Origin of the sequence: Devosia riboflavina, assembly GCF_000743575.1 — a bacterium.
GTDB classification, from domain to species: Bacteria; Pseudomonadota; Alphaproteobacteria; order Rhizobiales; family Devosiaceae; genus Devosia; species Devosia riboflavina.
The window spans coordinates 1-57671 of the sequence record NZ_JQGC01000027.1; the positions used below are offsets into that span (position 1 = coordinate 1).

Below are 57671 nucleotides of genomic sequence, written 5' to 3' on the forward strand. Positions count from 1 at the left end.
TGCAGCGGCAGGTGCGGGCGCCGGGGGTGCCTCGGCGCTGGCGACGGCTGTAGCGGGCTCGGTCGCCGTTGCCGGCATGTCGACGACGAAGTCGACCTCGGCGCGGGCGATCACGTCAGGCGAACCGGCAGCGAGCAGGTCGGCGCGGACGCGCTGGCTGGGCGCGTCGAGAACGTCGCCGCCTTCGACGAGCCAGCGGCCGCCTTCGATGGTGGCATCGGCGATGAAGGTGTCATCGACATAGAGACGCACAATGCCGCCTTCGGGGCCACCGCCGGCGAAGAAGGTGCGGTCGCCTTCGATTTCGATGGCGTCGATGGTCGGCGGAACCTCGGCGAGCTGAGTGGCCGGGACGGCGGCGGGGGCGGCGGGCGTTGCCGGTTCGGGGGCGGTTGCTACGGCCGTTGGAGCTGCTTCGGGGGTAGCGGCCGGCGCCGGAGTTGTTGCAGGCGCAGGGGTTGCAGCCGGAGCAGGTGCCGGTGTGGCTGCCGGCGTTGCAGCAGCGGCCGGAGCGGGTGTTTCCGGTGTCGGTGCAGGCGCTTCGGGCGTGGCAGGAGCCTGGGCGACCTGCGTCTCGGCAGGCGCAGCGGCAGGAGCCGTAGGCGTTGCCGCCGGGGCTGCGGTTGCGGCCGGTGTGGTGGCAGGCGCGGCGGGAGCCGTGGTGGCTGCAGCGGCGACGGCGACAGGCGTCGGCTCGGCTGGGGTGGGCGTTGCCGGTTCGGCCGTGGCGACGGCAGTCGCGGCGGCGGGCGCGTCGGTGCGGGTCAGGCCCTGTAGGACTTCGCTCGCCTGGCCGGGCGCGCTGGCGACGACGAGCGGCTGGGTGGATTTGTCTTCGTTGACGACGACGACGAAGGACTGGGCCGCCCTGCCCTCCTTGCCGCGTTCGGCGAGGGTTATTTCAACGCCGCCGGCTGGCAGAGGCTGATCGGGTACGAAAACCCAATCGCCGGAGCTTTCGACCGTGGTCGAACCGAGAAGGGTATCGTCGGAATAGACTTCGACTTCGCTGCCGGGGCGACCGCTGCCGGCGATGACGACGGAACCATCGGGCTCGGCGCGCAACAGGCCAAAGCTGGCAGCGACGAGATTTTCTGGAACTTCGGCCGGCGGCACGACATCAAGCGCCGGCGCGGTAAGCTGGGTTTCGGGCGCAGCGGGGGCAGCGGGGGCCGGAGCGGGCGTTTCTACCTCGGCCACGGCCTCCGCCGGAGCCTTGGGGAAAAGGCCGGCATCGGCGAGCTTGCCTCTGATGCACTGGCCCATGCCATCGGGGCTATTGAAGCAGTTTACTGCAGTGGGGGCGACAAAAACGCCGGCAATGACGAGCAGAGTGACGGCAACTGCCCCGATCGTCAGGGCGAGAGGTCGTTTCGGAGCAGTTTCGGCCAGTTTGTCCTCCCGAACGGTTGTCAGCCAGTCGCCTTTTGAGCTGGCCGCGCAGTCGCCAATACTGAGGACGACTGCACCGCTTCAGTCTTCAACAGCTTGTATGTGATTGATTCATACAGAGCTTCAAAGGACGCATCAATGATATTGGACGAGACGCCGATGGTGCTCCACCGCTCGCCGCTGCCGTCCCGGCTTTCAACCAGTACACGGGTGACCGCGCCCGTGCCGCCGTCGAGGATACGGACCTTGAAGTCGACCAGTTCCAGGTCTTCGATGCGCGAGGAGTAAATGCCGAGGTCTTTTCGGAGGGCCTGGTCGAGGGCGTTGACGGGGCCATTGCCTTCGGCGACGGACATCAGCAATTGGCCATCGACGCGGACTTTTACCACGGCCTCGGTGACGGTGATCTCTTCGCCCTGCGCATTGTGGCGGCGTTCGACCATGGCGCGATAGTGTTCGACGTCGAAGAAGCTCGGCAGCGTGCCGAGAACTGAGCGGGCGAGGACGGCGAAGGACGCATCGGCGCCGTCATAGGAATAGCCCTGGGCTTCGCGCTCCTTGACCGTGGACAGCAGCTTTTCGAGGCGGGGGTCGTCCTTTTCGAGGACGATGTCGTGGCGCGCGAGGGCGGTGAGCAGGTTGGACTTGCCGGCCTGCTGGGAGACCATGATGGCGCGTTCATTGCCGACGGTTTCGGGCGGGACGTGCTCGTAGGTCGAAAAATCCTTGAGCAGGGCCGAGGCGTGGATGCCGGCCTTGGTGGCGAAGGCGGCGGCGCCGACATAGGGCGCCTGACGCGCCGGGGCGCGGTTGAGGCGATCGTCGAAGGCGCGGGAGATGTGGGTCAGGCGTTCGAGTTTTTCGGGCGTGATGCCGGTTTCGAAGCGCTCGGCATAATAGGGTTTTAGGACCAGCGTCGGGATCAGGGTGACGAGATTGGCATTGCCGCAGCGCTCGCCGAGGCCATTGAGCGTGCCCTGGATCTGGCGCACGCCGGTTTCGACGGCGGCGAGCGCATTGGCGACGGCCTGGCCGGTATCGTCATGGGGGTGGATGCCGAGCTTTTCGCCGGGGGCGAATTTGAGGACGGTGCCGACGATGGTGCGCACTTCGGAGGGCATGGTGCCGCCATTGGTGTCGCAGAGGACGACCCAGCGGGCGCCAGCTTCAAGCGCCGTGGTGACGCAGGAAAGGGCGTATTCGGGGTTGGCCTTGAAACCGTCGAAAAAATGTTCGAGGTCGATAAGCACTTCCTTGCCGGCCGAGGCGGCGGTGCGGACGGTGTCGGCGAGGCCTTCGAGGTGCTCGTCTGTGGTGGAGCCGAGGGCTAGTTCGACCTGATAGTCCCAGGCTTTTGCGACAAAGCATGTCGCGGCGGCGGCCGAATTGACGAGGCCCTGCACGCCAGGGTCATTGGCGGCGGAGCGCCCTGCCCGCTTGGTCATGCCGAAGGCGGTGAAGGTGGCGTTCCTGGTGCGCTTCTTTTCGAAAAAGGCGGTGTCGACGGGATTGGCGCCGGGATAGCCGCCTTCGATGTAGTCGACGCCCAGCTCCTCCAGCAGGTCAATAATGGCGATCTTGTCCTCGAGCGAGAATTCTACGCCGGCCGTCTGCGCACCGTCGCGCAGGGTCGTGTCGAAAAGATAGAGGCGGTCTCGGGACATTTGGGGGCCTGTAGTCTTGGTTATTTCAGGGGCCAGGTGGCCGTGTCGTGGTCGGGGTGCTGGTTGTTGGTGGCCTTGATGCCGCTCCACCAATCCTGCCGGTTTGGGTCCTCGGTAATGCCGCCATGCTCGATGCTGGGGAGCGTATCGAACCAGGGCACGCGGCTTTCATTGCCGGTATTGGCGCCGGGCGGGAAGAGCTCGGGGTGATCGAGAGAGCCGATGGTGAAATTGACGCGGTTGCCGGTGAGGTCTTCGTAGAAAAGCGGCGTGCCGCACTTGCTGCAAAAGCCGCGGTCGACGTTATCGGAGCTGCGGAAACGGCTGGGCTCACTGCGGGTCCAGGTAATGGCTTCACGCGGGGCGGCGACGAGGGCGGCGAAGATATTGCCCACCGCCTTCTGGCACATGCGGCAGTGGCAGATGTGCGAATTGTCGAACATTTCGGTGGCGTGATAGCGCACGGCGCCGCATTGGCAGCCGCCGCTGACGTCCATCTTGTAGCGATCCATCAGATGGTCTCCTTGGGCGGCCAGGCATCGGTGTCGTGATCCGGATGCTGATGATTGCGCTTGATGGCTTGCACGAGCGTATCATCGCCCTGGCCGGTAATAGTGGCGATATGGGCGACGACATCGGCCGCCCAGGAAATGCGGCCTTCTTCGCCATAAAAATGGGTAGGGCGCATGGCTTCGGGATTATCGAGGGAGCCGATGGTGATGGAAACCCATGACTGATCGGGCGTGCGCCAGGCGAGCGGCGTGCCGCAGGCCGCGCAGAAGCAGCGCTCGCCTTCGTCCGAAGTGCGAAAGACCGAGAGCTGACCGCGGGTCAGTTCGAAGAAACGCGCGGGCACGCCGGCAAAGCTGCCGAAGAGATTGCCCGAAGCCTTCTGGCACATGCGACAATGGCAGATGCAAGGGCGCGCGGGCTGGCGATGGAGCGCATAGCGCACGGCGCCGCACTGGCAGCCGCCGGTGATACGCACATCGTCTCCGCTTTCATCCTTGCGCCAGGCCAGGCTCTCCTCCGTGCCGGACATCTATTCCTGCCTCGGCGGCCAGGCTTCCGTATCGTGGTCCGGATGCTGGTTGGAGTGAATGCCGGCCATGAAGTCGCGCCATTCGTCGCTGACTTCGCTGCGCACCGGCAGGCTGGTCAGCCCATCGAAGAAGGGCTGCTTGTCGGCGAGATTGACCTGGATTTCGGGGGCCGCAACGGTGGGATCGTCGAAGGCGCCGATGGCGAGTTCGAGGCCGAAGCGGGTTTCATAGGCGAGCGGGGTGCCGCAATCGCCGCAGAAGGCGCGACGGGCGGCGTCCGAGCTCTGGAACCATTTGGGTTCGCCACGGGTCCAGGTGGCGTTGTGGGAGGTCACCAGCGGGCCGAAGAAGCCGCCGAAGGCTTTTTGGCACATGCGGCAATGGCAGATGGAGGGCCGGCCGAGACGTGTGACGCGGAAACGAACCGCGCCACACTGGCAGCCCCCGGTATGGGCTTCATTCTGGGGCATGACAGACCACTTCGATGTTGTTGCCATCGGGATCGAGCACGAAGGCAGCGTAGTAGTTTTCGCTGTAATGCGGGCGGAGGCCCGGGGCACCATTGTCGCGGCCACCGGCGGCCATGGCGGCGGCATAGAAGGCGTCGATCGCGGCGCGATTTTCCGAGGCGAAAGCATAGTGGCGGCCGGGGCCGGTATCCTTGGCCTCGGTCAGCCAGAAATCGGGATGGCCCTTGCCATAGCCGCCGACCTTGGCGCCGCCGGTATATTCTTCCGGCACCTGCATCAGCAAGCTGATGCCGAGGGGGACGAAAGCGGCGTCGTAGAAGGCCTTGGCCTTGTTCCAGTCCGCGACGAGAATTCCGACGTGATCAAGCATGGTGTGCACTCCTTGGTTGGAGTGGGCATGGAGATGGGGTGGCGGTGACAGGGGCTGTCAGGAGGGATGCTGTCATTGGGGTTTCTCGTGGAGAGTGGCCCAGATGGTTTCGCTGACGTCGTCGGGACGGGCGAGGATGTCGTTGTTCCAGAGGCGGAGGAGGTGGAAATTTTGCGCGCGGAGATAGGTGTCGCGGGTGAGATCGTGCGGGGATTCGGCGTGCTGGCCGCCGTCGGCTTCGATGATGAGGCGGGCATCGAGACAGATGAAGTCGGCGATATAATTGCCGATGGGGAACTGGCGTCGGAATTTGAAGCCCGAGAAGCGTCGGCTTCGCAAGAGACTCCACAACCGCTGTTCGGCTTCGGTCGGCTCGTGGCGCATGGAGCGGGCGCGGCCGCGCATCAAGCCTGAGATCTTGCGATGCTTTGGAGAGGAATACCCCTCATCCGCCCTTCGGGCACCTTCTCCCGCAAGGGGAGAAGGGGGCGCCGCGGATTGGGCGGCAGAGGAGCTCCCCTCGCCCCTTGCGGGAGAGGGTGGATCAGCCGGAGGCCGAGACGGGTGAGGGGTATGCGCGGACGCTACCATCACCTCTTCACCTCCCACTTGGTGGCGCGCTGGCCTTGTTCGTCCTTGTAGTCCAGGAGAGCGATGCCTTGTTCGGCCAACTCGTTGCGGATGGCGTCGGCCTTGGCGAAATCCCTGGCGTTGAGGGCGGCGAGGCGGTCGGCGATGGCGTTGGCGATGTGGGCGGGAGCTTCCCAGCCGTCATTGGAGTCGAGGAGGCTGTCCAGGCTGAAGCCGAGGAAGCGCAGGGTGGCGGCGAGGCAATGTTTGGCATTGCCCTCTTCGCGATTGGCTTTCTTGGCGATGAAATCGAGCGCGACGCTGGCACGGTGGAAGTTGAGGTCGTCGGCGAGTTCATTGACCACCGAAGCGTCGGGGGCGTCGCCTTCGGCGAGGGTGGCGCCGCGGGCGGCGCGTTGCCAGTCGCGGAGTTTTGCCTCGGCTTCTTCGAGGCGCTTCACCGTGAAGTCGATGGGCTCGCGATAGTGGGTCATCAGCATGGCGAGGCGCAGGACGTCACCGATCCAGGCGCGGCCGCCCATGGCGCCGGTTTCGAGCAGCTCGTTGATCGTGACGAAATTGCCGAGGCTCTTGGACATTTTTTGCCCTTCGACCTGCAGGAAGCCGTTGTGCATCCAGACATTGGCCATGGCGTGGGTGCCGTGGGCGCAACGGGATTGGGCGATTTCGTTTTCATGGTGCGGGAAAATGAGGTCGAGCCCACCGCCATGGATGTCAAAAGTCTGGCCGAGATAGCGCTCGGACATGGCGGAGCATTCGATGTGCCAGCCGGGGCGGCCACGGCCCCAGGGGCTGGGCCAACCTGGTTCGGTTTCGGACGAAAGCTTCCAGAGGACGAAGTCGGCGGGGTCTTCTTTGTGCGCTTCGACGGCGACGCGGGCGCCGGCGAGATTGTCTTCGAGGTTGCGGCCGGAGAGCTGGCCGTAATCTTCCATGGAACGGGTGCGGAAGAGGACTTCGCCGCCGGCATTATAGGCGTGGTCTTTCTCGATCAGCGCCGAGATCAGGGTCTGCATCTCGGTGATGTTTTCGGTGGCGCGCGGCTGATGGGTGGGCTGGAGCGTGCCGAGGGATTTGACGTCGGCCAGGAACTGGTCCTCGGTCTTTTCAGTCACCTTGCGGATGGCTTCGTTGAGCGGCAGATCGGGGAAATCGCGCAGGGCCCGGGCGTTGATCTTGTCGTCGACGTCGGTGATGTTGCGCACATAGGTGACGTGGCTTTCGCCATAGACATGTCGCAGCAGCCGGAAGAGCACGTCGAAGACGATGACCGGGCGCGCATTGCCGATATGGGCGAAGTCATAGACCGTGGGACCGCAGACATACATGCGCACATTGTTCGCATCCATGGGCGCGAAAGGCGCCTTGGTGCGGGTGAGCGTGTTGTAGAGAGATATCTGCGGGGTCATCGAGAGGTCCTGTGGGCCAGACATGCACTTGCTCTGGCGGGAGCCTCTATCTTCAGAAAATTTTAGATGAAGAAGACCGCTCCGCCAACGCTTGGGTTAGCAGGTAATAATGCAGACGGTAATGATGCACGTGGTCTTCATGGGGCGGAGATTGGCCGGGCGCCGACAAGAAATCAAGCGCAAAAGAAAAGAGGGCGGCCCGAGGGCCGCCCATTTCGCTTTGGAGGCGAACATCATCCAGGGAGGATGATCTGGTAAGCGCCACGCCGCCATGGGCCTTGTAGCGAATTCTTGTGCCGCTCCTGACCGCCATTCGACCGTAGGTCTCATGGCCTGAGCCGCTAAAATCGCTCCACCGGAGCGATTTTTCCCTGCGGGCCGCAGCTCAGCTCCGAAACTGCTGGTGGCACTGGCCGCAGGTGCCGCCAATGGTTTGAAGGGCTGCGGCATAGGCGGCAGCATCGCCGGCTTCGGCGGCGGCAATGCCGCTTTCGGCAGCGGCGACACCAACCTCGGTGATGGCGGTGAAGGCGTCGAAGTTTTCCCAGATGGCCGGGAGCGCTTCGGATTCACCCACGATCGAGCCTTCGGGGAAAAGGGCGGGGATGTGGCTGTAGTTGTCGCGCAGCTTGGTCAGGGCGGCGACGGCCTCGGCACCGGTGAGATTGCCGGCCTGACGAAGAATGCCACCATCTTCACGCATCAGGGCCTGGCGCTGGGTGACGGCCTCTTCGGGCGTCGCCGGGGGCGTAAAGGCATCCTGCGCCATGGCCGCGACTGTGCCGATGGCGAGGAGACCTGCGACGGCAAGCACGGAAAATTTCGTAGATATCATAAACTGCACCCTCAACATGCGTTTGCTGCCGACTGCTCCAAGCGTCGGCGACGGCTTGCCGGTCTCCTCCCTCCGGCAGGGCGACACTGCCATGCGGCAGCATCGCCCCCAACGCCAACACAGGAATGTTACCGAATTGCGGTCAGGGCCTTAGGGCTACCACGGTCTGGTCGATATCGCCGAAAACCGAGCGGCCTGCGGTGCCGATGGCAGCGATGCGGACGCGGTCGCCGGGCTTGAGGAACGACGTGCGGGCGCGGCCGAATTTCGCTTTTTCGGCGGTGCGCGCCTCGGCGATGCAGCCGAAGCCGATGCCGTCTTCCTTGATCGGCAGGGTTGCATCGTGATGGTTGGCGATGGTGCCGGAGCCGATGATGGTGCCGGCGCCAAGCTGGCGGGTGCGGGCGGCTTCGACAATGAGATCGACGAGATCGAAGTGGACATCCACGCCAGCATTGGGCTGGCCGTAGAGCGTGCCATTGACCTCGACGCGTACCGGCAGGTGCAGGCGGTTATCGCGCCAGCGATCGCCAAGGGTATCGGGGGTGACGGCGACGGGGGCGAAGCTGGTGGAGGGTTTTGAGTGGAAAAACCCAAAACCGTTTTGCAGGTCGTCGGCGACGAGGCGGCGGAGCGAGACGTCGTTGCAGATGGTGACGAGGCGAATGGCCGAGGCGGCCTGTTCGCGGCTGGGGCGCATGGGGACGGCGCCGATGATGACGGCGACTTCGACCTCGAAATCGAGGGCGAGATCGTCTTCGGGGACGACGATGGGGTCGGAGGCGCCGGAGAGCGAATCGGAGCCGCCCTGATAGAGCAGCGGGCGGACCGACTGCAGTTCTTCGTCCTTGCTGCCTTTGAGGGAACGGACGCGTTCGAGGTGGCCCATGTAGCCGGCGCCGTCGATCCACTGGAAAGCGCGGGGGAGCGGGGCGAGAACGGCGGAGGGTTCGAAGGGCTGGCCCGATATTTCGCCCTTGTCGAGCTGGGTGGAAAGGGCTGCGAGGGCGGGAGAAAGGCGGTCCCAATCGTCCAACGCCGCCTGGAGGCTCGGGGCAATGCGGCCGGCGGAAACGCAGCGCGAGAGATCGTGGGAAACGACAACCAATTGCCCGTCGGGGCGGTTCGCGCGGAGGGTGGCGAGTTTCATGGACGGGCGATCTCTCTTTTGTGTTGCTCGGCGGCGATATCGTCGGCGTTTCAGATTGCTATAGTGTTGCCATCCTCGCCAGCGATGTCTTAAGGCGACATACGGCCACCTCTTCTGGCCGACGAACAGGACCCATTCGTGACTTTATCTGCTTCCGGTTTTCGCGCATCGATTTTGCTGCTTCTGGCGGCGCTGATTTTTTCGCTCGATGTGCAGACCGTCTATGCCCAATCGACCCAGTGCCGGCAGCTCGAAAGCGCCCTCTATCAGTTCGACCGCAATGGCGATTTCCGGCAGATGCAGAACAATTCGGGCGCGGCGCGACAATTGCAACGCGACGTGCAGGCGGCGGAAAGCCAATATATCCGCGAGGGCTGTAACGATGCGGCGCGGGCCGGGCAGCAGTTGACGCGGCAGTGCCAGCAGATCGCCCGGGCGGTGCTGCGGCTGCGCGACGATTATGCCAAGGTTTCCCAATCGGTCGATACGGCGAATGCCGTGGCGCAGCAGCGCGAAGCTATCCTTCAGGAAATGGCGCGCTTCGGTTGCAATGCCGGCTCGTCGGCAACGTTCAACCAGGAACGCCAGTCGATCTTCGATCGCGTCTTCGGGTCCACCTCGGAAGGCGATTTCACCAATGGCGATTTCGTCGATGGCGGGGACTATTGGGGCTATCAGGGCTATGCGACCGTGCGCACGGTCTGCGTGCGGCTTTCGGACGGCTATTTCTGGCCGATCAGCTACTCCACCCTGCCCGACTATATCGGCAATGATGCGCAGCAGTGTCAGGCCATGTGTCCGAACACGCAGGTGGAGCTCTACTATTACGACAATCCCGGCCAGGAGCCGGAGCAGATGCGCAATATGTATGGCGCGCCCTATACGTCGCTGCCGACCGCCTTTGGCTATCGCAATCAGTTCGACAAGAATGCCAGTTGCAAGGTGGCGCCGAAGGCCGATGGCACGGTGACGCTGACGGCTTCCGGCGGCGGCGAGGCGCGGGCGATGATCGATATTGCCGGTCTGTCCTTCCCCCTCCCCCGGCGCGATCCGCGCGGCGTGGTGCCCGTGACGCCGGTTCAGGCGGCGCCCGTCGAGGCCGTGGCGGCGGTCGCTACGATCGATGTACCCTTTCCCCGCCCGCGTCCTGCCGGTCCGGGCGAAGTGGCAGTGCGTCCGAGCGCCAGCGAGCCCGCCGAGGCGGACCTGCGGATCGTTCACTTCGGGGAGAAAACCGTCAGGGTAGTCGGTCCAGACACGCCTTACGCCCAAGCAGGACGAGCAGGGACTTAAGCTCTGGGCCATCGTGACGGCCGGTCAGGGCCATGCGGAGGGGCAGGAAGAGAGCCTTGCCCTTGCGGCCGGTCGCGCCCTTGAGGGCGTTAGTCCAGGTCGACCAGGTGGTTTCGTCCCAGGGCTCCGGCGGCAGCATGGCCTTGGCGAGGTCGAGGAATTCGCGATCTTCGTCGGCAATGACCGGCTCGATGGGGCCGGTGACGAGTTTTGACCACTCGGCGATATCGGGGAAACGCACGAGGTTTTCGCGCAGGAGCAGCCAGATGGCTTCGCCTTCGAGGCCCATGGACGAAAGGCGCGGCAGCGCTTCCTCGTAGGACATGGTGTGGAGAAGGCGCGCGTTGAGGCTGTCGAGCTCAGCGGGGTCGAAGCGGGCGGCGCCGTGCGAAATCATCGAGAGTTCGAGTTTTTCGGCGATAGCGTCGAGGCTTTCGTAGGGCTCGATGGGGAGGCTGGTGCCGGTTAGGGTCGCCATGATGGCGACTGCCAGGGGCTCATAGCCTTCCGTGCGGAAATCGGAGATCGACTGCGAGCCCAAGCGTTTTGAAAAACCCTGGCCGGCGGCGTCGGTGAGGAGATTGTGGTGGGCGAAGGTCGGGACCGTGCCGCCCAGAGCTTCGATGATCTCGATCTGGGTGCCGGTATTGGAGACGTGGTCTTCGCCGCGGATGACGTGGGTGATGCCAAGGTCGACGTCATCGACGACGGAGGGCAGCGTATAGAGATAGGAACCGTCGGCGCGGATGAGGACCGGATCGGACATGGAGGCGGTGTTGACCGTCTGCTGGCCCTTGATGAGGTCTTCAAATTGCACCGGACGCCCGTCGAGCTTGAAGCGCCAATGCGGCTTGCGGCCTTCGGCTTCGTATTTGGCCTTGTCTTCTTCGGTGAGGCTCAGGGCGGCGCGGTCGTAGATCGGGGGCTTGCCGAGGAGGCGGGCGCGGGCGCGCTTGCGGTCGAGTTCGTCTTCGGTTTCGTAGGCCGGGTAGAGGCGGCCGGCGGCGATCAGCTTGTCGCGGGCGGCGTCATAAAGCGCGGTACGTTCGGACTGGCGGACGAGCAGGTCCGGCGTGACGCCGAGCCAAGCCAGATCGACCTCGATGCCATCGGCGAATTTGCGGGTGGAGCGGGCGAGGTCCGTGTCGTCCATGCGCAGGACATAGCGGCCGCCGGTGCGGCGGGCGAAGAACCAGTTGAGCAGCGCCGGACGGGCATTGCCGAGATGGATGCAGCCCGTGGGAGACGGGGCCCAGCGAACGACGGTCATCCGACGGTCACGTCCTTATAGCCATTGGTGATGGGGTATTTGCGGCCGAGGCCGAAGGCGCGCGGAGTCAGTTTCGGACCCGGCGCGGACTGGCGGCGCTTGTATTCGGCAATGTTGATGAGGCGCTCGATGCGCTTGACGAGGGCGGGATCGTGGCCGCGGGCGACGACGTCGCCGAGGCTCATTTCGTCTTCGACGATGGAGCGCAGAATATCGTCCAGCACCGGATAGGGCGGGAGGCTGTCCTGATCGGTCTGGTTGGGGCGAAGTTCGGCCGAGGGGGCCTTGTCGATGATGGACTGAGGGATGACCTCGCCCTTGGGCCCAAAACTGTCGCCGGGCATGTGCTTGTTGCGCCAATCGGCCAGGGCATAGACTTCCATCTTGAACATGTCTTTCAGCGGATTGTAGCCGCCGTTCATGTCGCCATAGATGGTGGCGTAGCCGACGCCCATTTCGGACTTGTTGCCGGTGGTGAGCAGCATGGAGCCGAGCTTGTTGGAGACAGCCATGAGCACGACGCCACGCATGCGCGACTGGATGTTTTCTTCGGCGAGATCGGGCGCTCGATTGTCGAAGATCGGCGCGAGTTCGACGAGGGCGTCGTCCACCGGATTACCGATGGAGACAATGTCGTAGCGGACGCCGAGGCGCTCGGCGCAATCCTTGGCGTCCTTGAGGCTTTCGTCCGAGGTGTAGCGATAGGGTAGCATGATGCAGTGGACTTTTTCGGGTCCGAAGGCATCGACGGCCATGGCGGCAACGACGGCGCTGTCGATGCCACCGGAGAGGCCGAGGACGACGTGGCTGAAGCCGTTCTTGAAGACATAGTCGCGGAGGCCGAGGACGGCGGCGCGCCAGGGGGCTTCTTCGACCGAGGTCAGCTCTTCGATGCGGCCATTGGTGGAGGTCCAGGTGTCGCCTTCGCGATGCCAGTCGGAGATCAGGAAATCGGTTTCGAAGCTTTTTCCCTGCAGCACCAGCTTGTCGCCGGGGGCGATGGCGAAGGAGGCGCCGTCGAAGACCAGTTCGTCCTGGCCGCCGACCTGGTTGAGATAGATCAGGGGCACATCGTGCTCGACGGCGTGCTTGCGCACCAGTTCCTTGCGGATGTGCTGCTTGTTGGTCCAGTAGGGCGAACCGTTGGGGCAGAGCAGGATTTCGGCGCCTTCGCGCATCAGGTGCTCGCAGACCCATGGGTGCCAGATGTCTTCGCAGATCGGGATGCCGACGGAGACGCCCTTGATGGTCACCGGCAGCGGCAGCGGGCCGGCGGCGAAGTAGCGCTTTTCGTAGAAGACGTCGTCATTGGGCAGCTCGCGCTTGAAGCGTAGGGCGAAGATATGGCCCTTTTCGGCGACGATGACGGCGTTGTGGAGGCCGGTCTGATCCTTCCAGATGGTGGGAAGGACGAGGACGACATCGGTGCCGGCGGTTTCGGCGGCCAGCGTCTGGGCTGCGGCCATGGCGTCGGTGACGAACTGGGGCTTGAAGAGCAGATCGTCCGGGAAATAGCCGGTCAGGAACAGCTCGGAAAACATCAGGATGTCGGCCTTGGCGGCGACGGCATCGGCAAGGGCCTTCTTGGCCAGAGCGAGATTGCCGGGAAGGTCGCCAACCTTGGGATTGAGCTGGGCGAGCGCAATTCTGAGCTGGTCGGTCACGGGGGAAACCTAAGCAAATGGACGGACCGCCCGGCCCGCGGCCGAACGCGGGCAAGACTTAGCCTCTGGACCGTGGGAGAGCAAGCGCCCCGGGAAAGAAGCGGGTGGCGATCCTGGTGCCACGACCTCGTCCTTCGACAGGCTCAGGATGAGGTCTACTGGGGGCAGATTGCAGAAGCGCAGCACGCCCTAGAAGCGACCGGCGACCTCAAGGAGTGCACCGTAGCGCAGCATCGAGAAGGGATTGTTGTTGGAAATGTAACGCTGGCGTTGAGCGCCAGATCCAACCACGGCCACTTCTTCCCACGTAGCGTCGTATTGACCCGTCAGGTAGGAGGCGCGGCCACCAACGCGGATGGAAAGATTTTCGGTGGGGCGGAAGCCTAACATTAGCTTGCCGCTTGCACCGTAGGCGTGACCATTGATGGCGACGGCTGAACCCTGCGCCAGCGTCGCGCCAATGGGTTGAGCTTCCAAAGCACCATAGGTGCCGGTGACCCAGGAATAGGGAATCGCGGCGGCTTCACCGAAGATATCGAAGTTCCCGAAGTCCATCTTGCCGGCAAGACCAAGCTTGGCGCTGTGAATCTCGAAATTGTTGATCTTGCTGTCACCGCCTCCGGAAAGCTCGTACACGCCGGGGCTCACATTGACGACGCTGGTCCCTGTCAGGAAATTGGCGCGACCGGTGTCCGGCGAGTCGTTCATGTACTGATAGCCAGTGATCATACCGAAATTGAAATGATCGCTACCAAGGGGAAGCCAGCCGAAATCAAGGCCGGCATAGCCCAGACGCGCGGCGGGCAGGCTCACAGACGGGCCACCATTAGTGGTATAGGTGCCATCGTGGGCGACACCATAGCCGCCGAAGGCTTCGACGAATGAGTTCGTGGAATCGTCATTGACGCGGACATAAGCTTCGCCCGTGTGGCTGCGGGTATCCATGGTCTCGGTAAAGTTCCCGACCGAATGCTCCTGCTTGCCGATCGAATACCAATAGCGGACGCCGATATCGAAGCTCAGCGGATCATCCGCTTCCGGCTGCCACTGATCGGGATAGGACGGGCGCAGGCCGGGGAAGGCGCCGTAGTCTGCGGCAAGCACTTGCTGAATAGCGGCGCTCGAAAGTAGCACAAGGGTGCTGAGGGCAACCTGCTTCATTACACACTCCCGATCGGTTTTACCGTTAAGCATCGTGGAATGTTTGTGAATGATTAGGGTTAATGTTCCGCTAAGTTACCTGTTGGCGTGATTGGGGCTTTGGTAACTTCCTTGGCCGAAAATACCGTTTGCAAGCCTCCATTGCCTGGTTCGCATGCAACCGAGGCGGCGCGTGAGGAGTTGGACCGGTTCGAATGAAGTTTTCTCAGAAGCCAGTTTTGTGATGTCGTGCCGTATTCTCATCGTTGAAGACGAAATTTTCGTCGCTTCGGAAATCGAACAGGTCGTTGCCGAAATGGGCCACGATCCGGTCGGCATTGCGGCCGACAAGAAGAGTGCCCTGCGTTTTGCCGGCGATACCGAAGTCGCTCTCGTCGATCTCAACCTGCGCGATGGGCCGACAGGTATCGAAATCGGCAAGATTCTGGCGCAGACCCATGGCGCCAGCGTCATTTTCATTACCGCCAACCCTGCCCAGCTCGGTACCGGCGTGCCCGGCACGATCGGTGTGGTTTCAAAGCCGATTGCCGAGCGAGACCTGCGCGATGTCGTCGACTATGCCGTGGCGCGGCGTGCGGCCGCGGAAGCCAATCCGCCGCGGCGCCTCAAGCTTTTTGACTGGTCGAACGACAATCCGATCGCGACCTGAACGCCTGCCTATGCGTCTTCGGCCTTTTCGGTCGAGCGCAGCCGGCTGGACCGCGTGAGCGCGGCGAGCGGCAGGGATAGTTCGACCCGCAGACCATCCTTTTCCCAGAAACGTTCGATCTCGCCGCGAAGCTGACCGCTTACAGAGAGTTCGATGAGCTTGGAACCGAAGCCGGATAGCTGGCTCGGCTCGGCGATCTCGGGTCCGCCGTGTTCTTTCCAGGTCAGGTGGAAGCGTTCCCCATCGGTGCGGCCGGAAAGGCTGGTCCAGCCATCGGGCCGGCTCAAGGCGCCGTATTTGGCCGCGTTGGTAGCAAGCTCGTGGAAGAGCAGCGCCAGCGGGGTCGCTGCAGCGTCATCGATGATCGTATCTTCGCCCGAATAGCGGACGCGATTTTCGCCGTCTTCGCCTTCATAGGGGCGCATCAGGCGGGTGACGAGTGCCGAGAGCGTCCCCTGCCCTGCCTTGCTGGTGGAGAGGTAGTTTTGCGGGCGGACGAAGTCATGCGCCTCGCCGAGCGCGAAGATGCGCTGCCGCAATTGCTCGGCGAAAGGCTTTACCTCGGGCTGGCCGCGGGCCGAGAGGGAGACGATGCCAGTGAGGACGGCGAAAATATTCTTGATGCGATGGCTCAGTTCCTGGGCCACCAGTTCACGCTCCTCGGCGGCGAGGCGCGAGTCGTGGATATCGGTGCAGGTGCCGATCCAGCGCAGGATGCGGCCATTGGCATCGCGGACGGGCAGAGCCCGCCCCAGGGTCCAGCGATATTCGCCGCTGTGGTGGCGCAGGCGGTATTCGATCTGGTAGGGCTCGCCGGTCTCAAGCGAATGACGCCAGAGACCCCAGGCGCGCTCCTGATCGTCGGGGTGGAACATGCCGTTCCAACCCTCGCCGTCGGTCGAACCGAAGGGCACGCCGGTGAAATCGTACCAGCGCGCATTGTAATAGTCGTGAAAACCGTCGGGCCGGGTGGCCCAGACCATTTGCGGCATGGTGTCGGCGAGAGTGCGGAATTCGAGCTCGCTCTTGGCGAGGGCTTCGGCGGCGTGGCGCTGGTCGGAGATGTCGATAGCGACGCCCGGAAAGCGATAGACCCGTCCCTCGGCATCCATGCGCGGGCGGCCTGAGACCATGAGCCAGCGGCGAACGCCATCTTCGCCCACGACGCGATATTCGCTGCGAAATTCGCTGCCATCGGCGATGGCCTGCTGCAATTCGGCATTCACCCGCGGCAGGTCTTCGTGCTCGATGGCGAGAAGATATTGTTCGAGCGGCGCGCCGAGGCCGGCCATCTGGGAATCGATATTGTAGAGGCGGGCAAACTGATCGTCGGCGGTGACGATGTTGTTTATGACGTCCCAATCCCAGGTGCCGACGAGGGCAGAGCTGGAGAGAGCCAGCGTCAAGCGCTCCTCGCTGCGGGCCAGCGCGCTTTCGGTGAGAATGCGGTCGGTGGTTTCGTGGACGATGCACAGCGTGCCCATGGAAAGGCCATCGTCGCCCATGATGGGGCTGTAGTGCAGGTCCATCCAGCCCGATTCGAGCTGGCCGTGCCGGTTGAGCACCAGTTCCTGATCGCGCAGCAGCCAGGATTCGCCGCTAAGGCCGCGCTCGATATTGAGGCTGTTGAATTCGGCAATTTCGGGCCAGGCTTCTTCGGCGGGCATGCCGAAAATCGCCGGGTGGCGCTGCCCGGCAAAGCGGGCATAGGCGTCGTTATAGATGAGGATGCCTTCTTCCCCCACCATCATGACCATGGGCGTCGATGCCACGATGACGAGGCGGACGGCGCCCTTGAGGCTATCGGGCCAGTCCGGGATAGGTCCCAGGGGGTTCTGGGTCCAGTCATACTCATTCAACAACTTGACTGTCGGGTCTCGTTCAAGCGCGGCTCGAGTTTCGGGCGCAGCGTGGGGAAACAGAGATCTCGGCATTACCTACTCACCTTGGCGACGCACCATCCTGTGCTCGGATGCGGGCAAAGAAAAGGCCGCGCAGCCCATAATGAACGCGCGGCCCTTATTTGGGTTCACCTATGGAGCCGGGAACTATTCCCCGGCAGCGCGGCGCTGAACGGGAGGCTTTTGCGAGTGCACTTCCTCGGCGACGAGGAAAGCCAATTCCAGCGCCTGGCTCGCATTGAGGCGGGGGTCGCAATAGGTGTTGTAGCGATCGGCCAGGGTGGTTTCGGTGACGGCCGAAAGACCGCCGACGCATTCGGTGACGTCGTCGCCGGTCATTTCGATGTGTACGCCGCCGGCATAGGTGCCCATTTCGCGGTGTACGTCGAAGAAGTTGCGCACTTCGGTGAGGACGCGGTCGAAGGGGCGGGTCTTGTAGCCCGTGGACGCCTTGATCGTATTGCCGTGCATCGGGTCACAGCACCAGACCACGGTGCGGCCGGCCTTCTGGACGGTCTCGATGAGACGCGGCAGGTGCTCGTGCACCTTTTCGGCGCCGAAGCGCGAAATCAGCGTGATGCGGCCGGCTTCGTCGGTCGGGTTAAGCCGATCGAGGAGGCGCAGGAGATCGTCACTGGCAAGGCTCGGGCCGCACTTGATGCCGACGGGATTGTGGATGCCGGCAAAGTATTCGACGTGTGCCGCGTCCGGCTGGCGGGTGCGATCGCCGATCCAGAGCATGTGGCCGGAGGTGGCGTACCAGTTGTTGGTGATGGAGTCGCGGCGGGTCAGGGCTTCTTCATAGCCGAGCAGCAGGGCTTCATGGCTGGTGTAGAAGCTCGTCTGCTTGAGGGCCGGGGTGTTTTCTGGATTGAGGCCGAGGGCTGCCATGAAGGTGATGGCGTCGTCGATCTTCTTGGCGACTTCCTCGAAGCGGACGTTCCAGTTGGACCCCTTCATGAAGCCCATGGTCCATTCATGGATGCGCGTCAGTTCGGCATAGCCGCCCATGGAGAAGGCGCGCAGCAGGTTGAGCGTTGCGGCCGACTGGCGATAGGCCTGCAGCATGCGGTCGGGATCGGGCACGCGGGCGGCTTCGTTGAACTCGATGGCATTGATGATGTCGCCGCGATAGCTCGGCAGTTCGACACCGTCGATGATTTCCGTATCGGCCGAACGGGGCTTGGCGAACTGGCCGGCGACGCGGCCGACTTTTACCACGGGCTTGGAAGCGCCGTGGGTCAGCACCACCGCCATCTGCAGGAAGACGCGGAAGAAGTCGCGGATATGGTCCGCGCCATGCTCGGCAAAGCTTTCGGCACAATCGCCGCCCTGGAGCAGGAAGGCCTCGCCGCGGGCTACGGCGGCGAGACGGCTCTTGAGTTCACGGGCTTCGCCGGCAAAGACCAGCGGGGGAAAGGTCGAGAGCTGGCGTTCGGCTTCGGCGAGGGCCGCCGGATCGGGATAGGCAGGAACCTGCTTGATCGGCTTTTCGCGCCAGCTATTGGGGGTCCACGTGGTCATGGTCATCTCGCTCACCCGGGGGCATCCTTGGGTGCGGGCGGTCTACCAAGCCACGCGGGCCCTGCCAAGGCCTAAGCAGGCCTAAGACGTCTTCTTGCCGTCGCGATAGGTGTAGCTCGGGGCCTTGAAGGTCACGAGTTCTTCGGCGGCGGACGGGTGGAGCGCGATGGTGCGGTCGAAATCGGCCTTGGTGGCGCCCATGCCGACGGCAATGCCGACGAGCTGGATCATCTCGGCAGCGCTGGGGCCGAGGATATGGACGCCGAGGACCTTGCCCTCGTCCTTCTCGGTGATGAGTTTGAGGACCATGCGCTCGGTCTTGGTGGACAGCGTGTTCTGCATGGGACGGAAACGGGCGACATAGACGTCGATGTCGCCATGGGTTGCGGCTTCTTCTTCGTTGAGGCCGACGACGCCGATTTCCGGTTCGCTGAAGACAGCGGTCGGGATGATCGAGTGGTCAACCGCCAGGGGCTTGTTGTTGTAGACCGTCTCGGCAAAGTACCAGCCTTCGCGGATGGCGACCGGGGTGAGCTGGGCGCGGCCGGTGACGTCGCCGACGGCATAGACCGAGGGCGCAGAGCTTTGCGAATAGGCGTCCACGGCAACGCTGCCGTCTTCGTTGAGTTTTACGCCAGCGGTTTCAAGGCCAAGGCCCCGGGTATTGGCGCGGCGGCCGGTGGCGAACATGACCGCGTCAAAGGGGGCGGTGACGCCATCGCTGAACGTGGCGTGGACGGCGTCGCCCATCTTGGCAAGGGAAGCGACGGTGGTCTGGTAGATCAGGCGCACGCCACGCGTCGTCAGGCCCGCTTCGAGGCCGATGCGCATGTCTTCGTCAAACCCACGCAGTACCCGCTCGCCGCGATAGATCAGCGTCGTATCGACGCCGAGGCCAGCGAAGATGGTGGCAAACTCCACAGCGATATAGCCACCGCCCTCGATAAGGATGGTCTTGGGCAGGGTCGGCAGGTCAAAAGCCTCGTTGGAGGTGATGCCGAATTCGGCGCCGGGAATATCGGGAATATGGGGGTGCGAGCCGGTCGCGATCAGCAGGCGCTCGGCTGTGAGTTCGCGGCCGGAACCCAGGAGCTTGATGCTATTGGGGCCGGTGACGACAGCGCGCTCCTTTATGATCTCTACGCCGGGCTTTTCGAGATTGGCGGTATAGGCCGCTTCGAGCCGGGTGATTTCCTTTTCCTTGGCCGCGACCAGGGTCGGCCAATCGAATGATGCATCGACCTGCCAGCCGAAGCTGGGAGCAAGATCGAACTGATCGGCAAAGCGCGAGGCATAGACATAGAGCTTTTTGGGGACGCAGCCGCGAATGACGCAGGTGCCGCCGACACGGAACTCCTCGATGATGGCCACCTTGGCGCCATAGGTCGCGGACATGCGCGCTGCACGCACGCCGCCCGAGCCGGCACCGATCACCAAGAGATCGTAGTCGTAAGCCATGTAAGTCCCCAAATCATTCATCGTCGTTTGACGATATATAGAGTTCGCGTGCCGTTTTCCCAAGCCCTGCTTCCGTCGTCATTGCCGGACAAGCCCGGTGGTAACGACGGATGGTAGACTCCGGCGCCCCGAGGCGGCGGCAAGCCATCGTTGACAAAAAAAGACCCCGCACAGTGGCGGGGTCAATGGTCGGCAGAGGCGATCGATCAGATTTCGACGTTCTGGGCGCGCAACTCGGCGCGGACCTTGGCGAAAAACTCGCGCTGCAGGTTATTGGTGAAGACCTGCATAACGCGCTGGAGATCAGTGTTCACCTCGGCATTGGCCTGGGCAAGCTTCTGGCCGGTGGGGGACTCATAGAAGGTCACGATGTCCTGCAGCTCTTCCATGGTGAAACGCAGGGCGTAGACGCGAGCAAACTGGTCGAGGAGTTCACCCTTGCGACCGCGATATTCCTCGATGACCTTGGTAATCGCTGCGTTGGTCTGCTCGACGATCTCGGGGTTCTGGGTGACGATCTGTTGCATAGTCTGCACACCGGTCTCTACGATCGTCACTTCGTAGATCGCGCTGCGGTCGGTCAGGTCGACATATTTGCGGGCTAGAGCAAGCTGCTCGGGAGCAACTTCCTGCGCAAAGGCGGGGGCTGCGAGGCCAATCATGCTGGCAGTCACCACGGTCGCGAAGATCGCCTTGGCGCCGCGCATAAAATCCCTGTTCATCCGGTTCCCCATCTGTCTGTTGCGGGCTGACGTCATTTGCCCTTGAGAAGTGTTTTTACGCCATCGGGCGCTGCCACATAAGCCTTGCTGCACATATTGAGAAAAAGTCCGTGCTGGACCACTCCCGGAATGTCGAGCAGATCGCGTGAAAGCGCTTCTGGCTGCGAAATGCGGCCAAAAAAAGCATCGAGGATCAGGTGTCCGCCATCGGTAAGGAAGACTTCGCCCTTGTCTTCACCGCGCAGCTTCAGCCCGCCTTCGGCCCCATGCGCCTTGATGACGGCATCGACGGCGTGGCGGGTGGCGCCGAGGCCGAAACGATTGACTTCGATGGGCAGCGGAAAGCGGCCGAGAGCCTCAACCACCTTGGTGCTGTCGGCAATCACGATCATGGCATCGGAAGCCGCCGCAACGATCTTTTCGCGCAGGAGCGCGCCGCCGCCACCCTTGATCAGGTTGAGATCGGCGTCGAGTTCGTCGGCGCCATCGACGGTGAGATCGAGACGGCCGAGGCGATCCAGGTCGGAAAGGGGTATGCCGAGGCTTTCGGCCTGGCGGGCCGTGACTTCGGACGTCGGCACGCAGATCACCTCGAGGCCCTGAGCGACCTTGCTACCGAGGAGGTCGACAAAGTGACGGGCGGTCGAGCCCGTTCCAAGTCCCAGGCGCATGCCGGGGCGAACATCTTCGATGGCTCGCGCCGCCGCTTCGCGCTTGAGATCTTCAGACATGGGCACCTCGTTCATCTACGAGCGTGATGCCGGGTCTCGGACCATGCTGTCAAGCCTGGCAAACCCGGCCGTTCACGCATTGGTGAATGGCTACTGTAGCGGCTCCGCAACACAATAAGGCATGGGTGCCACGGATGTGGCGAAAAGGTGACTGTTAACCCTTCTCGACTAAATTGCGGAAATGTAAATAGCGGCATTACTTGCGGTGATCGAATCATTGAGCCGCGTTCATTCAGAGGCCTGGAAGAGCATGAAGTTTATGAAAGCGGCTATGGCCGTGGTGCTGTCGATCCTGTTGGCGGTAGGCATGGCCGTGCCAAGCCAGGCCGCCCGCGTCTACAATCCCGATACCAATACCTGGGAAGAACCCTCCGTTGTAGCTACGCGCAGCCGCGGCGGCAGCCCGGTGAAGAAGCAGATCGTCGACTACGATAGCAATTATGCAGTCGGCACGATCGTTGTCGAAACCGGCGAGCGTCGCCTCTATCTGGTGCTTGAAGGTGGCAAGGCCATGCGTTACGGCATTGGCGTCGGCCGTGATGGCTTCACCTGGTCCGGCACCCACCGCATCACCCGCAAGGCCGAGTGGCCCGGCTGGACCCCTCCCCCGGCAATGCGCAAGCGCGTTCCCGACCTCCCGGCCTTCATGCCCGGCGGCCCGGACAATCCGCTCGGCGCCCGCGCCCTCTATATCGGTTCGACCCTTTATCGCGTGCACGGCACTTCGGAGCCGTGGTCCATCGGCCAGGCCGTCTCTTCGGGCTGCATCCGTCTGACCAATGACGACGTGACCGATCTTTACGAGCGCGTGAAGGTTGGCGCCCGCATCGTCGTCAATCACTAAGACCGACGAGAACAGAATTTGAAGAGGTCGCTTCGGCGGCCTCTTTTGTTTTGGCGACCTCAGTGCCTCAACATGCCGAGATCGCAATTCCAATTGGCGGCGTCTGCACTTACAATAGCGACATGAACGCGCCTTTCCTTCCGAACCGTCCGCTGATCGACCGCTATGGTCGGACCATCAGCTATTTGCGCATTTCGGTGACGGATCGCTGCGACTTCCGCTGCGTCTACTGCATGGCGGAGGACATGGTCTTCCTGCCAAAGAAGGACGTGCTGAGTTTCGAGGAAGTCGAGACGATCGCTTCGGCCTTTATTAGGCGCGGGACGACCAAGATCAGGCTGACCGGCGGCGAACCGCTGGTGCGGCGCGATATCATGGAGTTGGTACGGAGCCTTGGAGGCCGCATCGGGGCTGGGCTCGAAGAGCTGACGATTACCACAAATGGCAGCCAGTTGGCCAAACATGCCGAGGGCCTGTTCGCGGCAGGCGTGCGGCGGATCAATGTTTCGCTCGATACGCTCGATGAGGGGCGGTTCCGCGACATCACACGCCGCGGGCGCCTGCCCGATGTTCTGGCCGGGATCGAGGCGGCGCAGGCGGCGGGGCTTGCGATCAAGATCAACATGGTGGCGATGCGCGGCGTCAATGATGACGAGATCGAGCCGATGATGGCCTGGTCCCATGGTCGGGGCATGGGGCTGACGCTGATCGAAGGCATGCCGCTGGGCGAAGTCGGGATCGATCGCGTCGACAGCTACCTGCCGCTGCGGGAGCTGCATGATCGGCTGGCGCGGCGCTATACGCTGACGCGGCTCGACAAGCGCACAGGCGGCCCGGCGCGCTATGTGCATGTGGCCGAAACCGGCGGCATGCTGGGCTTCATCACGCCGATGAGCCACAATTTTTGCGAGAGCTGCAATCGGGTGCGGCTGACGGCGACAGGGCAACTTTTCCTGTGCCTGGGGCAAGAAGACCAGGTGAACCTGCGCGATGCGCTGCGTGACGGCGGGCTGGCGGCGCTCGACGCGGCGCTCGATCAAGCCATGCTGATCAAGCCGAAGGGCCATGATTTCGTGCTGGATCGCGGCAGTTCGGGCGCGCCGGCCGTGGCGCGCCATATGAGCGTGACGGGCGGCTAGCGCCCTTCGCCGCGCTCTACGAGTTCCACCAGAATGCCATCGGGATCGCGGACGAAGGCGAGTTGCTTGAGAAGCGTGGAATTGCGCGCCGGCCGTGGCCCTTCCACCGTCGGAAAGCCGGCTGCACCCAGCCGCGCGACGATCTCGTCCATGTCAGAGAAAGCGAAGGTGAGGTGCCGCAAGCCTGCTTCATGCAGCGGCACATCACGAAAGCGGTCGACCAACGCCGCTGATGGCGCAAACACTTCGAGCATGCCCGAGCCGGTATCGAGGAAGGCCAGTTCGCCGCGATCGGCGCTCTTGCGCAGCACGAGGCGCAACCCCAGGAGATCGCAGTAAAAAGCGATCGCCCGGTCCATGTCCGAGACGGTCATGCCGACATGTTCGAACCCAAGCAGCATGGCTTTACTTGTCGTCGTCCACGACGATGGCAAAATCGAGCGGCAGGGCCGTGGTATATTTGATCTGGCCCATGGCGAAGGCCGAGCTGACATCGGTCAGGTTGATCTTGCTGATCAGCCGCTTGTAGAAGGCGTCATAGGCCTGGATATCGGGCACGACGACGCGCATCAGATAATCGACATCGCCGCTCATGCGATAGAACTCCACGACCTCGGGGAATTCGTCGATGACGCCGGAGAATTTGCGCATCCAGGCTTCGTTGTGCTCGTTGGTCTTGACCGAGACAAAAACCGTCACGCCGACATTGACCTTGTTGGGGTCGAGCACGGCCACGCGCCGCTGGATGACGCCGTCTTCTTCCATCTTCTGGATACGCCGCCAGCATGGCGTCGTGGAGAGGCCAACCTTGCGGCCGATCTCGGCGACCGGCATGGTTGCATCTTTTTGTAGGAGCGTCAGTATCTTGCGGTCGATCTTGTCCAGTGCCATCAGGCCCTCTCTTTGAAATCAGATTTTTCTTATTGACGATTTTTGGGGCACGTACGCAGCGGAAACTGCCATATCAGCATTCGTGACGCAATAAAATTGCGTCACGCACTCGTATTATCACTGGTAAGGGAGGATTAACCAGGCACTGGCCCGTTTCGCATCGATCAAGCCGCGATCAAAGCTCGAATTTCACGGGGTGTTAACCACGCCTCGCCTAACTTCAGCACCGAGCGTTGCGATGGCCGTTGCCATTGCGTGAGTTAGTAATGAGTACCGTTCATGCCGTCTCAGCCGGCCAATACCGCGGACGTCCGCGCCCTCATGGGCCATGACGGCAAGCGCGCAGCCCAAAAGACCGTGCTCGAAGCACGCCAGAAGCTGACATCCAGCTCCGGCACGCGTGCAGAATTCGACTTCGAACTCATGCATGACTATGCCGAATCCCGGCGCGGGGCGGCCCTGCCCATGGCCGCGATCGTCGTCATTCTGGCGATCGTCTCCAGTTTCTGGGTGCCGGTGATCTTTTCGGCTTTCTGGGCCGGCCTGGTTATCGCCAGCCTTCTCGTCGTTGTGCTGGTCGCGAGCCGTTTCAGCGCCCAGGACCCGTCCAAGTTCAACGCATCGCGCTGGACCACGAGCTTTGTCGCGGCCGAAATCCTTTATGGTCTGGCGCTGTCGCTCCTCGCCCTTTCCACCATCGTCGCCAATCCGCATGACGTGGCGCCGGTGATGTTTGCCATGGTGCTGGTGAGCATCGCGGCCAATGCCATTGCGACCCATACCCTGCCCCCCGCCACGCTGATGAGCACGCTGCCGGTGACCATCACCGTCACGGCCAGCCTCCTGGCGCTGGGCGGCACGCTCAATTACACGCTGGCAGCGGTGACGGCGTGCGGCGAGATCTTTTTCGTTTTCCTGGCACGCCAGCTTTATGCATCGGACCTCGAGACCCTGTCGCACCAGTCGGAAAAGGACTCGCTGATCGCCGAGCTGGAAGAGGCGCGGCACATGTCGGACGAGGCCCGCCGTCATGCCGAGCAGGCCAATATCGCCAAGAGCCAATTTCTCGCGACGATGAGCCATGAGCTGCGCACGCCGCTCAACGCCATTATCGGCTTTTCCGAAGTGCTGAAATCCGAATTGCTCGGTACCCATCAGGTGCCGCAATACAAGGAATATGCCGGCGATATTCATGCCAGCGGCCAGCACCTGCTGAACCTGATCAACGAGCTGCTCGATCTCAGCCGTATCGAAGCCGGCAAATACGAGTTGCACGAAGAGGCCGTTTCGATCGTCGATATTGCCGACGATTGCCAGCGCATGATGCAGTTGCGTGCCAAGTCCAAGAGCATCGAACTGCAATTCAGCTATGGCGACAACCTGCCGAAAATCTGGGGCGACGAACGGGCCATCCGCCAGGTGGTGCTGAACCTCCTCAGCAATGCCATCAAGTTTACGCCCCAGCAGGGCAAGGTCTCGCTGGTGGTGACGCGCAGCGCCGATGGCGGGCAGCTCATTTCCGTCAAGGACAATGGCCCAGGCATTCCCGAGAACGAAATCGAGACGGTGCTATCGTCCTTCGGGCAGGGTTCGCTGGCGCACAAGACAGCCGAACAGGGGGCGGGTCTCGGCCTGCCGATCGTGCAGCGGATCATGGACCTGCATCAGGGCCGGTTCGACCTCTTCTCGAAACTGCGTTTCGGCACGGAAGTGATCGCCACTTTCCCGCGTGCCCGCGTCATGGATGCCCTGGCTCCGGTGACCGAGCGCCGCAACAAGCTCGAAATCTATTCGCAGGCTGGTTGATCGGGCCGCGGTCACGTCCCAAATTTGCCCTCATCGCGCGCTTCTCTGCGGCGATCGGGGGTATTTGCCTGTGAAACGACTTTTGGGCCTGTTGGCCGCTCTTATCTTGCTGCCGGGCCTGGCTTTGGCGCAGGACAATCCCGCTCCTGCCGCTCCCTATGATACCAGCTATCCGGCTTCGGCCGTGATCTCGGCGCGCATTCAGCGCCAGTTCCTCGACAATGTCCGCTGGAGCGTCAGCGCCGAGGCCCGGAACAATCTCGCAGCCGCCTTTGCCGAGCGCCCTGCCCTCGACATCTGGCAGGACCTTGTGGCCGCGGACGGGCTCAAGACTGGCAATGTCGTCGATGCCCTCACCGCCTATTGGGTGCTGAATTGGGTGACGGCCAATGCGCGCTACAATTTCAAGGTGGACAATGCGCCCATTCAGGCGCAGCTCCGGGCATCCATGGCGGCGGATGCGAACTTTCGCACGCTCAGCAATCTGCAGAAGCAGGAGATGGCCGAGGGCTATATCCTGCGCTTCCTCGTCGAGCACGCGGCGCTCAATGACGCCGTAGTGCGAAAAGATATCACAGCGCTGGGCAGGCTGGCGCTGGCCTCAGTGACGCGCTTCCGCCAGGAAATGGGTGTCGACCTGTTGGCGCTTGAGCCGGGCCCCGAGGGCTTTGCGCCCAAAGCGCGGCCGGCTAATCCAGCCGGCGACTGACCGAAGCGCTGTCGAAAGTCGCCATATTGGTGTGAAGATGCAGCGCGGTCTTGGCCAGCACAACGCCGAGCGCGGCGCCGGTGCCCTCGCCGAGACGCATGCCGAGATCGAGCAGCGGCGCCTTGCCTATGTGCTCGAGCACGCGGGCATGCGCGCCTTCGCTGGTGACATGGGCGAAGAGGCAATGGTCGATGGCTTCGGGATTGACCGCATGGGCGATTGCCGCGGCGGCGGTTGCCACATAGCCGTCGATAACAACCGGCACCTTCTGGTGGCGGGCAGCGATCAATGCGCCGAGCATGGCGGCGACTTCGCGGCCGCCGAGGCGGGCGAGGATTGCGAGGGGATGGTCGAGGCCTTCCTGGTGTAGCGCCAGGGCCCGGTCGATGGCGGCGATCTTGCGGGCATAGCCTGCATCATCGACGCCGGTGCCGCGGCCGGCCCAATCGGCGCCGGTACCGCCATAGAGGGCAGCGAAGATGGCGGCGGCGATGGTGGTATTGCCGATGCCCATTTCGCCGAGGCCGATGATGTCGGGCTTTCCGGCCACCGCTTCCATGCCATAGGCGATGGTGGCAGCGCACATCTGGTCGTCCAGTGCGGGTTCCTCTGTGATGTCGCCGGTGGGCAATTCAAGCGCGAGTTCGAAGACGCGGAGGTTGATTTCATGCAGGCCGCAAATCTGCGAAATGGCCGCGCCGCCATTGGTGAAATTGGCGACCATCTGGGCCGTCACTTCCTGCGGGAAGGCGGAGACGCCCTGGTCGGCGACGCCATGATTTCCGGCGAAAATGGTGACCATGGGATTTTCGAGGCGCGGCGTCTGGCGGTGTTGCCAACGGGCGAGGAATTCGACGAGCTCTTCGAGACGTCCGAGCGAGCCGGCCGGCTTGGTCAATTCGGCATCGCGGCGACGAACGGCGGCGACGGCGGCCTCGTCACCATCGGGCACGGCGGTCAGCAGTTCCACGATATCGGCAAAGGCAGGATTGAGCGCAGGCATGGGACGAGTCCGAGATGAGGCCAAGAGGTGCGGACTTGTTGCCCAGAATGGAGCCAATTGCAATTGAGCCGCCGCGCGGCGAAGCTGCGGCACTGTGACTGCCGCCATAGGACGGGCGCAAAGTCTTGAAATCGTGGCGCTCCGTCCCTTAATCGAAAGGGATCAGTGGTTGAGGGAAAGCAGAGACATGATCTTCATCGGCATTGCCCTGCTTGTAGCGGCCGGAATCGCCTTGATGATCTCGGCCGATGCCGGGAACCTGATCGGTCTCACCCAGACGCAGACGGCGCAACTGGTGCCGCTGGTCGTCATTCTCATCGTCTTTGCCGGTGGCGCCTTTGCGCGACGCCGGCAGGCGGCCGAATTGGTTGGGGCCCTGGTGCTCTGGGTCGGCATCTTTGCCGTGATCGGGGTTGGCTATGCCTATCGCGACGAATTGATGGGCGTGGTCGGCCGGGTGACCGGCGAATTGCGGCCGGGCGTTGCCGTGGTCGACAGCGAGCGCGGCACGGCGGTGTTCCGACGCGGTTTTGGCAGGCATTTCGAGATTGCTGCTACCGTCAACGGCCACACGACGCCGATGATTTTTGACACGGGCGCCAGTGCCGTGGTGCTGACGCGAGCGGACGCGGAGGCAGCAGGCATCGATCTATCCGAACTGCGCTATGCGATTCCGGTTTCGACGGCCAATGGCACCGGCATGGCGGCGCGGACGCGGCTCAAGACCATCGAGGTTGGCGGCATTTCGCGGCGCAATATTCCGGCTTTCGTGGCCGAAGACGGCGCGCTGGAAACGAGCCTACTGGGCATGACGTTTCTGGAAACGCTGGGCCGCTATAGCGTGACGCAAAACTCGCTGGAATTGCAGGACTAGCTCGCGACGGCTTCGGCGCGTTCTTCGACAACGGAGAGGGCGTGCATGAACACTTCCGGACCGGCCTTGGGTTTGCAGGCGTCGACGCTGAGGATCTGGCGGAACTGGCGGGCGCCAGGGCGGCCATTGGCGAGGCCGAGCATGTGGCGGGCGATGTTGTTGAGGCGCGTGCCGGTCTGCAATTGAGCTTCGGCATAATCGGCCATGGCCTCAATGATTTCGGCGAGGGTCAGCGTGGATGGTTCGTCGCCGAAAAGGCGCTGGTCGACTTCGGCCAGCATCATCGGATTGTGATAGGCGGCGCGGCCGAGCATGACGCCATCCATGTGCTGGAGGTGTTCGTCGATCTGTTCGAATGTCTCGATACCGCCATTGATCATCATCGGCAGGGGCGCGAGGCGCTGGCGCAGGCGATAGACGCGCGGATAATTGAGCGGCGGAATGGTGCGGTTTTCCTTGGGGCTCAGACCCTGGAGCCACGCCTTGCGCGCGTGGACATAGAGCGCGGCGACGCCGGCTTCGGCCATCTTGTCGGCGAAGCGATCGAGGCTTTCCTCGATGTCCTGATCATCGATACCGATGCGGCACTTTACGGTCACCGGCTTGTCCGTGGCCGAGCGCATGGCGCGGACGCACTCGGCGACCAGGTCAGGCTCGGCCATCAGGCAGGCGCCGAATTTGCCGGACTGCACGCGATCGGACGGGCAGCCGACATTGAGGTTGATTTCGTCATAGCCGTAGAGATCGCCCTGGCGGGTGGCGGCGGCGAGGTCGGCTGGGTCGGAACCGCCCAATTGCAGGGCGACGGGCTGCTCGGCGGGGTCGAAGCGCAGATGGCGCTCGGTATCGCCATGAATGACGGCGCCGGTGGTGATCATTTCCGTGAACAGCAGGCCGCGCCTGGTCAGCAGGCGGTGCAGGTATCTGCAATGCCTATCAGTCCAGTCAATCATCGGTGCAACGGAAAAGCGGCGGGCGGTCTCAAGCGAGACGTCCTGGCCGCGCCCCAGTTCGGTCATTGGCGCAATTTCATCTATCATTCGAAGGTGGCTCCAATAGCCCCTTCTCGCCCGGCGGGCAATGCCGGCGTGATCTGGATCAAAGTTCTGGCTGCCACGTTGTTCTATTGTGCGTCATCTTCAACGGGGGAATTTTCGCCATGTACTCGAACATCGTTTGCGCCATCGACGGCTCGGACCTCAGCACCAAGGCCTTCACCCATGCCATTGCCCTCGCCGGCAAGCTCGGCGCCAAGCTGACCGCCGTCACGGTGACCGAGCCTTCGATCATTATCGCGCCGGGCGCGGAAATGATGATGGTGGATACGTCGAGCATTCTTGAAGAACTCGACAAGGCCAAGGCCGAATCCGCCAAGGGCGTGCTGGAGGACGCGACCAAGCTCGCGAGTGCCGCGGGCATTACTCTTGCGACCCAACATCTGCCGGACCTGCCGGCGGCGGAAGGCATTATCAAGCAAGCCAAGACCATTGGCGCCGACCTGATCGTCATGGGTTCGCATGGCCGTCGTGGGCTCGGTCGGCTGCTGCTTGGTTCGCAGGCGGCGGAAGTTCTGGCGCATGCCGAAATTCCAGTGCTGATCATCAAATAGCGCGACTTCGGCGGTTCGTCCTTTCGGAAAACCGGCGCCCGCTATTCCGCGCGAAGCGCTAACATGTCAGCTATGGCGCGATGCCGGATTTTCCGCTATGGGCCGGTATCCCAAGAAGAGCGTCGCGCCATGACCCAGTCCCTGCCCCGCCATATCGCCGTGATCGATATCGGCAAGACCAATGCCAAGGTCGTGCTGATCGATGCGGCGAGCGAAGCGCTGCTGGGCTCGCTCAGCCAGCCCAATAACGTGCGGCGCGATGCCCCCTATCCGCATGCCGATGTCGAGGGCCTTTGGGATTTTATCCTGTCGAGCCTGAGTGAATTGCATCGCGAGCACGGGATCGACGGCATTTCCATCACCACGCATGGTGCCACGGCTGCGCTGATGGCGGGCAATCGGCTGGCGCTGCCGGTGCTCGATTATGAATATGATGGCCCGGACTCTTCGGACGAAGCCTATGACCGCGCGCGCCCTCTCTTTGCCGAGACGCTGTCGCCGCGCCTGCCCAATGGGCTCAATCTCGGCGCACAGATTTTCTGGCAATCGCGGGCTTTTCCCGAAGACTTCGCCAAGGTCACCGCTATCCTGACCTATCCGCAATATTGGGCCTGGCGCCTGACCGGCATTCTCGCCAGCGAAGTGACCTCGCTCGGTTGCCATACCGATCTCTGGGCGCCGGACAAGGGCGACTTTTCGTCCATGGTCGATGCGCAGGGCTGGCGAGCTTTCTTTCCGCCGATCAAGCCGGCAGCCTCGGTGCTCGGACCGATCCTCAACAATCTTGCCGACTATACCGGGCTGCCGGCCGGCACGCCGGTGACCTGCGGCATTCATGATTCCAATGCCTCGCTGGTTCCGCATCTGGGCCGGCAGGAAGCGCCCTTCACCATCCTTTCGACCGGCACCTGGGCCATCGCAATGACGGTGGGTGGCGATACGGCAAAGCTCGATCAGGCACGCGATAGCCTTGCCAATGTCGATGCCTTTGGTCGGCCCGTGCCAACGGCGCGCTTTATGGGCGGGCGCGAATTCGACACCATCGTGCGAGAGATCGTGCCCCCCAGCGAGGCGGACATTGCGGCCGTGATCGAGCGAGATGTGCAGGCGCTGCCGACTTTTGCGCCGGGCGTTGGTCCCTTTGCCAATGGGCGGGGCCGTTGGACGGTGGCGCCGGAAGACCTGACGGACGAGGAGCGTACGGCTGCGGCGTCGCTTTATCTGGCGCTGGTGGCGCGCGAATGCCTCGATCTCTGTGGGCTGGGCAAGAGCATCACCATCGAGGGGCCGCTGGCGCGCAATGCGCTGTTTGGTGCGGCGCTGGCGACGCTCGCCGGGCGGCCGGTGCATGCCTCCGGAGATGGGACGGGCACCAGCCTTGGGGCGAGCCTGCTGTTTGGCGGAAAGGCCGCGCATGAGCAGCACGATAGCCCGATGGCGCCGCTGGCCCATCCGGGCTTTGCCGAATATGCGCGGCGCTGGCGGGAACGCGCGAAGGCCTAGACCTTCGGCTGAGATGCATTGACGGCAGGCAATTGGTATCCCATGTCTGGGGCACAGATATGGAGGCCGACATGGCAACGCCCAAGCACCGCATCGTCATCATTGGCGGGGGCTTTGGCGGTATAGCGGCGGCGCAGGCGCTGGCGCGCGCCGATGTCGAAGTGCTGGTGATCGACCGGCGCAACCATCACCTCTTCCAGCCCCTGCTCTATCAGGTCGCGACAGCCTCGCTGAGCCCGTCGGAAATTGCCTGGCCGATCCGCCATATCCTGCGCAAACAGCGCAATACGCGGGTGATCATGGCGACTGTGACCGGGATCGACACGGCGAACCGGCAGGTGCTGATCGAGGATGGTGCGCCGGAGCATTATGATAGCCTGATCATCGCGACGGGCGCGCAACACGCCTATTTCGGCAATGACCAATGGGAAGAGTTCGCGCCGGGGCTGAAGACGCTCGAGGACGCCACCGCCATCAGGCGAAAGCTGCTGTTGGCCTTCGAGGCGGCGGAGCGGGAATTCGATCCGCGCAAGCGCCGGGCGCTGCTGACCTTTGCCATTATCGGGGCCGGGCCGACGGGCGTGGAAATGGCCGGGGCGATCAGCGAACTGGGACGGGCGAGCTTGGCCGGGCAGTTTCGGACGATTGGGCCGGAGGATTTGCGGGTGGTGTTGATCGAAGGGGCGGACCGGGTACTGCTCAATTTCAGGCCCGAGCTTTCGGCCTATGCGCTGAAGTCGCTCGACCATCTCGGTGTCGAGGTCGAGCTTGGACAGATGGTCAAGGCGGTCGATGAGGACGGGGTGACTTTCGGCGAAAAGCGGCTGGCGACCAAGACTGTCATCTGGGCGGCGGGTGTGGCGGCATCGCCTGCGGCCAAGTGGCTGGGCGTCGAAGCGGATCGGTCGGGGCGGGTGAAGGTGGAACCGGACTTGTCTGTGCCGGGTCATCCCGAGATTTTTGTGGTTGGCGATACGGCCAGCATCATCAAGCCCGATGGCAAGCCGGTGCCGGGTGTCGCTCCGGCGGCCAAGCAGGCGGGAGCGCATGCCGCTCGCGCTGTGCTGAAGCGGCTCGCGGGTGACAGTGGGAAACAGCCCTTTGCCTACAATCATGCAGGCGATCTCGCGACCATCGGCAAGCAGGCGGCGGTGATCGATTTCGGCCGGCTCACGCTCAAGGGCTGGTTTGCCTGGTGGGTATGGGGCATTGCCCATATCTACTTCCTGGTTGATGTGAAGAACCGCATCTTCGTGGCCATGAGTTGGCTCTGGATTTATCTCACCGGGCAGCGCAGTGCGCGGCTCATCACCCATGGACTGGCGCCGTCGGTGGAGCCGCTCAAGGAAATCGAGCAGGAAGCGCCTAAGCCGGCTCGTTGACCGGGGTGACGTCGACCTTGGAAAGCTGGCGCTCGCGCAGCCAGATATAGAGGCCGCTCAGGATGATGATGGTGGCGCCGAGGATGAACCACTTATCGGGCGGCTGGTTGAAGATCAGCCAGCTCGCAATCGAGAGGTAGAGCAGGCTGAGATAGCTGAACGGGGCAAGGATGGCCGGGGTGGCGAAGCGATGGGCCACCGAATTGAGGAAGTGTCCGCCGAGCCCCGCAGCACCCATGATGAGAAACGCGATCCAGGAAATCGGTTGTGTCGGCCAGACCCAATCGGTGAAGGCAATGGGCGCGAGGAGAATGACCGGGGTGGCACCGGCAAAGAACTGCTGGGTGGAGGCGCTGTCGACGCCCGCCAGTTTGCGGGTGAGAATGGAGAACAGCGCCAGGAAGAGAGCGGCGCCCACACTCAGCAAAGCGGTTGGCTGGAAGGCCTCAGAGCCGGGGCGTACGATGATCAGGATGCCGATAAAGCCGACGCCGATGGCGAGCCAGCGGCGCCAGCCGACCGTGTCGCCCAAAAGCGGACCGGACAGGGCGCAGATCAGCAGAGGCGAGGTAAAGAGGATGGCGCTGGTGACCGTGAGCGGCAGATAGCGCATGGAGAGGAAGTTAAGTCCGGTCGTCCCGAGGAGACAGAAGCCGCGGAGGACTTCGAGCTTCCAGTTATTGCTCTTCAGCAGGTTGATGCCGCTAACCGGCAGGAAGAGCAGCAGCAGGAGCGCCAGATGCATGCCATAGCGCATGAAGACGATCTGCGTCGTCGCCATGCCTTCGATCGACAGCCACTTGGCCGAAATGTCGAGGACAAGCAGCACAAGCTGGGACGCCAGAACGAGGGCAATGCCGAGATTGGCGCGGCTTTCGATGGGGGAGACCGGAGAAGCCATCAGACGCATCCGTATCCGGCAAGGAACAAAGGCGTGCCGAGAATACGGGGGCGAAACATGGCTGGTCCGGGTCGAAATAAAAGGCGGTCCCGCACCGATGCGCGATGGGGACCACCAAGTCAATGCACTAGTATGGAAGTAGTGCCATTCAGAAGGTCTCCGCCAGATTGCGCACGGAGAGCGAGGCGGAGAGATCGGAAGCGGTGACCGCTGCGCCGTGGCGCGGAATGAAGGTCAGTTCCACGGGGCGGCCGGGCAGAAGGGTGACCGCATTGTCGGAGAAATAGCCGGGCACATTGACCGAGGCCGTGGCGAAGAAGGCGGGCTTGTCGCTTGAGAGCGTCAAGACGGCTTGGCCATCCCGATCCGACCAGGAGGAGGAGATGGTGGGCTGCACCAGCTCGTAGGCCTTGTAGGGTTTGGGGAAATAGTCGTTTTCGCCGAGGATCGCGCCGGATGCATCCTTCCAGACGAAGAACAGGAATTCGTCGTCAGTGAGGTCGGCGGCGGCGATAGTCGTGACGCTAATGGCGGCGTCGGCACTGATGGCGCTGTTGCCGGAGAAGAAAGCACGGCTTTCGCCGGTGACTTTTGCGGCAGTGACTTCGAGCGCGATCGAGATCGGGCGGCCGGTATCGTTGATGGCGCGGAGGGCGATTTCGGAGCCGTCGGCGTTCGGCACGGCCACGACGTTGACGAGGCGGAAGAAGCGTCTGGCCATGTGGTGCATCAGCTTCCACTGCCCGCCGTAATCCAGGCTCGACCAGCTCGCCACCGGCCAGATGTCGTTGATCTGCCAGTAGAGCGTGCCCATGCAGCGCGGCTTGGTGGAGCGCCAGTATTCGATGGCGGTCTTGATGGCGAGGCCTTGCTGGATCTGGGACAGGAAGACCATCTGATCGAAATCGCGCGGGAAGCGGAAATAGCGCGTCATCGTCTCGATGATGCGGGCATTGCCGCCATTGTTGCGCTGGTGGTTTTCCATGACCGGCGAGGACGGATTGCGGTCCTGTTCCTCGGCGAAGGTCTCGATGACGTTCATGGAGGTGAAGGACTGGAAACCGAATTCGGAGGCGAAGCGCGGATTGACGGTGCGGTAGGCGTCAAAGCTCTTGGCCGAGTGCCAGACGTCCCAATAGTGGAGGTCGCCGCGGGTGTCGGAGTGCCAGCCGTCGGAGAAATCCATGTAGCCCAGCGAGGGCGAAGACGGCCAGAAGCGGCGGGACGGGTCTTCGTCCTCGACGATCCGGTGCAGCATGGAATTGAGCCGGTCGTAATTGGCGATGTAGCGCTCTTTTTCAGCGCGGGTTTCGGGATACCAATTGAGCGAACCGATCACCTCGTTGTCGCCGCACCAGAGGGCGATGGAAGCATGATGGCTGAGGCGGCGGACCTGCTGGGTGATTTCGGTTTCGACCGAGGCTAAGAAGTCGCGGTCGGACGGGTAGCTCATGCAGGAGAACATGAAATCGTGCCAGAGCAGGATGCCGAGCTCGTCGCAAAGCTCGTAGAAGTAGTCCGGCTCATACTGACCACCGCCCCAGATGCGGAGCATGTTCATGTTGGCGGCTTTGGCGCTCTCCAGGAGGTCGCGAATGACCGCCGGAGTGATGCGCGAGGGAATGGCGTCGGCCGGAATCCAGTTGGCGCCCATCATGGTGATGTCGCGGCCATTGATGCGACACTTGAAGGTGTGGTCGATCTCGTCCTTCTCGATGATCCACTCCAGCTTGCGGAGACCGATCTTGCGGGTCGTGACTTCGCCTTCAAGGTTGGTGGTCAGCTCGTAGAGCGGCTGGGCGCCCTGCCCGGCTGGCCACCAGATCTTGGGGTTCTGGATCGTCACGTTGTGCGTGAAGACGTTTTCGCCCTTCTGGACCACAACCTTGTCGGTGATGATCTGGCCGTCGATCCTGTGTTCAAGTTCAGCCTCGCCATGGGCGAAGGCGAAGACGCGCGTCTTGATCGAGAGTTCGACCGTGTTGGCGCCATGGGTCTGCTCGACTTCGACGCTATCCTGGCGGGCGAGGCGCGATTTGCGAAGGCTCATCGTGCCATAGACGCCGACGGGCATGGTGCAGATGCCCCAATCCCAACCCGCATGGCAGGCCGCCTTGCGGATGAAGTTCATGTGGATGCCCTTCAGGCCATTGGTCTGGTAATTGTAGGTGAAGGGGATCGGGAAGGGGTGCGCGTCGGAGCGGGCCTTGGCGACGTCGGGCGCCACGCCGAACTCGATGCGCAGGCTGTTCTCGCCCTGATGCACCTTGCCGGTGACGTCGATGTCGTGGCGGACGAAGCTGTTGTCGGTGCGGGCGACGACTTCGCCATTGAGGAGGATGGTCGCGATGCAGTCGACTTCCGAGAGAGTCAGCGTCAGGTAGCCGTTGATATCGGCGCCGGAAGCGTCGAAGCGGCGCTCGACATGCCATTCCGTCTCGCCGACCCACATGACGACCTTTTCGTTCTCGCCGAAATAGGGATCGGGGATGAGATCGGCGGCGAGGAGCGCGCCATGGACGTCGCCCGGCAGGGTGATCGCGGTCGTGATATCGCGCGACGGGGCGGTGAGGCCATAGGCGCCGCTGAGATCAAGCGCGGTGTTGAAGCTTGGAATAGTCAAGTCGTCCTCCTGCCAGCCGCGGCCGGCACCTCTGGCAGTCGCAAATCAACTACCGAAATCGATTTCGGAGGCGTTTGTAGCGGGAAGCGCGTCGCCTTCCAATGGGCCAAAAAGGGTTTTTTGCGGCCTGTTGCATCGTTGCGAATGCCAAATTTGCTGCTTGAGGGCTCTGCTGACGTAGATTTACTGATCTATTAGGAAATCTAGGCTTAGGCTTGTCATACAAAGGGCAGTGCCATGTCAGTATTCCGGCGCCTGGGCCGTGTCATTTTTGAATCTCCGGGGTCGGCAGAACTGTCGCTGGCCCAATGGCACGCACTTAGGCGCCAGGTGCCGCTGATGTACGCCATGTTGCTGGCCAATATGGTCATCCTGGCGGCGACGCACTTTTCGAGCGCACCAAAATTCCTGACGATCCTGGTTCCCTGCGTGATGATCGCGCTTTGCGCGACGCGGGTGCTGCGCTGGGTGGGCAGCGACAGCGCGACAATCACGCCGGAGCGAGCCAACCGCGACATCAGGGCCATGGTGATCCTCGGTCCGCTCATCGCCATCGGCTTTGCCGGCTGGGCATTGAGCCTTTACCCCTATGGCAGCCCGCCGCAGCAGGCGCACATTGCCTTCTTCATGGCGATCACCACCATCGGCTGCATGTTCTGCCTGCTCAATGTGCGCAAGGCGGCCGTGGCGATCAGCGCCTGCGTCCTCATTCCTTTCACGGGCTTCTTTGTTCTGACCGGACAGCCGGTCTTCATTGCCATTGCGCTTAACATGGTCGTGGTGACGGTGGTGCTCACCACCATTCTTCTCGACAATTATCGCGACTTTACCGGGCTCGTCGCCTCGCGCCAGGAAATGGCGCGCCGGCAAGAGCAGACACAGCAACTGCTCGACGAAAACCACCGCCTCGCCTGGCTCGACAGCCTGACGGGCGTGCCCAATCGTCGCTCGTTCCAGAAGGAACTGGCGCGGGCGCTGGAGGAAGCAAAGGCGGACGGCAAGACCATCGCCGTAGCGCGGCTCAACCTCGATCGCTTCAAGGCGGTCAACGAGGTGTTCGGGCAGATTGCCGGCGACCGGGTCTTGATCGAGGTGGCACAGCGGATCGATGTCCATCGCCCGTTTTCGTCCTTTCTCGCCCGCCTCGACAGCGACAATTTTGCGCTGATCCTGACGGAGAATTCCTCGGGACCGAGCCTCGAAAAGCTCGGCCAGCGGCTTTGCGAGGCCATTGCGCGGCCGATCAAGCTGCCGCTGGGCACAACGCATGTCACCGCTTCCATCGGCTTTGCCGCATCGGGACCCGAGGACACGCTGGAAACGCTGTTCGACCATGCCGACTATGCAGGCCTGCTTGCCAAGCGGGACGCGCGCGGCGGCACCATGGTCTTTTCCGCCATCGATGCGCATGACCTCAGGCAGATCCGGCGCATGGAGCATCTGCTGCATACGGCCGATCTCGACGAAGAGATCTATATCCTGCTGCAGCCGCAATTCGACATCGCCATCGGCGAGACGACGGGTTTTGAAGTCCTGGCGCGCTGGCGCAGTCCGGTCCTCGGGGAAATATCGCCTGCCGAGTTCATTCCCATGGCCGAACGCATGGGCCTGATCGGGCGGATCACCCAGGTCGTGTTGCGCAAGGCCCTGGCGATCAGCGAGAAACTGCCGCGGCGCATGCGCCTTTCGGTCAATCTATCGGCCAATGACATCGGCTCGCCTGCCGCCATCGACGCCGTCATCGCCCAGGTCGAGGCGGCGCCGCGTCCGAGCCGGGTCGATTTCGAAATCACCGAAACCGCCATCATGCGCGATCTCGACCACGCCAAGGAGGCGCTATCGCGCCTGCTCGGGCTTGGCGCGCGGATTGCGCTCGACGATTTCGGCACCGGGCATTCGAGCCTCACCCATGTGCAGCGATTGCCGCTGCATCGCATCAAGATCGATCGCAGCTTTGTGGCCGAAGTGACGAGCGATCCGACGAGCCGCGCCATCGTCAAGACCATGGTCGATCTCTGCCGGAACCTGGGCATGTCCTGCGTTTTCGAGGGCATCGAGACCGAGGCGCAGCTTGAAGCGCTTGCCGGGCTCGGTGGCACGGTCATGCAGGGCTATCTCTTCGGGCGGCCGATGCTGCCGGACCAGGCGCTGGCTCATGCCGAGCAAAGCGATGCGGGTTGGCGCCCGGAACACAGCCAGCGCTTTGGCGCGGTAAGCTGACACCGGCAACGATTCTTCGCCCGCGCCTGTCGAAATCCGGCCCATTGCTTCGTCGTCAAAGCGAACGGACATTATCGGGTCCAGGGAACAAGGCAGGGCAAAATGATCAGGACAGGTTGGGTATTGAGCGCGCTGGTGACGCTCTTTCTTCTGGGCGCTTCGGCGGCGCCGAAACTCATCAATTCACCGCTGGCGCTGGAACCCCTCGAAGTGGTGGGCTGGCCGGCAAAATATCTTCTGCTGATCGGGATCATCGAGGTTGTGGTCGCCGTGCTCTATATCATTCCGCGCACGGCGCTGCTGGGCGCGGTGCTGATGACGGCATTGCTCGGGGCGGCGCTGGCGGCGAACCTGCGGGTCGACAATCCGCTTTTCAGCCATACGCTGTTCAGCATCTATCTCGGCACTTTCGCCTGGGTGGCGCTGTGGCTGCGTGAGCCGAAGCTGCGAGGAAGGTTTCCGATCGTGCGCTAGCTCAAAAGTGGTCCCCCGTCGGCGGCGAGATGGATTCCCGGCAATGACGACGGTGGGGTATCCAAGACGAAGAAGGCCCGGTCGATTAACCGGGCCTTTTCCTTATTGCGCCGCTTCCAGGTCGAGGAAACCGCCGGACTGGCGTTCCCAGAGCATGGCGTAGTGGCCGCCGGAGGCGAGGAGTTGGGCGTGGGTGCCCTCTTCCACAATCCGGCCCTTCTCTAGCACCACGAGCCGGTCCATGGCCGCGATGGTCGAAAGGCGGTGGGCGATGGCGATCACCGTCTTGCCCTGCATGAGCATGGTGAGTTGCTCCTGGATGGCCGCTTCCACTTCGGAGTCGAGAGCGGAAGTGGCTTCGTCGAGCACCAGGATCGGCGCGTTCTTGAGGAGGACGCGGGCGATGGCGACGCGCTGGCGCTGACCGCCGGAGAGCTTTACGCCGCGTTCGCCCACATGGGCATCATAGGCCTTGCGGCCCTGCGGATCGGAAAGACCCATGATGACATCGTGGACATTGGCCTGTTCGGCCGCCCGCATCATTTCCTCGTCGGTCGCCGACTGGCGGCCATATTTGAGGTTTTCGCGGACGGAGCGATGCAGCAGGGACGTATCCTGGCTGACAAGGCCAATGGCGGCGCGGAGGCTTTCCTGGGTCACCGAGCGAACGTCGTGCCCGTCGATCCGGATGGAACCGTCCTGCACGTCGAACATGCGCAGGGCAAGGTTGACCAGGGTCGACTTGCCCGAGCCAGAGCGGCCGACGAGGCCGATCTTCTCGCCGGGCTTCACCGCAAGGCTGAACTCGTCGATGACCGAGCCTTCTTTGCCGCGCCAGTAGTTGAAGCTGACATTGTCATAGGTCAGCTCGCCCTTGGTGACGGCGAGAGGCTTGGCTTCCGGAGCGTCCAGCATGGTCAAGGGCTGGGCGATGGTGTCCATCGAGTCCCGCGTCGTGCCGATCTGGCGGAAGATGTTGGAGCCGATTTCGAGGATCCAGCCGCTCATGTTCATGATCTGCAAGGCGAAGGGAATGGCCGTGGCCACCGCCGCGGCGGTGAGCGTGCCATTGTTCCAGCCGGAGAGGGCAAGCCAGGTGACCGAGACTACGAGGCCCGCGTTCAGCAGGAAGAGGATCGACCACATATAGGTGAAGACCCGCATGAGCTTGCGGAAGCTGATGGCGTGATCGAGCACGCTATCGGCCACGTACTTGTCCTCGTGCTCGCCCGAAGCAAAGGTCTTCAGTGTCTGGATATTGGTGTAGCTGTCGACGATGCGACCGGTCATCACCGATTTGCTCTCCGAAAGCTCCTCGGAATAGCGGGCGATAAGCGGCATGGTGATCGAGAAGAGCACCGCATAGAGCAGCAGCCAGACACCAATCGGCACCAGCAGCACCGGGTCGAGCTGGGCCAGGACGACGATGGCCACGACGACGAAGACCAGGGCGTACCAGGCCGCGTCGATGGTGAGGTTGACGCCGATTTCGATGGCTTCACCGGCCTGAATGACCTTGTTGGCGATGCGGCCGGCAAAGTCGTTCTGGAAGAAGGTCCAGCTTTGCCGGATGACGTGCCAATGGCTTTGCCAGCGGACGATGTCGACGAGATTGGGGACGATGCCGTGATTGCGCACCAGCGTGTCGAGCACGAAGGTCAGCGGCCGGACGAGAACCACGACGAAGATCATCCAAAGGAAGGTCTGGCCGTGAAGATCGAAGATCTCGCCGGGATTTGTGGTCGCCAGCATGCCCACCACCATGCCGACGAAAACCGGCATCAGCGCATCGGCGATGGAGCCGATCGCGACGAGGCCGATGCGGATGGCAAAGGCGGCTTTGAACTGGGCGACGAAGTAGGTGACGAAGGCCCGGAGCCCCATGGGCGGCTGGCGATTTTTGGCCAGCGCGACGGGCGAATAGAGATTGTCGAAGAAGTCGATGACGCGGTTGAACATTTTCTGCTCATTGTCTTGAGCCGCGCCTGAAAGAACCTTTTCAGTCGGTTCGTATCAGGTTCGGTGCCTATCGGTGGGTTTGGGTTGGCTGGGGGCAAATGCACCGGGCTGATTGCCTTCATGTCGCGTCATAATGATATCTCCCATTTGGGATCTCCTTCGTGTCTCTGGTTTCCTTCTCCCCTTGCGGGAGAAGGTGCCCCGAAGGGGCGGATGAGGGGTCTGCGATCCCTCCATACGACAGGGTGCGGGGATAGAACCCCTCACCCTGGAAAATCCGCTGAACGCGGATTTTCCGGTCCCTCTCCCGCAAGGGGCGAGGGGAAGAAAGAGCGGCGCTTACTGCGCCGCGTCCTCAACCTGGTCCATCTCGAGGAACCCGCCCGATTGGCGCGCCCAGAGCTGGGAATAGATGCCGCCCGTGTCGACGAGCTCGGCGTGTGTGCCCTGCTCGACGATCTCACCCTTATCCAGCACCACCAGACGATCCATCATGGCGATGGTCGAGAGGCGGTGCGCGATGGCGATCACGGTCTTGCCGCGCATCAAAAGCTCGAACTGGCTCTGAATGGCGGCTTCTACCTCGGAGTCCAATGCGGACGTTGCCTCATCGAGCACCAGAATCGGTGCGTTTTTCAAGAGCACGCGTGCGATGGCGATGCGCTGGCGCTGACCACCCGAGAGTTTCACGCCGCGTTCGCCCACATGGGCGTCGTAGCCCCTGCGGCCCTTGTAGTCCGAAAGGTCGGCGATGAAATCGTGAGCTTCTGCCAGCTTGGCGGCTTCGATCATCTCTTCTTCGGTCGCGTCGGGGCGACCGTAGACGATGTTGTCCCGCACCGAACGATGCAGCAGCGAGGTGTCCTGGGTGACGACGCCGATATTGGCGCGGAGGCTATCCTGCTGGATGGTCGAGATATCGTTGCCATCGACCAGAATGCGGCCGCCCTGCCGATCGTAGAAACGCAGCAGCAGGTTGACGATGGTCGACTTGCCCGCGCCGGAGCGGCCGACAAGGCCGATCTTTTCGCCCGGGCGGATATCGAGGTTGAGACCCTCGATGACGCCGGATGACTTGCCATAGTGGAACGAGACATTGTCGAACTTGATGTCGCCTTCGACGCGGCCGATCGGCTTGGCATCGGGCTTGTCGGAAACGACGCGCGGCAGCGAGATGGAATTGATGCCATCCTTGACCGTGCCGATGTTTTCGAACAGCGAGGACATTTCCCACATGACCCACTGGCTCATGCCCTGGAAGCGCATGACGAGGCCGAGCGAGACGGCGAGCGCGCCGGGGCTCATGACGCCCTGCATCCAGAGCCAGATGCCCGTGGCGCCCACCGAAAAGAGCAGCAGGGCGTTCGACCACAGCACCAGCATGTTGAGCCAGGTGAAGAGCCGCATCTGGCGATAGACGGTGTTCAGAAACTCATCCATGGCCTCGCGGGCATAGGACTCTTCGCGATTGGAATGGCTGAAGAGTTTTACCGTCGCGATATTGGTGTAGCTGTCGACGATGCGGCCGGTCATCATCGAGCGCGCATCGGCCTGGGCCTGGGAAATCTTGCCCATGCGCGGGATGAAATAGACCATCAGCGCGACATAGGCGACGAGCCAGACGAGGAAGGGAATGGCGAGTCGCCAATCCGCCGAGGCTGCGAGGAAAACGGCGCCGGTAAAGTAGACGACGACATAGACCAGCATGTCGAGGAGCTTCATCACCACTTCGCGCACGGCGAGCGAGGTCTGCATCAGCTTGGCGCCGATGCGGCCGGCGAACTCGTCCTGGAAATAGCTCATCGACTGGCGGATGAGGTAGCGGTGGGCCATCCACCGGATACGCTGCGGGAAGTTCCCCAGCAGCGTCTGGTGCATGGTCAGCGTCGAGAGCAGCGCGAAGCCGGGGAGGATGAAAACGATCATCGCGCCCATGAAGGCGAGCTTCCAGCCGTCCGTCTGCAGGAAGGTCTCGGGATTGGCACCGGCGAGCCAGTTCACCACGTCGCCAATGAAGCTGAAGACGAGGATTTCGCCGATGGCGACGGCCGCGGCGGCAAAAGCCATCAGGGCAAGCCACTTCTTGGCGCCATGGCTATAGTGCAGGCAGAAGGCCAAGAGGCCCTTTGGTGGCTCGGTCGGCTCTCCCGCGGGATAAGCGTCCAGCTGTTTTTCAAACCATTTCAGCACTTGCGTCACCATATATATCGTCCGGAAAGGACACCATGGCCGAACGCTAAGTGACGGCTATGACACAGGCCGTCAGCAGAGGCTGGCGATGGGCGATCCATCCAGGGAAATTTCAAAGACCGCGCTCGATACGTTCCATTGAACGCAGAGGAGCCGCGTGGCGTTTAGCCCAGGCCTCCTCCCCGATGCCGGTCCCGCGGCATCAAAGAATTGGGCTATGCAGCCAAGAGCGGCGTAGCATACACAAAAGGCTAGAGTCGGCTGTTGCCACTTGGCCACATTCGAGCGTCAGAAAATAACGTTGCACTGGACCATTTCATGCGCACCGAAACCGAGCACACGATCTTCCTCAAGGACTATGCGCCGACGCCCTATAGCGTGGTCGCCGTGGACATGGACTTCAAGATCACCGAGGCGGGAACGCGCGTTCGCACGCAAATGACCATAGAGCCGCGGCCGGAAACAGAACCGGGCACGCCGCTGGTGCTGGATGGCGACGGGTTGACGCTGCAATCGATCGCCATCGACGGGGCGCCATTGATGATGGTGGCGTACACAACGGATGATGATGGCCTGACCGTCGTCGAACCGCCCTTCCGACGCTTTGTGCTCGAAACCGAAGTCAATCTAACGCCCGAGACCAATACCAAGCTCATGGGCCTCTATCGCTCAAGTGGCACCTGGTGCACGCAATGCGAGCCTGAGGGGTTCCGACGCATCACCTATTATCTCGATCGGCCGGACATTCTCGCGCCGTTCAAGGTGCGCATCACGGCGCCGCGCGATATCGCGCCGGTCCTGCTCTCCAACGGCAACCTGATCGACAAGGGTGAAGCCGGCGACGGCATGCATTTTGCGCTCTGGGAAGACCCGTTCCCCAAGCCCGCTTATCTCTTTGCGCTGGTTGCCGGCGATCTCGGCTCGATCACCGATACATTTACCACCAGCAGCGGGCGCAAGGTCGATCTCGCCATCTATTGCACGCATGGCAAGGAGGCCGAGTGCCTCTATGCGATGGATAGCCTGAAACGCTCCATGGCCTGGGACGAAAAGCGCTTTGGCCGCGAATATGATCTCGATGTGTTCAACATCGTCGCCGTCTCCGATTTCAACTTCGGCGCGATGGAGAACAAGGGCCTCAACATCTTTAACGACAAGCTGGTCTTCGCCCTGCCAGAGACGGCGAGCGATGCCAATTATGCCAATATCGAGCGCGTCATTGCGCACGAATATTTCCATAACTGGACCGGCAATCGCATCACCTGCCGCGACTGGTTCCAGCTGTGCCTCAAGGAAGGCCTGACGGTCTATCGCGACCAGGAATTTTCCTCGGACGAGCGCAGCCGTCCGGTGCAGCGCATCCATGACGTGGAAAACCTGCGCATCACGCAGTTCCCAGAGGATGGCGGCCCGCTGGCCCATCCGCCGCGCCCGGATCGCTATCGCGAGATCAACAACTTTTACACGACGACCGTCTACCAGAAGGGTTCGGAAGTCGTGCGCATGCTAGCAACGCTCTTGGGCGAAGCTGGCTTCCGCAAGGGCATGGACCTCTATTTCGAGCGCCATGACGGCGAGGCGACGACCATTGAAGCCTTCCTCAAGGTCTTTGAGGATGCGACCGGCACCGACCTGAGCCAGTTTTCACGCTGGTATCTCAATGCCGGCACGCCTGCTGTCACCGCCAGCGACAGCTATGACGCGGCAAGCCAGACCTACACGCTGACCCTGACGCAAAAAACCGCGCCGACGCCGAACCAGCCGGACAAGCCGCCCTTCGTCATTCCGGTAAAGTTTGGCCTGATCGGCCCCAATGGCAGCCCGATGGGCTGGACCGCCGTTGCGGGTGGCACGGTCAAGGACGATCTCATCGTTCTCGATGGCGACAGCGTCACGCTGACCTTTACGGGCGTTGCCAATCGTCCGGTGCCCTCGCTGCTGCGCGGGTTCTCGGCTCCGGTAAAGCTCTCGACCAACCTGACCCAGCAGGACCTGCTGTTCCTCGCGCGGCACGACAGCGATCCGTTCAATCGCTGGGATGCGCTGCAGACCGTAGCGACCCAATTGATGGCTGCGGCCGCGACCGGCTCGCAGCCGGCCTCGGCCGATGTCGACGCCCTCCGTCAGGCCATCATGGACACGCTCGGCGATCCCGCGCTCGACCATGCGTTCAAGGCCCAGGTCATTGCCATGCCCGATGAAACGGTCATTGCGCGACAGATCGGCAGGGATGTCGACCCAAGCGCCGTAGCCGAAGCACGGCACGCGTTGATCCGCGCCATCGTTGGCCCCGTGGCCGAGCGCGTTGAGGCGCTTCATGCCGAATTGCAGGTCATCGAACCCTATAGCCCGGGTGCGGCCCAGGCAGGCCGCCGCTCATTGCGCAATGGCCTCCTCTCGCTGCTGACTGCCGGGTCGGACCGGGGTGCAGCTCTCGCCGAGGCGCAGTATCATGCGGCCAGCAACATGACCGATCGCTATGCGGCGCTTGCCATTTCCGCCCATAACTGGACCAAGGCGGCTCCCGCTCTCCTCGGCGATTTCCGCACTCGCTTCGGTGGCGATCCGCTGGTGTTCGACAAGTGGCTGGTTGCTTCTTCGCAGGCGCCGGACGATGCTGTCATCGAGCGGCTGCGGGCTATTCTGGCGGCGCCGGATTTCCCACGGACCAATCCCAATCGCTTGCGCGCCCTGCTCGGCAGCTTCGTCATGAGCAATCCGGCGCAGTTCGCTCGGGCCGATGGACTGGGCTTCCGGTTCGTGACGGAAGCGGCGGCCGAGATCGACAAGGTCAATCCGCAGGTTGCCGCGCGCGTGCTCACCGGCTTCCGCATTCTGCCGCTGCTCGAAGCGGGCCGCCGCGAGGCCGGCCGGGCGGCTCTCGAAGCGCTGAGGAATCAGCACACGCTCAGCCGCAATACCGGCGACATCATCGACCGAATCCTCGCTGGCTAAACGCCTGACAGAACGCAAAAATGAGATGCCTCCCCACCTCAAAAGGAGGAGGCATCGCTGTTTTCGGAGCCGCGCCGCATTGAGCGGCGTTTTTCACAGGGCTGTGGAAGGATTTTTCTTTCCGCCTAAGTGATTCAAGTGACTCACGTTTTGGCGCCGCGCCCGCAAAGGCGCAAACACCCCTATGGACAAGCCCCCTCGGGGTGATTCATTACTTGTTAACGAGCAAATCGCTTCGGGGCTAACCCTTTAAATTTACGGAGAATTTCATGCGGTCGTCGGAGGTATCCGGCGCCGATGCCGATGGATTCGGCATGGGCAATGGGGATAAATTTCGGCGCCTCCGCCGCCAGGGCACGGCTGCACCCCGCGGGTTCAGACACCGTGTCCTGACGCCGATGACGCTGGCCGTTGCCACCACCGCCTTTGCCGCAGCGACCCTTTTCATTGCCTACGATGTCGTCACTACGCTGGGCGAAGTGAAGCGCGAACTCTCGCTGATCGGCGTAGCCGTCGCGGCGCGCGTCGCCAATGAACCCATCACCCTGGCCGAAACGACCCTTGCCAGCACGCCCAGCGATTTTCCGGGGATCACCCAGGCGCGCTTTGTCGAGGCTGAGGCGGATTTCGGCGATTTCTTCTCCCACGCCGTGCCGGCCGGCTCGCATGGCCTGCTCAGCGTCCAGGCCGAGCAATCGGGCGCGGTTGGCGCCCTCGCTGGCCGTGGCGCCGCAGCCCTGGCGCTTGCCGGCCTCGTGACCGCGCTGACGCTGCGCCGCCGCCGCGACGAGGAGATGCCCGACCCGATGGAGCGCCACACCTATCGCTCCCTCACTTCGGCGATCCCCATGGGCATTGCCTGCTGGACCACTGATGGTCGAATGATCGTTTGCAATGGCGATTATCGCGAGCGCCTCAAGCTCGAAAGCGACAGCATCAGCTATCCCGAGGCCCTGGGGCGCCTCATTGCGGGCGGCTATATGAAACTGCTGCGCGAAGAGAGCGGCAATCGCCTGCTGGAACTGCACCAGCAAGACGGCTCCTGTCTCCTGATCGACGAACGCCCCCTGCCCGATGGCGGCTTCATGACGATCCTGTCGGACGAAACCGAACGCCGACGCACTGACGTCCTGCTTTCAACCATCCGCGAAGAACAGCGCCTGCTAGCGCGCCGCTACCACGAGGAAAAGATCAAGGCCGAGGCGGCCAGCCGCGCCAAGACCAATTTCCTCGCCCATCTCAGCCACGATATCCGCACCCCGCTCAACCACATCATCGGCTTTGCCGAGCTGATGGAATGCGAGACCTATGGCGAGCTGGGGGACCCGCGCTATGCCGACTATGTGCAGTCGATCAAGAATTCAGGCGAGCACCTGCTCAATTCCTTCGCTGCCATTCTCGATCTTGCCGAACTCGAAAACGGCCAGAAGGTGCTGCGCGCCGACGCCGTGCCGCTCGACGAGGTCATCAATGCGACTTGCCGCCGCTTCCGTGGCCAGATCGCCCGGGCCGGTCTTGCACTCTCGGTCAATGCCGAAACGGGCGCGATGCTCTGTGGCGATCGCCTGGCCTTTGTGCGCATGGTCGGCAATATCGTCGAAAATGCCATTCGCTTCACTCCGGCCGGCGGCAAGCTGACGCTGGCGACCTTTGCCGCGGACGATGGCGTCGTCATCGAGGTCACCGATACCGGCATCGGCATGACCGAGGAGCGGCTTTCGAGCCTCAGCCAGCCCTTTGCGCTCGGCGATGCGACCTTTACCCGAGAGGGTGTCGGCCCCGGCCTCGGTATTTCCATTTCGCGTGCCATAGCGGAACTGAGCGGGGGCCGCATGGTCATCGATTCCGCGCCATCCATCGGCACAACGGTCGCCATTTCGCTGCCGCTCGACGTGCGGCACAGCAAAGTGACCGTGGCGGCCTAGATCATGATCAACCGCGAGTGGCACGAAGCGCACCGCCTAGGCCCAAAGGCTAAACTGGACGAGCGCGTGGCGTGGCACATCGAGCATGCCCAGCTTTGTGGCTGCCGGGACATGCCCGAAAGCATCAAGGCAGAATTGGCAAAGCGCGGCATTCCGCAGCCTGAACGGCGGCGCTAGAGCGTTCGCGCCGTCTCGTACCAGGCCGCAGCGGCTGCGGCGACTTCTCCTTGCATCTCCGACACATCAAGCGCCAACCGCCCGAAATCGGGATAGTGGCAAAGCTGAGCAAGGAGGTCCTGGAATGCCGGCGACCAGGCTTCGTCCTTGAACGGACTGACCAGGGCCGAACTCATCACCTGCAGCACGGTCGCGTAAACCGTGTGGACTTCGGCGAGGCGCTGGCCCTTGGGAACGAGGCCGATTTCGCCGAGACACGCCAGAACCTCGGCCGGCGGCGCTTGCGGCAGGGCGATCTTTGCGCCCGCGACCAATTGCGCCGACTGGGCAATGAATTCGAGATCGACGAGACCGCCATTGGCGAGCTTCAGGTCAAAGGCGTGACGCGGCTTGCGCTCCTTGGCCATCAGCGCGCGCATGCTCACGACATCGTCGATGATCTTGCCCTTGTCGCGCGGCATTGCCATGACCTCGGCAATCTCACGCTCGACCACTTCGGGCAGATCACCCGTCCCCGCGACCACGCGGGCGCGGCTGAGGGCCAGGTGTTCCCAGGTCCAGGCCTCGCCGCGCTGATAGGAGCGGAAGGAGGCGAGGCTGGTGGCGAGCGGCCCGGCATTGCCCGAAGGACGCAGGCGCATGTCGGTTTCGTAGAGCACACCTTCGCTCGTCGGAGCCGCCAGAGCCGCCACGAGGCGTTGGGTCAGACGGGCGAAATAGTGCGACGGGGCCAGCGGGCGTTCGCCGTCGGATTCGGTGTACGGCGCGTCATAGAGCAGGATGAAATCGAGGTCCGACGTAAAGGTCATCTCCCGGCTCGCCATCTTGCCGAAGGCGAGGAGCGCCGTGGACGCGCCGGCAATGCGGCCATGGCGGCGCGAAAACTCTTCCTGCACGCTGGCATAGAGGCGGTTGAGCAGGGTTTCGGCCAGCGCCGTGAACTGTTCGCCGGCCACGGCAGCGCTGACCGTGCCCGAAAGCAGGCCCGCCGCCACAAGGAACTTTTGCTCCTGCCCGATGATGCGGGCCCGGTCGATCAGCTCTTCATAAGTGCGCGCATCGGCGAGGAAGGAATCCACCTTGGCAACCAGCACGTCGCGATGGGTGACATCATTGGCAAAGGCCGGATCGATGAGACCGTCCACCACATGGGCGCGATGGATCACCGCCTCGGCCATGCGCGGCGCCGAGGCCATGAACTGCACCAGCAAGGAGCGCAATTGTGCATGGTTACGCAGCAGCGCAAAAAGCTGCACGCCGCCGGGGAGACGCGATAGGAAATCGTCCATGCGCGCGAGGCCGAGATCGGCGCTGCCGGCATTGGCAAGCGTCGTCAGCAGTGAGGGCAGCAGCTCGGTCAGGTGCGCGCGCGCGGCAGCGCTGCGGGTGGCGGCATAGCTGCCATAATGCCATTTTCGCACGGTCTCGATGGCCTTGTGGGCATCGGCAAAACCCATATTGGTCAGAGTTTCGAGCGTGTTCGGGTCATCGTCGCTGCCGGTGAAAACCAGATTGCCTTCCACCGTGCCGAGGGACTCGCCCTCGGTGAAAAGCTCGGCATAGTAGCGCGCGACGCGTTCGAGGGCGGCGCGGTAGTCGGTTTCGAAGGTCTGGAGATCGGGCTGGTTCATCAGCCTGCCGATGACCGCTACCGCTTCGGGGGTCGCGGGCATGATGTGGGTTTGCTCGTCGCGCAGCATTTGCAGGCGGTTTTCGACGGCGCGGAGATACCAGTAGGTTTCGGTCAGTTCGCTCGCCGTGGTGGGGCTGATCCAGTTGGCGGCCGCCAAGGCCGCAAGCGCCTGCGAGGTCGGGCGCACGCGCAAAGCCTTGTCGCGACCGCCGGCGATCAATTGCTGGGTCTGGGCGAAAAACTCGATCTCGCGGATACCGCCGCGACCGAGTTTGACATTGTGGCCCTCGACGCGGATGTCGCCGACATTTTTGGAAACGTTGATCTGGCGCTTCATCGCCTGAATATCGGCAATGGTCGCGAAATCGAGATGCTTGCGCCAGACATAGGGCGCCAGCTCTTTCACAAAGGCCTCGCCCACCTGCTTGTCGCCCGCGCAGGGCCGCGCCTTGATCCAGGCGGCGCGCTCCCAGTTCTGACCGCGCACTTCATAATAGGCGAGTGCCGCGTCGACCGAGAGGGCGACAGGCGTCGAACCGGGATCGGGACGGAGACGCAGATCGGTGCGGAAGACATAGCCATGGGCCTGATGATCCTCCATCAGGCCGACCAGCTTCTGCACCATGCGCGAATAGATTTTCGTGCCTTCGCTCGGGTCGACCAGCACCGGCTTTTGCGGATCGAAGAAGGCGACGATGTCGATATCGGAGGAATAATTGAGCTCGCGGCCGCCATGTTTTCCCAGGGCGAACAGCGCGAGGCCCGAATTTTTGGCGCGCGCATCTTCGCGGGAAAGAGTCAACTGGCCCTTGTCGAAGGCCTGTACCATGAGGAAATCCAGCGCCGCTTCCAGCGCAGCATCGGCAAGATCGGAGAGCGCTTCGGTGGCGCGTGCCGTCGTCCAGAGGCCACCGGTTTCGGCGACGGCCGCAAGCAGTGCCGTGCGCCCCTTGGCGATACGGAGGGTCTGGCCGAGGCCCGCTTCGTCGGCAGTGATGCCCGCGTCGGCGACGGAGACCAGAAGCTCGGCAAAGACCGCGTCCGGCCCGCGCTCGAGCGCATCGGCCAGCCAATCGGCATGGGTGCGTGCCAATTCGAGCAAATAGGGCGCCGATTGCAGCAGGGTGCCGAGGGTCGGCGTGGCCACCTCGAAGGCGGAGACGGCCGTCGCCGGCAGCTCGGCCAGAAGAGCGTCGAAGGCAGGATGCGGAATGGCGGGCAAGGGCGCGAGATTGGTGCTCATGAAAGAGGCATATCCCGCCGCCATGGCGCCAGCAAGTCGCGCTCAGCCCTTTCGCGTCTCGTCTTCTCCGCCGCCGGAAAGTTCCGCCAGAACGCGCTTTTCGTCCTCGGAAAGGCCGACTTCGCCGGTCTTGGTGGGCGTGCGCCGGATGGCCCAGAACAGGGCGAAGAGCCCAAGGGCCAGCAGCACCGGCGCAGCGATCCAGAGGATCAGCGTGTGATTGTTGAGCCGGGGATTGAGCAGCACATATTCACCGTAGCGATCAACGAGATATTGTTCCACTTCGGCATTGCTATCGCCCGCCACCAGCCGCTCACGCACCAGAACGCGGAGATCGCGCGCAAGGTCGGCGTCGCTATCGTCGATGGACTGGTTCTGGCAGACGAGGCAACGCAGCCCCGCGGAAATATCGCGGGCGCGCTGCTCCAGAACCGGGTCATCCAGCATCTCATCAGGCGAGACGGCAAGGACAGCTGTGACGAGACAGAGCAGCAGGGCAAAAAGCGAAAGAAGGCGCTTCATTCCGCCGGCTCCAGAGCAGGCTTGGCCGCCCGCTGTGGCGCGCCGACACGCAAGCGCCGGTCGGTCAGCGACAGGACGCCGGCTCCGGCCATGACCAGGGCGCCGAGCCAGATCAGCAGGATGTAGGGCTTGTACCAGATGCGCACGACATGGGTGTCATCGAGCGGCTCGCCCAGTTGCAGGTAGAATTGCGACAGCCCATAGGTTTCGATCGCCGCTTCCGTGGTCGGCATGCCGCTCGCCACATAGGTGCGGCGTTCGGCCTCCAGCGTCTTGGCGCCGCCGCCGGGTGCCGTGACGGTGAAATGCCCGGTATCGGCCATGTAGTTCGGGCCGGGCACCTGTTCAAAACTGTCAAAAGCCAGCGTGTAGCCGCTCAGTTCCGCGGTTTCCCCGGGATTGAGCGTCGTCACCAATTCGGTTTCCCAGGCGGTGACCGAGACAATGCCGAGCACGGTCAGGCCCAGGCCCATATGCCCGAGTGCCGTTGACCAGATGGTGCGCGGCAGGCCGACGAGGCGGCGAAAACTTTCACCGACAGGAATGCGACCGATGCGCCCGCGCTCGATCAATTCGGCAAAGGCGCCAAAGGTCACCCAGAAGCCGAGCAGGAGCCCGAGCGGCGCCAGCGAAATGGAAATGCCGCCGAGCGCCGAAACCAGAATGGTGAGGAAGACCGCAAGGCCAGCGGCACCCGCCAGCCGTTGTCCCGCCGCGACGAGATCGGCGCGTTTCCAGGGCAGCAGCGGTCCAAACGGCAGCACCAGCAGCAGCGGCGCCATCAGCGCGCCGAAGGTGAGATTGAAGAAGGGAGCACCGACCGAAATCGTCGTTCCCGCCAGTGCATCGAGCAGCAGCGGATAGAGCGTGCCGACCAGCACCGCGCCTACCGCCGTTGCGAGGAACAGGTTGTTGAGAATGAGCGCGCCTTCACGGCTGATCGGCGCGAAAAGGCCGCCTTGCCTGAGGCTGCTGGCTCGCAGCGCAAAAAGCAGGAAGGCGCCGCCGATCAGCACGGCCAGAATGGTCAGGATGACCAGACCGCGCGTGGGATCGCTGGCGAAGGTATGGACCGAGGTCAGAATGCCCGAGCGCACGAGGAAAGTGCCGAGCAGCGACAGCGAGAAGGTGATGATGGACAAAAAAATCGTCCAGATTTTCAGCGCATTGCGCTTTTCCATCACCAGCGCCGAATGCAGCAGCGCCGTGCCGGCGAGCCAGGGCATGAAGCTGGCATTTTCGACCGGATCCCAGAACCACCAGCCGCCCCAGCCGAGCTCGTAATAGGCCCAGTAGGAGCCCATGGCGATGCCGAGGGTGAGAAAAATCCAGCTCAGCATGGTCCAGGGCCGTACCCAGCGGGCCCAGGCCTGATCGATGCGACCCGAAATCAGTGCCGCCATGGCGAAGGAGAAGCAGATCGAGAAGCCGACATAGCCGGCATAAAGGAGCGGGGGATGAATGGCGAGGCCGATATCCTGGAGGATCGGGTTGAGGTCCGAACCTTCCAAGGGCGGCGGAGACATGCGCGCGAAGGGATTGGAGGTGAAGAGCGTAAAGCCACCAAAGGCGGCGACAAGCAGGCTCTGCGCGCCCAAAACGAGATTGAGCAGATCAGCCGGCAAGCGCCGGCCAAAAACAGCAACCAGCGCGCCGAACAGCACGAGGATGAGAATCCAGAGCAGTAGCGAGCCCTCGTGATTGCCCCAGACGCCGGAGATCTTGAAGATCAGCGGCTTCAGCGAATGCGAATTGTCGACCGCCAGCTTGAGCGAAAAGTCCGAGGTAACAAAGGCCTGCACCACCGCAAGGAAGGCTACGGCGACAAGCACGAATTGCAGGATCGATGCCTGCGCCAATACCTGCGCGAGGCGCTGGCCGCTGCGCCACAACAAGAGCCCAGCCAGCGCCGAAACCGTGGCGATGGCGCAAGCCAGGATCAGGGCAAAATGACCAAGCTCGATGCTCACGGCGTTGCGGTCTCCGGCCGCCATTCGCCCTGGGCCTTCAGTGCATCGACGACTTCGCGCGGCAGATAGTTCTCGTCGTGCTTGGCGAGCACATTGGTGGCGGTAAAACTGCCATCAGGACCAATGGCGCCCTCAACGACCACGCCCTGCCCCTCGCGGAACAGGTCGGGCAGAATGCCGACATAGTGCGCGGCGATTTCGGTCGCGCCGTCAGTCACAACGAAGGTGTTCGATTGACCATCGCGCACCCAGCTACCGTCCTTGACGAGGCCACCGAGGCGAATGGGATGCCCCACTTCAACGCCGCGCGTCTGCACATCGGTTGGAGAATAGAAAAACACGATCTGGTCGCGTAGCGCCGTCAGCACCAGTGCAGCGGCAATCACCAACACAACGCCCAGCCCGGCAATGACCGCCAGGCGCTTTTGCTTGCGCGACCAGCCCTTGCGGCGAACGGCGGACGGCATGGTCATTGCTCAGCTCCATTGAGTTTGAGTCCGGCGGCCAGCGCCATGCTGTCGAGTTCGCCACGGTCGAAGGCGGCGGGATAAGCCGCCACCGCTCCGTCATAGGCAATCTGGGCATTGGGCAGGTCGCCGAGGACGATATAGGAGCGCACCAGTTGCGACCATTCCTCGACAGTTCCGCCTTCGGCATAGAGGCGTGCGGAAAGGCTCCCCACCATGCCGCGGATCATCTCCGCCTGATCCTCTGCCGTCGTATCGACGCCGTCATTCTGCGCCACGGCGAGGCCCTGACGCGCGGCCTGCAGCCACGGCTCGTCGCCTTGCGCGAGATCGATGGCGGCCTGCCAGAAGCGGCCGGCCTCTTCATATTGGCCCATGCGGGTCAGCTCGGCGCCGAGATAGAGCCGCGATTGAACATGGCCGGCGTCCATGTCTGCCGCCGTGCGCAGCAGGCCCATGGCTTCTTCCGACCCTGTCCCATCGGCCGCCAGCAGCAATGCCTCGGCACGATCGGTGAGCAATTGGGCGGTCGGCTCGGAAAGATCGATGACGCGGCCATAGGCATTTGCCGCATCGGCAAAGCGGCCGACTTCCAGCAGTGCCGGCGCCAGCACGGTCCAGCCGCGCAGGTCATCTGGATTAGCCGCAAGCTGGGCTTCGATGCGCTCGATTGCCGTATCGAGGCTCATATTCTGCGCCGCGACATCGGCACGACCGGCAAGCGGCTGGGCCGGTAGGTTCGGGCTGCCTAAAAAGGCATAAAGCCCGAGCGCCAGTGCCGCCACGAGCGCTGTGCCAGCGAACAGCGTGCCCTGACCCATTTCTCCTGCCACCGCTGGCGCGGTCTCTGCCTTGGCGCGCAGCATTTCGCGGGCCAGTTCGCCCTTGGCGCCCACGGCCTCCTCGGCCCCGATCTTGCCGGCAGCGAGATCGGCATCGATCCCGGCCAGCACGAGGCGGAAATGGCTGTTGGCATCAGCGCTTTCGGGCGCGCTCACGTTGACCATGCGACCGCGCCCCGCGTACAACAACGCGGCGCAGGCAATGGCGGTGACTGCAATGGCGATCGACCAGAAAATCATGGGCCCCAAACGCTTGCTTTCCTCAACGAGCAAGGTTGGGTCCTCTATAAGCCCATTGCGGCGAAAAACCATCAAAACCCGCGTGTTCGCTGTGGACGCATTGCCACAGCGGCAGCCGGTCGCAGGGATTTGAGGGCATGAGCGAGGCCGAGCTGGATTTTGCCGTCTTCGGTTCGAGCCCCCTGGCCGGGCTCATCGCCGGTCTGCTGGCGAGCCGGCACAAGCGCAGCGTGTTCATCGTCGGGGACGCCCAGGCGCGTTATCGCCTGCCGCGGACGCTCGACATGTCGGTCGCCCCGATCACGCGGCCCGAAACCTGGGCGCTGCTAAAGGCCTGCCTGCCTGATATTTCCAAGCTTGTCACGAGGATCGGGGGACGCCATGCGCTGCGCCGCGTCGACCCCATTTTCTTTGCCGATGGCCCGGCCGCCCGCGAGGCCCTCGGGCATTTTTCGCACATGGCCCGCGCCCATGGCATGATCCTCGAAACCGTGCCGCCGGCAAAGATCGGCGTCGACCGCACTGCCCTGCGCATCAACGACGCCGTGACCATTCATCGCCCGGGCTTCGAGCCTGCCATGGAAGCCTGGCTGGGCGAAAGCGGTGTTCGCCGCCTCGCCCCCGAGGCCGCAACCATGGCGCCCGGCGGCGCTACTGCCATCAAGGCCGGCGAGGAAATGCTCATCGCCCGTCGCGCCATCCTTGTCGATGACTCGGCCATTTTGCGCTCCTTGCCGGGCTGGCAATGGCCGGCCCAATTGCTGCGCCAGCCGCACGCAACCATCCTGACCGCATCGAGCCGCCACCTCGCCGGCCCGATCATGATGCAGCTCGATAGTGGCACCATTCTCGTGCAACACGAGGAAGGCGGCATGGCTGCCATGGGTCCGGGTGGTCTCAGTGCCTTTTCCGGCCGCCTCGCGACGCTGCTCGCCGAGACCGGACAATTGCAGCAGGTCGGCCAGGTCGGATACGAAATCCTGATGCCGAACGATGGCGCCCCACTCCTTGGCCCCGTCGCCAGCGATGGACCGCTCATCCTCACCGGCCTCGGACCGATCGGCGCCTTTCTGGCGCCCGCTCTGGCGCGCTGGCTCGCGGGAGAGGCGAGCGACGACGAGGCCGAATGGTGCGAGGCGCGCCGCCCCGACAAGCGCGGTCTCGGTCGTTCCGTCGCCGAGTTCAATTCCCGGATCGAAGAGCAGGCGGCATGAGGCCACAGACCAATCGCCTGCCCGCCACCACCGGCAAGGGCCTTGCCGGCGCGCATATCGACCGGACCCGCCCGATCCGGTTCACCATCAACGGCCGCGTCACGCCCGGCTTTCAGGGTGACACGGTCCTCAGCGCTCTCCTCGCCGCGGGCGTCGATACGATTGGCACCCATGCCGGCCAGCCGCTTGGTCTCCGCGCCGGGGCTGCTCCCGCCATTGCCTATGCTGCCAAAGCCAGTCTGCCCGAGCACGCCCTGCCGATGGAGCGCACGCCCGCCCGCGATGGCGCCGAATATCGTATCGTCGCCGAAGGCCCGACAGCCGGCCTCTTCGCGCGCCTCTTCCAGCCGGGACGCACGCTCGGCCTCGCGCTTGATACGCCCAATAGTCTCGTGCGTCCCTGGCGCTCCATTCGGGGCGAGAAGGCCGAACCCACCGACCTGGTCGTTGTCGGTGGCGGTGTTGCCGGCATGGCCGCGGCCCTTGCCGGCGCCCATGCGGGGCTCAAGGTCAAGCTCATCGAGGCAAGCCCGCATCTCGGCGGTCATTCCGGCCTTTTCGGCACCCAGGATGGCGAAAGCACGCCCGAGGAAAATATCGCGGCGCTGACCGCCGAAATTGCGGTGAATTCGACAATCACGGTTCTCACCCATGCCGAAGTTTTTGCCATCGGCGAAGGCGTCGTACGCGTGCACCAGCTCGATATCAGCGGCGAGCGCGTCGAAAGCCGGGTGGTCGACCTGCCGGCGCGCCATATCGTCCTCGCCACCGGCGCATTCGAGCGCCTGCCCGTGCTGCCGGGCAATCGCCTGCCCGGGATAGCGGGCGCCCAGGAAGCGTTCGAACTCGCCTATCGCTACGGCATCTGGCCGGGCCAATCCTGGCTCCTTGCCACCTCCGCCAATCCCGCCTATCGCCTCGCCACCCTGCTCGCCGAAAGCAATATCAACCTTGATCGCATCCTCGATGGCCGCGACCAGGCCAGCTCCCGCTATATCGAATTCTGCAAGGCCTATGGTTTCAGGCAGTTTCCCGGCACTATTCCGCTCGCCGTCATGC

General features: G+C 63.0%; 47 protein-coding genes (1 of these 47 running past the window's edge). 16 read left to right on the forward strand and 31 right to left on the reverse strand.

What is annotated here, in order from left to right; translation table 11 throughout:
- From JP75_RS25540 to JP75_RS20645, 10 genes are all read right to left on the reverse strand, one after another.
- Positions 1-1266, reverse strand: a 1266-nt coding sequence (locus JP75_RS25540; protein ID WP_051961027.1) for a hypothetical protein, incomplete at its 3' end; no start/stop codon positions are given.
- 146 nt (positions 1267-1412) lie between these two features.
- Positions 1413-3056 (reverse strand): citramalate synthase, encoded by a 1644-nt coding sequence (gene cimA / locus JP75_RS20605; RefSeq protein WP_035086556.1) that lies wholly within the window; start codon positions 3054-3056, stop codon positions 1413-1415.
- Between the two features lie 20 nt (positions 3057-3076).
- A complete protein-coding gene (locus JP75_RS20610; protein ID WP_035086558.1) occupies positions 3077-3568 on the reverse strand; it encodes a GFA family protein in 492 nt (163 codons plus the stop codon).
- Complete coding sequence (locus JP75_RS20615; RefSeq protein WP_051961032.1) at positions 3568-4098, reverse strand: GFA family protein; 531 nt, start codon at positions 4096-4098, stop codon at positions 3568-3570. The genes JP75_RS20610 and JP75_RS20615 overlap by 1 nt, the downstream gene beginning before the upstream one ends.
- Entirely contained in the window at positions 4099-4569 is a 471-nt protein-coding gene (locus tag JP75_RS20620; RefSeq protein WP_035086559.1) for a GFA family protein, read from the reverse strand.
- The gene (locus JP75_RS20625) at positions 4556-4939 is read right to left on the reverse strand and encodes a VOC family protein (RefSeq protein WP_035086561.1); all 384 of its coding nucleotides are present in this window, start codon (positions 4937-4939) and stop codon (positions 4556-4558) included. Before JP75_RS20625 ends, JP75_RS20620 begins: the two co-directional genes overlap by 14 nt.
- A 72-nt stretch (positions 4940-5011) precedes the next feature.
- A complete protein-coding gene (locus JP75_RS26365; RefSeq protein ID WP_051961035.1) occupies positions 5012-5344 on the reverse strand; it encodes an endonuclease domain-containing protein in 333 nt (110 codons plus the stop codon).
- 185 nt (positions 5345-5529) lie between these two features.
- Positions 5530-6963, reverse strand: a complete 1434-nt coding sequence (gene cysS, locus JP75_RS20635) for a cysteine--tRNA ligase (RefSeq protein WP_152565937.1) — start codon at positions 6961-6963, stop codon at positions 5530-5532.
- Between the two features lie 361 nt (positions 6964-7324).
- On the reverse strand, positions 7325-7753 hold the full coding sequence (locus JP75_RS25545; RefSeq protein WP_160194744.1) for a c-type cytochrome: 429 nt from the start codon (positions 7751-7753) through the stop codon (positions 7325-7327).
- 163 nt (positions 7754-7916) lie between these two features.
- A complete protein-coding gene (locus JP75_RS20645) occupies positions 7917-8924 on the reverse strand; it encodes a fumarylacetoacetate hydrolase family protein (RefSeq protein ID WP_035086565.1) in 1008 nt (335 codons plus the stop codon).
- A 138-nt stretch (positions 8925-9062) separates the two neighbouring features.
- On the opposite strand from JP75_RS20645, the gene JP75_RS20650 reads away from it, so the two are divergent.
- Positions 9063-10217: a DUF2865 domain-containing protein gene (locus tag JP75_RS20650; RefSeq protein WP_035086566.1), complete on the forward strand. Its 1155-nt coding sequence runs from the start codon at positions 9063-9065 to the stop codon at positions 10215-10217.
- Here the strand turns inward: JP75_RS20650 and gltX are convergent.
- The 3 genes from gltX to JP75_RS20665 form a co-directional block, all read right to left on the reverse strand.
- Positions 10162-11487 (reverse strand): glutamate--tRNA ligase, encoded by a 1326-nt coding sequence (gene gltX, locus JP75_RS20655; RefSeq protein ID WP_035086567.1) that lies wholly within the window; start codon positions 11485-11487, stop codon positions 10162-10164. The two genes, JP75_RS20650 and gltX, sit on opposite strands and share 56 nt — an antisense overlap.
- On the reverse strand, positions 11484-13151 hold the full coding sequence (locus JP75_RS20660; protein ID WP_035086568.1) for an NAD+ synthase: 1668 nt from the start codon (positions 13149-13151) through the stop codon (positions 11484-11486). Before JP75_RS20660 ends, gltX begins: the two co-directional genes overlap by 4 nt.
- Positions 13152-13340: 189 nt before the next feature.
- Complete coding sequence (locus tag JP75_RS20665; RefSeq protein ID WP_035086569.1) at positions 13341-14312, reverse strand: hypothetical protein; 972 nt, start codon at positions 14310-14312, stop codon at positions 13341-13343.
- Between the two features lie 223 nt (positions 14313-14535).
- Between JP75_RS20665 and JP75_RS20670 the strand changes: the two genes are divergently transcribed.
- On the forward strand, positions 14536-14961 hold the full coding sequence (locus tag JP75_RS20670) for a response regulator (RefSeq protein WP_035086570.1): 426 nt from the start codon (positions 14536-14538) through the stop codon (positions 14959-14961).
- A gap of 8 nt (positions 14962-14969) precedes the next feature.
- Here JP75_RS20670 and JP75_RS25550 read toward each other — a convergent pair whose 3' ends face one another.
- The 5 genes from JP75_RS25550 to rpiA form a co-directional block, all read right to left on the reverse strand.
- Positions 14970-16823 (reverse strand): sensor histidine kinase, encoded by a 1854-nt coding sequence (locus tag JP75_RS25550; protein WP_201772968.1) that lies wholly within the window; start codon positions 16821-16823, stop codon positions 14970-14972.
- A gap of 186 nt (positions 16824-17009) precedes the next feature.
- Positions 17010-18386, reverse strand: coding sequence for a class II 3-deoxy-7-phosphoheptulonate synthase (locus tag JP75_RS20680; protein WP_035086667.1), 1377 nt, complete (start codon positions 18384-18386; stop codon positions 17010-17012).
- Between the two features lie 81 nt (positions 18387-18467).
- Positions 18468-19844: a glutathione-disulfide reductase gene (gene gor / locus JP75_RS20685; protein WP_152565938.1), complete on the reverse strand. Its 1377-nt coding sequence runs from the start codon at positions 19842-19844 to the stop codon at positions 18468-18470.
- 206 nt (positions 19845-20050) lie between these two features.
- The gene (locus JP75_RS20690) at positions 20051-20566 is read right to left on the reverse strand and encodes a DUF2059 domain-containing protein (protein ID WP_035086572.1); all 516 of its coding nucleotides are present in this window, start codon (positions 20564-20566) and stop codon (positions 20051-20053) included.
- A 32-nt stretch (positions 20567-20598) separates the two neighbouring features.
- A complete protein-coding gene (gene rpiA / locus JP75_RS20695) occupies positions 20599-21297 on the reverse strand; it encodes a ribose-5-phosphate isomerase RpiA (RefSeq protein ID WP_035086669.1) in 699 nt (232 codons plus the stop codon).
- A gap of 250 nt (positions 21298-21547) precedes the next feature.
- Between rpiA and JP75_RS20700 the strand changes: the two genes are divergently transcribed.
- Both JP75_RS20700 and moaA read left to right on the forward strand, forming a co-directional pair.
- Positions 21548-22141, forward strand: a complete 594-nt coding sequence (locus JP75_RS20700) for a L,D-transpeptidase (protein ID WP_425277300.1) — start codon at positions 21548-21550, stop codon at positions 22139-22141.
- A gap of 122 nt (positions 22142-22263) precedes the next feature.
- The gene (gene moaA / locus JP75_RS20705) at positions 22264-23280 is read left to right on the forward strand and encodes a GTP 3',8-cyclase MoaA (protein ID WP_035086573.1); all 1017 of its coding nucleotides are present in this window, start codon (positions 22264-22266) and stop codon (positions 23278-23280) included.
- On the opposite strand, the gene JP75_RS20710 is transcribed toward moaA, so the two are convergent.
- Positions 23277-23681, reverse strand: coding sequence for a VOC family protein (locus tag JP75_RS20710; RefSeq protein ID WP_035086574.1), 405 nt, complete (start codon positions 23679-23681; stop codon positions 23277-23279). The two genes, moaA and JP75_RS20710, sit on opposite strands and share 4 nt — an antisense overlap.
- 4 nt (positions 23682-23685) lie before the next feature.
- Positions 23686-24165, reverse strand: a complete 480-nt coding sequence (locus JP75_RS20715; RefSeq protein ID WP_035086672.1) for an Lrp/AsnC family transcriptional regulator — start codon at positions 24163-24165, stop codon at positions 23686-23688.
- A gap of 285 nt (positions 24166-24450) precedes the next feature.
- Between JP75_RS20715 and JP75_RS20720 the strand changes: the two genes are divergently transcribed.
- Positions 24451-25977, forward strand: a complete 1527-nt coding sequence (locus JP75_RS20720) for a sensor histidine kinase (RefSeq protein ID WP_051961042.1) — start codon at positions 24451-24453, stop codon at positions 25975-25977.
- Positions 25978-26068: 91 nt separating this feature from the next.
- On the forward strand, positions 26069-26686 hold the full coding sequence (locus tag JP75_RS20725) for a DUF6683 family protein (protein WP_152565939.1): 618 nt from the start codon (positions 26069-26071) through the stop codon (positions 26684-26686).
- Here the strand turns inward: JP75_RS20725 and cobT are convergent.
- On the reverse strand, positions 26667-27689 hold the full coding sequence (cobT, locus tag JP75_RS20730) for a nicotinate-nucleotide--dimethylbenzimidazole phosphoribosyltransferase (protein WP_035086577.1): 1023 nt from the start codon (positions 27687-27689) through the stop codon (positions 26667-26669). The genes JP75_RS20725 and cobT overlap by 20 nt on opposite strands.
- Before the next feature lie 187 nt (positions 27690-27876).
- Between cobT and JP75_RS20735 the strand changes: the two genes are divergently transcribed.
- Entirely contained in the window at positions 27877-28563 is a 687-nt protein-coding gene (locus tag JP75_RS20735) for a retropepsin-like aspartic protease family protein (RefSeq protein ID WP_035086578.1), read from the forward strand.
- Here JP75_RS20735 and dusA read toward each other — a convergent pair.
- Positions 28560-29582, reverse strand: a complete 1023-nt coding sequence (gene dusA / locus JP75_RS20740) for a tRNA dihydrouridine(20/20a) synthase DusA (protein WP_035086579.1) — start codon at positions 29580-29582, stop codon at positions 28560-28562. The two genes, JP75_RS20735 and dusA, sit on opposite strands and share 4 nt — an antisense overlap.
- A gap of 140 nt (positions 29583-29722) precedes the next feature.
- Here dusA and JP75_RS20745 point away from each other — a divergent pair, with 140 nt between their 5' ends.
- The 3 genes from JP75_RS20745 to JP75_RS20755 all read left to right on the forward strand — a co-directional run bounded on the left by JP75_RS20745 (position 29723) and on the right by JP75_RS20755 (position 33057).
- Entirely contained in the window at positions 29723-30172 is a 450-nt protein-coding gene (locus tag JP75_RS20745) for a universal stress protein (RefSeq protein ID WP_035086580.1), read from the forward strand.
- A gap of 129 nt (positions 30173-30301) precedes the next feature.
- Positions 30302-31675: an FGGY-family carbohydrate kinase gene (locus JP75_RS20750; RefSeq protein WP_051961044.1), complete on the forward strand. Its 1374-nt coding sequence runs from the start codon at positions 30302-30304 to the stop codon at positions 31673-31675.
- A gap of 71 nt (positions 31676-31746) precedes the next feature.
- Positions 31747-33057: an NAD(P)/FAD-dependent oxidoreductase gene (locus JP75_RS20755; protein WP_051961071.1), complete on the forward strand. Its 1311-nt coding sequence runs from the start codon at positions 31747-31749 to the stop codon at positions 33055-33057.
- Here JP75_RS20755 and JP75_RS20760 read toward each other — a convergent pair.
- Together JP75_RS20760 and JP75_RS20765 are read right to left on the reverse strand one after the other, a co-directional pair.
- Positions 33041-33958, reverse strand: a complete 918-nt coding sequence (locus JP75_RS20760; RefSeq protein WP_035086676.1) for a DMT family transporter — start codon at positions 33956-33958, stop codon at positions 33041-33043. The two genes, JP75_RS20755 and JP75_RS20760, sit on opposite strands and share 17 nt — an antisense overlap.
- Positions 33959-34106: 148 nt before the next feature.
- Positions 34107-36581: a beta-mannosidase gene (locus JP75_RS20765; protein ID WP_051961049.1), complete on the reverse strand. Its 2475-nt coding sequence runs from the start codon at positions 36579-36581 to the stop codon at positions 34107-34109.
- A gap of 237 nt (positions 36582-36818) precedes the next feature.
- On the opposite strand from JP75_RS20765, the gene JP75_RS20770 reads away from it, so the two are divergent.
- Entirely contained in the window at positions 36819-38801 is a 1983-nt protein-coding gene (locus JP75_RS20770) for a putative bifunctional diguanylate cyclase/phosphodiesterase (protein WP_084587836.1), read from the forward strand.
- Positions 38802-38903: 102 nt separating this feature from the next.
- Positions 38904-39275, forward strand: a complete 372-nt coding sequence (locus JP75_RS20775) for a DoxX family protein (RefSeq protein WP_035086581.1) — start codon at positions 38904-38906, stop codon at positions 39273-39275.
- 102 nt (positions 39276-39377) lie between these two features.
- On the opposite strand, the gene JP75_RS20780 is transcribed toward JP75_RS20775, so the two are convergent.
- Positions 39378-41234: an ABC transporter ATP-binding protein gene (locus tag JP75_RS20780; RefSeq protein WP_035086582.1), complete on the reverse strand. Its 1857-nt coding sequence runs from the start codon at positions 41232-41234 to the stop codon at positions 39378-39380.
- Between the two features lie 339 nt (positions 41235-41573).
- The gene (locus tag JP75_RS20785; RefSeq protein ID WP_244446373.1) at positions 41574-43424 is read right to left on the reverse strand and encodes an ABC transporter ATP-binding protein; all 1851 of its coding nucleotides are present in this window, start codon (positions 43422-43424) and stop codon (positions 41574-41576) included.
- 318 nt (positions 43425-43742) lie between these two features.
- Between JP75_RS20785 and pepN the strand changes: the two genes are divergently transcribed.
- Together pepN and JP75_RS25555 are read left to right on the forward strand one after the other, a co-directional pair.
- Positions 43743-46379 (forward strand): aminopeptidase N, encoded by a 2637-nt coding sequence (gene pepN / locus JP75_RS20790; protein WP_035086584.1) that lies wholly within the window; start codon positions 43743-43745, stop codon positions 46377-46379.
- Between the two features lie 269 nt (positions 46380-46648).
- Positions 46649-48304, forward strand: coding sequence for a sensor histidine kinase (locus JP75_RS25555; RefSeq protein ID WP_051961051.1), 1656 nt, complete (start codon positions 46649-46651; stop codon positions 48302-48304).
- Positions 48305-48477: 173 nt separating this feature from the next.
- On the opposite strand, the gene JP75_RS20800 is transcribed toward JP75_RS25555, so the two are convergent.
- Genes JP75_RS20800 through ccmI form a run of 5 tightly spaced genes read right to left on the reverse strand, consistent with a single transcriptional unit; the run spans position 48478 to position 55431 of the window.
- The gene (locus JP75_RS20800; RefSeq protein ID WP_160194746.1) at positions 48478-51357 is read right to left on the reverse strand and encodes a bifunctional [glutamine synthetase] adenylyltransferase/[glutamine synthetase]-adenylyl-L-tyrosine phosphorylase; all 2880 of its coding nucleotides are present in this window, start codon (positions 51355-51357) and stop codon (positions 48478-48480) included.
- Between the two features lie 42 nt (positions 51358-51399).
- On the reverse strand, positions 51400-51879 hold the full coding sequence (locus JP75_RS20805; protein WP_035086585.1) for a cytochrome c-type biogenesis protein: 480 nt from the start codon (positions 51877-51879) through the stop codon (positions 51400-51402).
- Positions 51876-53849 carry a heme lyase CcmF/NrfE family subunit gene (locus JP75_RS20810; RefSeq protein WP_035086684.1) on the reverse strand — a complete coding sequence of 658 codons (1974 nt, stop codon included), beginning with the start codon at positions 53847-53849 and terminating at the stop codon, positions 51876-51878. Before JP75_RS20810 ends, JP75_RS20805 begins: the two co-directional genes overlap by 4 nt.
- Positions 53846-54322, reverse strand: coding sequence for a cytochrome c maturation protein CcmE (gene ccmE / locus JP75_RS20815; protein WP_084587837.1), 477 nt, complete (start codon positions 54320-54322; stop codon positions 53846-53848). Before ccmE ends, JP75_RS20810 begins: the two co-directional genes overlap by 4 nt.
- Positions 54319-55431, reverse strand: coding sequence for a c-type cytochrome biogenesis protein CcmI (gene ccmI, locus JP75_RS20820; RefSeq protein WP_160194748.1), 1113 nt, complete (start codon positions 55429-55431; stop codon positions 54319-54321). Before ccmI ends, ccmE begins: the two co-directional genes overlap by 4 nt.
- 104 nt (positions 55432-55535) lie before the next feature.
- On the opposite strand from ccmI, the gene JP75_RS20825 reads away from it, so the two are divergent.
- Both JP75_RS20825 and JP75_RS20830 read left to right on the forward strand, forming a co-directional pair.
- Complete coding sequence (locus JP75_RS20825) at positions 55536-56612, forward strand: hypothetical protein (RefSeq protein ID WP_035086587.1); 1077 nt, start codon at positions 55536-55538, stop codon at positions 56610-56612.
- Positions 56609-57671 carry the 5' portion of an FAD-dependent oxidoreductase gene (locus JP75_RS20830; protein WP_035086588.1) on the forward strand. Its footprint extends 884 nt past the window's final position, so the window shows 1063 of its 1947 coding nt (coding positions 1-1063); the start codon lies at positions 56609-56611; the stop codon falls past the right edge of the window. The genes JP75_RS20825 and JP75_RS20830 overlap by 4 nt, the downstream gene beginning before the upstream one ends.

What these genes read in the sequence shown, in the direction of transcription:
- moaA (WP_035086573.1), top strand. Translation starts at nt 22,264, where the DNA reads ATGAACGCGCCTTTCCTTCCGAACCGTCCGCTGATCGACCGCTATGGT.
- gor (WP_152565938.1), bottom strand. Translation starts at nt 19,844, where the DNA reads ATGGCTTACGACTACGATCTCTTGGTGATCGGTGCCGGCTCGGGCGGC.
- pepN (WP_035086584.1), top strand. Translation starts at nt 43,743, where the DNA reads ATGCGCACCGAAACCGAGCACACGATCTTCCTCAAGGACTATGCGCCG.
- JP75_RS20755 (WP_051961071.1), top strand. Translation starts at nt 31,747, where the DNA reads ATGGCAACGCCCAAGCACCGCATCGTCATCATTGGCGGGGGCTTTGGC.
- JP75_RS20700 (WP_425277300.1), top strand. Translation starts at nt 21,548, where the DNA reads ATGAAGTTTATGAAAGCGGCTATGGCCGTGGTGCTGTCGATCCTGTTG.
- cobT (WP_035086577.1), bottom strand. Translation starts at nt 27,689, where the DNA reads ATGCCTGCGCTCAATCCTGCCTTTGCCGATATCGTGGAACTGCTGACC.
- JP75_RS20735 (WP_035086578.1), top strand. Translation starts at nt 27,877, where the DNA reads ATGATCTTCATCGGCATTGCCCTGCTTGTAGCGGCCGGAATCGCCTTG.
- JP75_RS20670 (WP_035086570.1), top strand. Translation starts at nt 14,536, where the DNA reads ATGTCGTGCCGTATTCTCATCGTTGAAGACGAAATTTTCGTCGCTTCG.
- JP75_RS20615 (WP_051961032.1), bottom strand. Translation starts at nt 4,098, where the DNA reads ATGTCCGGCACGGAGGAGAGCCTGGCCTGGCGCAAGGATGAAAGCGGA.
- rpiA (WP_035086669.1), bottom strand. Translation starts at nt 21,297, where the DNA reads ATGTCTGAAGATCTCAAGCGCGAAGCGGCGGCGCGAGCCATCGAAGAT.
- cysS (WP_152565937.1), bottom strand. Translation starts at nt 6,963, where the DNA reads ATGTCTGGCCCACAGGACCTCTCGATGACCCCGCAGATATCTCTCTAC.
- JP75_RS20745 (WP_035086580.1), top strand. Translation starts at nt 29,723, where the DNA reads ATGTACTCGAACATCGTTTGCGCCATCGACGGCTCGGACCTCAGCACC.
- JP75_RS20770 (WP_084587836.1), top strand. Translation starts at nt 36,819, where the DNA reads ATGTCAGTATTCCGGCGCCTGGGCCGTGTCATTTTTGAATCTCCGGGG.
- JP75_RS20780 (WP_035086582.1), bottom strand. Translation starts at nt 41,234, where the DNA reads ATGTTCAACCGCGTCATCGACTTCTTCGACAATCTCTATTCGCCCGTC.
- JP75_RS20720 (WP_051961042.1), top strand. Translation starts at nt 24,451, where the DNA reads ATGCCGTCTCAGCCGGCCAATACCGCGGACGTCCGCGCCCTCATGGGC.
- JP75_RS25555 (WP_051961051.1), top strand. Translation starts at nt 46,649, where the DNA reads ATGCGGTCGTCGGAGGTATCCGGCGCCGATGCCGATGGATTCGGCATG.
- cimA (WP_035086556.1), bottom strand. Translation starts at nt 3,056, where the DNA reads ATGTCCCGAGACCGCCTCTATCTTTTCGACACGACCCTGCGCGACGGT.
- gltX (WP_035086567.1), bottom strand. Translation starts at nt 11,487, where the DNA reads ATGACCGTCGTTCGCTGGGCCCCGTCTCCCACGGGCTGCATCCATCTC.
- JP75_RS20665 (WP_035086569.1), bottom strand. Translation starts at nt 14,312, where the DNA reads ATGAAGCAGGTTGCCCTCAGCACCCTTGTGCTACTTTCGAGCGCCGCT.
- JP75_RS20775 (WP_035086581.1), top strand. Translation starts at nt 38,904, where the DNA reads ATGATCAGGACAGGTTGGGTATTGAGCGCGCTGGTGACGCTCTTTCTT.
- JP75_RS26365 (WP_051961035.1), bottom strand. Translation starts at nt 5,344, where the DNA reads ATGCGCGGCCGCGCCCGCTCCATGCGCCACGAGCCGACCGAAGCCGAA.
- dusA (WP_035086579.1), bottom strand. Translation starts at nt 29,582, where the DNA reads ATGACCGAACTGGGGCGCGGCCAGGACGTCTCGCTTGAGACCGCCCGC.
- JP75_RS20825 (WP_035086587.1), top strand. Translation starts at nt 55,536, where the DNA reads ATGAGCGAGGCCGAGCTGGATTTTGCCGTCTTCGGTTCGAGCCCCCTG.
- JP75_RS20750 (WP_051961044.1), top strand. Translation starts at nt 30,302, where the DNA reads ATGACCCAGTCCCTGCCCCGCCATATCGCCGTGATCGATATCGGCAAG.
- JP75_RS20760 (WP_035086676.1), bottom strand. Translation starts at nt 33,958, where the DNA reads ATGGCTTCTCCGGTCTCCCCCATCGAAAGCCGCGCCAATCTCGGCATT.
- JP75_RS20625 (WP_035086561.1), bottom strand. Translation starts at nt 4,939, where the DNA reads ATGCTTGATCACGTCGGAATTCTCGTCGCGGACTGGAACAAGGCCAAG.
- JP75_RS20610 (WP_035086558.1), bottom strand. Translation starts at nt 3,568, where the DNA reads ATGGATCGCTACAAGATGGACGTCAGCGGCGGCTGCCAATGCGGCGCC.
- JP75_RS20805 (WP_035086585.1), bottom strand. Translation starts at nt 51,879, where the DNA reads ATGAAGCGCCTTCTTTCGCTTTTTGCCCTGCTGCTCTGTCTCGTCACA.
- JP75_RS20710 (WP_035086574.1), bottom strand. Translation starts at nt 23,681, where the DNA reads ATGCTGCTTGGGTTCGAACATGTCGGCATGACCGTCTCGGACATGGAC.
- JP75_RS20620 (WP_035086559.1), bottom strand. Translation starts at nt 4,569, where the DNA reads ATGCCCCAGAATGAAGCCCATACCGGGGGCTGCCAGTGTGGCGCGGTT.
- JP75_RS20645 (WP_035086565.1), bottom strand. Translation starts at nt 8,924, where the DNA reads ATGAAACTCGCCACCCTCCGCGCGAACCGCCCCGACGGGCAATTGGTT.
- ccmE (WP_084587837.1), bottom strand. Translation starts at nt 54,322, where the DNA reads ATGACCATGCCGTCCGCCGTTCGCCGCAAGGGCTGGTCGCGCAAGCAA.
- JP75_RS20800 (WP_160194746.1), bottom strand. Translation starts at nt 51,357, where the DNA reads ATGAGCACCAATCTCGCGCCCTTGCCCGCCATTCCGCATCCTGCCTTC.
- JP75_RS20690 (WP_035086572.1), bottom strand. Translation starts at nt 20,566, where the DNA reads ATGAACAGGGATTTTATGCGCGGCGCCAAGGCGATCTTCGCGACCGTG.
- JP75_RS20680 (WP_035086667.1), bottom strand. Translation starts at nt 18,386, where the DNA reads ATGACCACGTGGACCCCCAATAGCTGGCGCGAAAAGCCGATCAAGCAG.